The organism is Streptomyces sp. NWU339 (assembly GCF_003143855.1).
In the GTDB taxonomy this organism is placed as follows: Bacteria; Actinomycetota; Actinomycetes; order Streptomycetales; family Streptomycetaceae; genus Streptomyces.
The window spans coordinates 1-57,671 of sequence record NZ_QFRK01000002.1 but is presented as its reverse complement, the minus strand read 5'-3'; the positions used below and the strand labels follow the sequence as shown (position 1 = coordinate 57,671).

Annotated in this window: 49 protein-coding genes and 1 pseudogene (1 of these 50 running past the window's edge); 25 read left to right on the top strand and 25 right to left on the bottom strand. The window is 70.1% G+C overall.

Annotated features, from left to right (window positions below; all coding sequences use genetic code 11):
* Both DIZ27_RS03205 and DIZ27_RS45545 read right to left on the bottom strand, forming a co-directional pair.
* Positions 1-1,589: the 5' portion of an N-acetylmuramoyl-L-alanine amidase gene (locus DIZ27_RS03205; protein WP_109377004.1), read on the bottom strand. The gene continues 121 nt to the left of window position 1, outside the view; only the first 1,589 of its 1,710 coding nucleotides appear in the window; its start codon is at positions 1,587-1,589; its stop codon lies off the left edge, out of view.
* Positions 1,590-1,620: 31 nt separating this feature from the next.
* Positions 1,621-1,761, bottom strand: coding sequence for a hypothetical protein (locus tag DIZ27_RS45545; protein WP_181383355.1), 141 nt, complete (start codon positions 1,759-1,761; stop codon positions 1,621-1,623).
* Between the two features lie 775 nt (positions 1,762-2,536).
* Between DIZ27_RS45545 and DIZ27_RS03200 the strand changes: the two genes are divergently transcribed.
* On the top strand, positions 2,537-3,523 hold the full coding sequence (locus tag DIZ27_RS03200; RefSeq protein ID WP_258308212.1) for a septum formation family protein: 987 nt from the start codon (positions 2,537-2,539) through the stop codon (positions 3,521-3,523).
* Between the two features lie 117 nt (positions 3,524-3,640).
* Here the strand turns inward: DIZ27_RS03200 and DIZ27_RS03195 are convergent, their stop codons facing one another.
* Positions 3,641-4,186 (bottom strand): SMI1/KNR4 family protein, encoded by a 546-nt coding sequence (locus DIZ27_RS03195; RefSeq protein ID WP_109376727.1) that lies wholly within the window; start codon positions 4,184-4,186, stop codon positions 3,641-3,643.
* Positions 4,183-4,728, bottom strand: coding sequence for a hypothetical protein (locus DIZ27_RS03190; protein WP_258308211.1), 546 nt, complete (start codon positions 4,726-4,728; stop codon positions 4,183-4,185). Before DIZ27_RS03190 ends, DIZ27_RS03195 begins: the two co-directional genes overlap by 4 nt.
* Before the next feature lie 374 nt (positions 4,729-5,102).
* Between DIZ27_RS03190 and DIZ27_RS03185 the strand changes: the two genes are divergently transcribed.
* The 6 genes from DIZ27_RS03185 (at position 5,103) to DIZ27_RS03160 (ending at position 17,935) form a co-directional block, all read left to right on the top strand.
* On the top strand, positions 5,103-14,213 hold the full coding sequence (locus DIZ27_RS03185; RefSeq protein WP_258308210.1) for a DNRLRE domain-containing protein: 9,111 nt from the start codon (positions 5,103-5,105) through the stop codon (positions 14,211-14,213).
* A 108-nt stretch (positions 14,214-14,321) separates the two neighbouring features.
* Entirely contained in the window at positions 14,322-14,876 is a 555-nt protein-coding gene (locus tag DIZ27_RS03180) for an SUKH-4 family immunity protein (protein WP_109376725.1), read from the top strand.
* A gap of 75 nt (positions 14,877-14,951) precedes the next feature.
* Complete coding sequence (locus DIZ27_RS03175; protein ID WP_146228899.1) at positions 14,952-15,560, top strand: hypothetical protein; 609 nt, start codon at positions 14,952-14,954, stop codon at positions 15,558-15,560.
* 156 nt (positions 15,561-15,716) lie between these two features.
* A complete protein-coding gene (locus DIZ27_RS03170) occupies positions 15,717-16,049 on the top strand; it encodes a hypothetical protein (protein WP_109376723.1) in 333 nt (110 codons plus the stop codon).
* A gap of 288 nt (positions 16,050-16,337) precedes the next feature.
* Positions 16,338-17,111, top strand: a complete 774-nt coding sequence (locus DIZ27_RS03165) for a hypothetical protein (protein WP_146228898.1) — start codon at positions 16,338-16,340, stop codon at positions 17,109-17,111.
* Positions 17,112-17,542: 431 nt separating this feature from the next.
* Positions 17,543-17,935 (top strand): hypothetical protein, encoded by a 393-nt coding sequence (locus DIZ27_RS03160; protein ID WP_109377002.1) that lies wholly within the window; start codon positions 17,543-17,545, stop codon positions 17,933-17,935.
* A 103-nt stretch (positions 17,936-18,038) separates the two neighbouring features.
* Here the strand turns inward: DIZ27_RS03160 and DIZ27_RS03155 are convergent, their stop codons facing one another.
* The 3 genes from DIZ27_RS03155 to DIZ27_RS03145 are packed head-to-tail and all read right to left on the bottom strand — an operon-like array spanning position 18,039 to position 19,617.
* Positions 18,039-18,917, bottom strand: coding sequence for a hypothetical protein (locus DIZ27_RS03155; RefSeq protein WP_109376721.1), 879 nt, complete (start codon positions 18,915-18,917; stop codon positions 18,039-18,041).
* 11 nt (positions 18,918-18,928) lie between these two features.
* Positions 18,929-19,408, bottom strand: coding sequence for an ATP-binding protein (locus tag DIZ27_RS03150; RefSeq protein WP_109376720.1), 480 nt, complete (start codon positions 19,406-19,408; stop codon positions 18,929-18,931).
* On the bottom strand, positions 19,408-19,617 hold the full coding sequence (locus tag DIZ27_RS03145; protein WP_109376719.1) for a hypothetical protein: 210 nt from the start codon (positions 19,615-19,617) through the stop codon (positions 19,408-19,410). The genes DIZ27_RS03150 and DIZ27_RS03145 overlap by 1 nt, the downstream gene beginning before the upstream one ends.
* Positions 19,618-19,797: 180 nt before the next feature.
* On the opposite strand from DIZ27_RS03145, the gene DIZ27_RS03140 reads away from it, so the two are divergent.
* Positions 19,798-20,652: a helix-turn-helix transcriptional regulator gene (locus DIZ27_RS03140; protein WP_109376718.1), complete on the top strand. Its 855-nt coding sequence runs from the start codon at positions 19,798-19,800 to the stop codon at positions 20,650-20,652.
* Entirely contained in the window at positions 20,633-20,908 is a 276-nt protein-coding gene (locus DIZ27_RS03135) for a DUF397 domain-containing protein (RefSeq protein ID WP_109376717.1), read from the top strand. The genes DIZ27_RS03140 and DIZ27_RS03135 overlap by 20 nt, the downstream gene beginning before the upstream one ends.
* 7 nt (positions 20,909-20,915) lie before the next feature.
* Here the strand turns inward: DIZ27_RS03135 and DIZ27_RS03130 are convergent, their stop codons facing one another.
* The 3 genes from DIZ27_RS03130 to DIZ27_RS03120 all read right to left on the bottom strand — a co-directional run bounded on the left by DIZ27_RS03130 (position 20,916) and on the right by DIZ27_RS03120 (position 23,284).
* Complete coding sequence (locus DIZ27_RS03130) at positions 20,916-21,620, bottom strand: hypothetical protein (protein ID WP_258308209.1); 705 nt, start codon at positions 21,618-21,620, stop codon at positions 20,916-20,918.
* Positions 21,617-23,017 (bottom strand): SMI1/KNR4 family protein, encoded by a 1,401-nt coding sequence (locus tag DIZ27_RS03125; protein WP_109376716.1) that lies wholly within the window; start codon positions 23,015-23,017, stop codon positions 21,617-21,619. Before DIZ27_RS03125 ends, DIZ27_RS03130 begins: the two co-directional genes overlap by 4 nt.
* A gap of 63 nt (positions 23,018-23,080) precedes the next feature.
* Positions 23,081-23,284: a hypothetical protein gene (locus DIZ27_RS03120; protein WP_258308208.1), complete on the bottom strand. Its 204-nt coding sequence runs from the start codon at positions 23,282-23,284 to the stop codon at positions 23,081-23,083.
* Positions 23,285-23,464: 180 nt separating this feature from the next.
* On the opposite strand from DIZ27_RS03120, the gene DIZ27_RS03115 reads away from it, so the two are divergent.
* Positions 23,465-24,247: an NUDIX hydrolase gene (locus tag DIZ27_RS03115; protein ID WP_109376714.1), complete on the top strand. Its 783-nt coding sequence runs from the start codon at positions 23,465-23,467 to the stop codon at positions 24,245-24,247.
* On the opposite strand, the gene DIZ27_RS03110 is transcribed toward DIZ27_RS03115, so the two are convergent.
* Entirely contained in the window at positions 24,180-24,896 is a 717-nt protein-coding gene (locus DIZ27_RS03110; protein ID WP_109376713.1) for a DinB family protein, read from the bottom strand. The genes DIZ27_RS03115 and DIZ27_RS03110 overlap by 68 nt on opposite strands.
* A gap of 193 nt (positions 24,897-25,089) precedes the next feature.
* The gene (locus tag DIZ27_RS03105; protein ID WP_109376712.1) at positions 25,090-25,356 is read right to left on the bottom strand and encodes a hypothetical protein; all 267 of its coding nucleotides are present in this window, start codon (positions 25,354-25,356) and stop codon (positions 25,090-25,092) included.
* 38 nt (positions 25,357-25,394) lie between these two features.
* Between DIZ27_RS03105 and DIZ27_RS03100 the strand changes: the two genes are divergently transcribed.
* Positions 25,395-25,871, top strand: a complete 477-nt coding sequence (locus tag DIZ27_RS03100; protein ID WP_109377000.1) for an SRPBCC family protein — start codon at positions 25,395-25,397, stop codon at positions 25,869-25,871.
* A gap of 307 nt (positions 25,872-26,178) precedes the next feature.
* Positions 26,179-27,669: an ATP-binding protein gene (locus DIZ27_RS03090; protein ID WP_258308207.1), complete on the top strand. Its 1,491-nt coding sequence runs from the start codon at positions 26,179-26,181 to the stop codon at positions 27,667-27,669.
* Positions 27,670-27,879: 210 nt separating this feature from the next.
* Here the strand turns inward: DIZ27_RS03090 and DIZ27_RS03085 are convergent, their stop codons facing one another.
* Positions 27,880-29,700: a phosphoenolpyruvate carboxykinase (GTP) gene (locus DIZ27_RS03085; protein ID WP_109376710.1), complete on the bottom strand. Its 1,821-nt coding sequence runs from the start codon at positions 29,698-29,700 to the stop codon at positions 27,880-27,882.
* Between the two features lie 380 nt (positions 29,701-30,080).
* Between DIZ27_RS03085 and DIZ27_RS03080 the strand changes: the two genes are divergently transcribed.
* Both DIZ27_RS03080 and DIZ27_RS03075 read left to right on the top strand, forming a co-directional pair.
* Complete coding sequence (locus tag DIZ27_RS03080) at positions 30,081-30,794, top strand: hemolysin III family protein (protein ID WP_109376709.1); 714 nt, start codon at positions 30,081-30,083, stop codon at positions 30,792-30,794.
* A gap of 58 nt (positions 30,795-30,852) precedes the next feature.
* Positions 30,853-31,584 carry a Mut7-C RNAse domain-containing protein gene (locus DIZ27_RS03075; RefSeq protein ID WP_109376708.1) on the top strand — a complete coding sequence of 244 codons (732 nt, stop codon included), beginning with the start codon at positions 30,853-30,855 and terminating at the stop codon, positions 31,582-31,584.
* Between the two features lie 51 nt (positions 31,585-31,635).
* Here DIZ27_RS03075 and DIZ27_RS03070 read toward each other — a convergent pair.
* The 5 genes and pseudogenes from DIZ27_RS03070 to DIZ27_RS03050 all read right to left on the bottom strand — a co-directional run bounded on the left by DIZ27_RS03070 (position 31,636) and on the right by DIZ27_RS03050 (position 40,693).
* Positions 31,636-34,082 (bottom strand): annotated as a pseudogene (locus DIZ27_RS03070) (galactose oxidase-like domain-containing protein).
* Positions 34,079-35,341: a glycosyltransferase gene (locus tag DIZ27_RS03065; protein ID WP_109376707.1), complete on the bottom strand. Its 1,263-nt coding sequence runs from the start codon at positions 35,339-35,341 to the stop codon at positions 34,079-34,081. The pseudogene DIZ27_RS03070 and the gene DIZ27_RS03065 overlap by 4 nt, the downstream one beginning before the upstream one ends.
* Positions 35,338-37,056: an ArnT family glycosyltransferase gene (locus tag DIZ27_RS03060; RefSeq protein WP_375231926.1), complete on the bottom strand. Its 1,719-nt coding sequence runs from the start codon at positions 37,054-37,056 to the stop codon at positions 35,338-35,340. The genes DIZ27_RS03065 and DIZ27_RS03060 overlap by 4 nt, the downstream gene beginning before the upstream one ends.
* Positions 37,053-38,321, bottom strand: coding sequence for a glycosyltransferase (locus DIZ27_RS03055; protein ID WP_109376706.1), 1,269 nt, complete (start codon positions 38,319-38,321; stop codon positions 37,053-37,055). The genes DIZ27_RS03060 and DIZ27_RS03055 overlap by 4 nt, the downstream gene beginning before the upstream one ends.
* Positions 38,322-38,596: 275 nt before the next feature.
* Entirely contained in the window at positions 38,597-40,693 is a 2,097-nt protein-coding gene (locus DIZ27_RS03050; protein WP_109376997.1) for a thioredoxin domain-containing protein, read from the bottom strand.
* 358 nt (positions 40,694-41,051) lie between these two features.
* Here DIZ27_RS03050 and DIZ27_RS03045 point away from each other — a divergent pair, with 358 nt between their 5' ends.
* Positions 41,052-44,252, top strand: coding sequence for a tetratricopeptide repeat protein (locus DIZ27_RS03045; protein ID WP_109376705.1), 3,201 nt, complete (start codon positions 41,052-41,054; stop codon positions 44,250-44,252).
* 60 nt (positions 44,253-44,312) lie between these two features.
* On the opposite strand, the gene DIZ27_RS03040 is transcribed toward DIZ27_RS03045, so the two are convergent.
* Positions 44,313-44,600, bottom strand: coding sequence for a hypothetical protein (locus DIZ27_RS03040; RefSeq protein WP_181383354.1), 288 nt, complete (start codon positions 44,598-44,600; stop codon positions 44,313-44,315).
* On the bottom strand, positions 44,593-45,474 hold the full coding sequence (gene mca, locus DIZ27_RS03035; protein ID WP_109376703.1) for a mycothiol conjugate amidase Mca: 882 nt from the start codon (positions 45,472-45,474) through the stop codon (positions 44,593-44,595). Before mca ends, DIZ27_RS03040 begins: the two co-directional genes overlap by 8 nt.
* Positions 45,475-45,680: 206 nt before the next feature.
* On the opposite strand from mca, the gene DIZ27_RS03030 reads away from it, so the two are divergent.
* Together DIZ27_RS03030 and greA are read left to right on the top strand one after the other, a co-directional pair.
* Positions 45,681-46,079, top strand: coding sequence for a DUF4307 domain-containing protein (locus tag DIZ27_RS03030; protein WP_109376702.1), 399 nt, complete (start codon positions 45,681-45,683; stop codon positions 46,077-46,079).
* Between the two features lie 207 nt (positions 46,080-46,286).
* Positions 46,287-46,784 carry a transcription elongation factor GreA gene (greA, locus tag DIZ27_RS03025; RefSeq protein WP_109376701.1) on the top strand — a complete coding sequence of 166 codons (498 nt, stop codon included), beginning with the start codon at positions 46,287-46,289 and terminating at the stop codon, positions 46,782-46,784.
* A gap of 132 nt (positions 46,785-46,916) precedes the next feature.
* Here the strand turns inward: greA and ilvA are convergent, their stop codons facing one another.
* Positions 46,917-48,155, bottom strand: a complete 1,239-nt coding sequence (gene ilvA, locus DIZ27_RS03020) for a threonine ammonia-lyase (RefSeq protein WP_109376700.1) — start codon at positions 48,153-48,155, stop codon at positions 46,917-46,919.
* Positions 48,156-48,317: 162 nt separating this feature from the next.
* On the opposite strand from ilvA, the gene DIZ27_RS03015 reads away from it, so the two are divergent.
* The 3 genes from DIZ27_RS03015 (at position 48,318) to DIZ27_RS03005 (ending at position 49,781) form a co-directional block, all read left to right on the top strand.
* Positions 48,318-48,827 carry a MarR family winged helix-turn-helix transcriptional regulator gene (locus tag DIZ27_RS03015; protein WP_109376699.1) on the top strand — a complete coding sequence of 170 codons (510 nt, stop codon included), beginning with the start codon at positions 48,318-48,320 and terminating at the stop codon, positions 48,825-48,827.
* A gap of 205 nt (positions 48,828-49,032) precedes the next feature.
* Complete coding sequence (locus DIZ27_RS03010; RefSeq protein WP_109376698.1) at positions 49,033-49,539, top strand: sigma factor-like helix-turn-helix DNA-binding protein; 507 nt, start codon at positions 49,033-49,035, stop codon at positions 49,537-49,539.
* Positions 49,536-49,781, top strand: a complete 246-nt coding sequence (locus DIZ27_RS03005) for a hypothetical protein (RefSeq protein WP_109376697.1) — start codon at positions 49,536-49,538, stop codon at positions 49,779-49,781. The genes DIZ27_RS03010 and DIZ27_RS03005 overlap by 4 nt, the downstream gene beginning before the upstream one ends.
* A 40-nt stretch (positions 49,782-49,821) precedes the next feature.
* Here the strand turns inward: DIZ27_RS03005 and DIZ27_RS03000 are convergent, their stop codons facing one another.
* A complete protein-coding gene (locus DIZ27_RS03000; protein ID WP_109376696.1) occupies positions 49,822-50,979 on the bottom strand; it encodes a cystathionine gamma-synthase in 1,158 nt (385 codons plus the stop codon).
* A 314-nt stretch (positions 50,980-51,293) separates the two neighbouring features.
* Here DIZ27_RS03000 and DIZ27_RS02995 point away from each other — a divergent pair, with 314 nt between their 5' ends.
* The gene (locus tag DIZ27_RS02995; protein WP_109376695.1) at positions 51,294-52,490 is read left to right on the top strand and encodes an IS110 family transposase; all 1,197 of its coding nucleotides are present in this window, start codon (positions 51,294-51,296) and stop codon (positions 52,488-52,490) included.
* 8 nt (positions 52,491-52,498) lie between these two features.
* Here the strand turns inward: DIZ27_RS02995 and DIZ27_RS02990 are convergent, their stop codons facing one another.
* The 3 genes from DIZ27_RS02990 to DIZ27_RS02980 all read right to left on the bottom strand — a co-directional run bounded on the left by DIZ27_RS02990 (position 52,499) and on the right by DIZ27_RS02980 (position 54,362).
* A complete protein-coding gene (locus DIZ27_RS02990) occupies positions 52,499-53,590 on the bottom strand; it encodes an integrase core domain-containing protein (protein ID WP_109376694.1) in 1,092 nt (363 codons plus the stop codon).
* 92 nt (positions 53,591-53,682) lie between these two features.
* Positions 53,683-54,090, bottom strand: a complete 408-nt coding sequence (locus DIZ27_RS02985; protein WP_109376693.1) for a type II toxin-antitoxin system VapC family toxin — start codon at positions 54,088-54,090, stop codon at positions 53,683-53,685.
* Complete coding sequence (locus tag DIZ27_RS02980; RefSeq protein WP_109376692.1) at positions 54,087-54,362, bottom strand: hypothetical protein; 276 nt, start codon at positions 54,360-54,362, stop codon at positions 54,087-54,089. Before DIZ27_RS02980 ends, DIZ27_RS02985 begins: the two co-directional genes overlap by 4 nt.
* A 494-nt stretch (positions 54,363-54,856) precedes the next feature.
* On the opposite strand from DIZ27_RS02980, the gene DIZ27_RS02975 reads away from it, so the two are divergent.
* The 4 genes from DIZ27_RS02975 to DIZ27_RS02960 all read left to right on the top strand — a co-directional run.
* Positions 54,857-55,900: an SEC-C domain-containing protein gene (locus DIZ27_RS02975; RefSeq protein WP_109376691.1), complete on the top strand. Its 1,044-nt coding sequence runs from the start codon at positions 54,857-54,859 to the stop codon at positions 55,898-55,900.
* Positions 55,901-55,959: 59 nt separating this feature from the next.
* Entirely contained in the window at positions 55,960-56,271 is a 312-nt protein-coding gene (locus tag DIZ27_RS02970; RefSeq protein WP_109376690.1) for a hypothetical protein, read from the top strand.
* 167 nt (positions 56,272-56,438) lie between these two features.
* Positions 56,439-56,675 carry an STAS domain-containing protein gene (locus DIZ27_RS02965; RefSeq protein ID WP_109376689.1) on the top strand — a complete coding sequence of 79 codons (237 nt, stop codon included), beginning with the start codon at positions 56,439-56,441 and terminating at the stop codon, positions 56,673-56,675.
* Positions 56,676-56,935: 260 nt separating this feature from the next.
* On the top strand, positions 56,936-57,671 hold a 736-nt coding region (locus DIZ27_RS02960; protein ID WP_109376688.1), incomplete at its 3' end, for a helix-turn-helix domain-containing protein.

Below are 57,671 nucleotides of genomic sequence, written 5' to 3'. Positions count from 1 at the left end.
ACCTTGTCGCCGTTCTTCCAGCCCTTGGCGTCGGCCGCCGCGGTGAGGGTCACCTTCGCCTCCGGGTCGACGCCGTGCAGGCCGAGCTTCCAGGCGGAGATGTCGGCGATCGCCTTCTTGGCCGCGGCCGTCGGAATACCGCCGTTCTCGTAGTCACCGAGCAGCGAGACACCGGCCGAGGAGCCGTTGAAGCCGTACGTGTGGGCGCCCCGGACGGGCTTGTCGGTGCCGCCGGCACGGCCCTCGAAGACCGTTCCGCACTTGTCGACGAAGAAGTTGTAGCCGATGTCGTTCCAGCTGTTGCTCTTCACGTGGTACATGAGGATCGCCCGGATGATGGCCGGCGACTCGGCGCACTCGTAGCTGTTCGTACCGGCCGTGTGGTGCACGAAGACCGCGTCGACCTTGTCCAGGTAGTCCGGCGGGTCGGCGACGAGCGACTCGTCCGCGCCCCAGCCGGCACGGCTGACGACCGCCGGTGCGGCAGGCGCGGCCGGCGTCGTCGACTCGGCCGGGTCCGGCTGGGTGCTCGGCTCCGCCGTGGGCTCGGTGGTCGGGTCGGCGGTGGGCTCCTCCGTCGGCTCCTCGCTCGGGGCGGGGGCGCTCGGTTCGGCCGTCGGGTCCTGCGTGGGGTCCTGTGTCGGGTCCTCCGTCGGGTCCTGCGTCGGCTCCTCGGAGGGCTCCGGCGTCGTCGGCTCCGCGCCCGGGCTGCTGGGCTCGGCGGTCGGCTCCTCGCTCGGGGCGGGGGCGCTCGGTTCGGCCGTCGGATCCTGCGTCGGCTCCTCGGAGGGCTCCGGGGCGCTGGAGGTGGCCGGCTGCTCGGTGGCCGGGGGCTCGGTCGGCTCCGAGGACGGCCCGGTCGGCTGCTCGGGGGCGCCGCTCGGCTCGGTTTCCCCGCCGGACTGCGACGGGTCCGGGACGGTGGTCCCGGAGTCACCGGGCTCAGCGGACGGCTTGCCGTTGCCCTTCCCGTTGCCCTTCCCGTTGCCGTTGCCCTTCCCGTTGCCGTTGCCGTTGCCGTTCTCCTGCCCCTTGCCGGTCTTCCCCTTCCCCTTGCCCTTGCCGCCCTTCGTCTCGCCCGGGTCGATCATGTCCAGCCGCAGCGCGTCCGGCACGGCTGTCTCCTTGCCGCCGGCCACGACACGGGCCTCGACGGCGTCCGACGGCCCCACCCACAGCGGCTCGGACGCGCCCCGGACACCGCCGGCGTCACCCTCCTGCGTCTCGGGGGCCCGGATGTCGAAGTCGAGGTCGCGCCAGTCGGTCCACGCGCCGTCCTCCGCCCCGCGGGTACGGATCTGCGCGGTGCCCTCGAACTCGTCGGCGCTGTCCTCCCAGGAGACACCGATGAGCGAGAACAACTGTGTTTCGGTGCGCGGCAGTTCGCGCTTCTTCGGGTCCTTGCCGGTCAACGCCAGCGTATGGGCCTGCGCAGGACGCGCGGCCTCGTCGGCGCCGCCGCCCTCGGAACCTCCGCCGACGGCCACGGCCGTCACACCGGTGCCTGCCAGGACCACGGCCCCGGCCGCCAGCCAGATCGTGCGCTTCGACGTTCTCGTACGCCGTGCGCGGGTTCCCCCTGGACTCATGCCCACCCCTTGTGAACCTTGTACGTGAAGATCAGTTGTCGTTGGCGGGCGGCTCGCCGACACCGGTGGCGCGGCCGAACTCACCCACAGCAGCGGCCCGTTGGACGTGCCCGCTGTGGATCGCGAGTGTGCAGGCCGCCCGGCCGCCCTGCTCGCCGAGGACGAGCGTCACCGCTCGCGTTCTTGCCCGCGTGCTCGCCCGCACCGTTCTGCGCACCGGTGGTTTCGGCGCCGGCCGCCGCCGCATCCGCCTTCACACCGCTCCCGGCTTCCGCGTGGTGCGGCCCCTCAGACGTACTCTCCGGTTCTTCGCTTTCTACGGATTCCGTGGATTTCGCGGATTCCTTCGATGACACGAACAGGGCCCGGCTCTCGGTGTGACGGATCGATGCGGCATGCAACTGAAGTCGGACCGGGCGGTTATACACCACGCGGAGCGCGCCGCGCGACGGGGAGAGCAAAAGGGGCGAACCGACTGCTTTTCGGTGGGGTAAATTCCCTGAATGTCCTTGGGCTTGACGGGGCCTCGATCCATTGGTCAATAATTCGCCCGCGCACCCGCGAGCCGCCCTTTCACCTGCTCGCGGGCGACGGAACACGGCTGACTTCCGAACCTGACACGTCGACAACAGGCCGTCTGCGAGGTCTGGTTATCGCACTTCCGGCCTGGCTCTGCCCCGGGTTCGTACACCTGCATCGGCCCCCGCTGATGCGCTGAGCGGGCTGCGGCAGGACTCATGGCAGCCCCAGTCCGAGAAAGGCTGGAATCGGATGTCGGTTTCCCCTCCGCCGAATTTTCCCGAGCCGCCCGGCCCGTGGTCCCGTCCCGAACCACAGTGGCGTCCCGCACCCGCGCCACCGGCGTTGAACGGCCTGGCGGTCACCTCCCTGGTGACGTCGTTGCTCTGCCTCGCGCCCCTGGGGCTGGTCTTCGGCTGCGTCGCGTTGTGGCAGATCCCCCGACGGGGCAGCGGGGCACGGGCCTGGCGATCGCCGGGCTCTCCGTCTCCGGAGCGGTTCTCCTGCTGGCAGCTGTCGTCATCCCGGTCATCGACTTCAGGATCTGGACACTTCCCGCTCGCAGCGACAGCGGCGACGTCACAAGGCCGGGCCAGGCCACGATCCAGTCGATCCGCACCGGTGACTGCTTCACCCCGCGTGGCGGGCTGCCGGAACCAGGGACACCGCCGCTGGGCGACGGAAGTGTGCAACTGATCCCCTGCGACAAACCGCACCGCGCAGAGGCCTACGCCTCCTTCACCCTCACCGAGGGAGACTTCCCGGGGCTCGACGGCATCGCGGCGACCGCCCGGCCGCAGTGCGCGAGGCTCTTCATGGACTACGCGCTCGATCCGATGGCCTTCGGACGGCTGCAGACCTACTACTTCCATCCCGACGAACAGGGATGGGCGACCGGGCGGCGCACCGTGGTGTGCTGGGTGGCCCGGCCGGGCGACGCCGAACTCGACGTCTCGGTGCGCGGGAACGCCTCCGAGCTGGGCGCCGCCCAACTGGAGTTCCTCGCGGCGGTGAAACCGCTGAACACCGCCGGCGCGCTCCGCCCGGCGAAGAGCCCGCGGCAGGACCTCGCCCACGCCACCGCCTGGGCCGGACGCATGGCCCAGGCACAGGCCGAGACCATCCGGCTGCTCGAGGAAGCCGACCTGCCGAACGCCGAAGCGCCCACCGGCCGACTCGTGGCGGAACTCGAAGCGGGACTGCCCTTCTGGCAGCAGGCAGCCGAAGCACCCGACGCCGACGCCTTCCTCAGCCATCTGCGGTCCGTCGACCAGCACAACGGAGAACAGCACCTCCGCCGGATACGCGGCCTGCTGGATCTCCCGCTGCCCACGTCCGAACCGGCCCAGGCGCTCGAGCGCACCGCCGTCTCCGCAGCCGACCGGGCCCGCCGAGTTGGCAGGGAGCGCAGTTGAATCGTCAACGAGCAGGGACGTCGCGCCCGGCGGGGACAGCAGCGATCACCGTCACCCTGGTGGCTGCATGCGTCATTGGCTCTGTCCACGTGCTCCGACAGCGCCCGGGGCAGTCGTTCAGGCCGACCGAGCGTCACCGGAGTGCCACTGCCGCACCCACTGCTCGAAGCCCCAGGCGTCCTCCCCGGGCACCGGGCCGGCCCCCACGTCGGCCACCATCCAGACCTCGCCCCGGCGGGGCCCCGTGGTCACCAGCACCCAGAACGACTGCCCGTCCTCCGAGCCCAGAACGATCGACCCCTTGGTGTACACGGCATCGGTGCGTGGATCGCCCTCAGGGTCGACCGTCCCGTCGTCCTCCCACTGCCAGGCCGCCTCCAGGGGGAACAGTTCTCCCGGCTGCCGCGGACCGAGGTCCGGCCAGCTCTCCGGCAGCCACCCGAGCGGCTGCAGACCCCCGTCTTCCGCGGGACCGAGACTGCACCCGTTGCTGATCTCCGCAACGAAGGTTCTGTACGGCTCCGGGAGCGTCACCCGGTTCTCGGTCTCCCACACGGCGACGTCCTCATGGCCGAGGGGAGGCTCACGCCACTCGGGCCCGAACGCGGAACGCAGGAAGTCGAGGGTGGCCTCGACTGGGCGCTGATCAGGTGTGGTCGTCACGGCAGCGTGCTGTTCGAGGGGGAGTCGGCGTCGGCCGGTGCGGGGAGTTCGCCGGCGCAGGTGGCGCGGCCGTGGGTGCCCGACGCGGTGGCGCTCTGGACGTGAGCGCCGCGTATGGCGAGGGCGCAGCGCGCCTGTCCGCCGTCGCCGTCGAGGACGATGCTGAGGGTGGGCGGCTGGCCCAGCGGCACCTGAACGGTCTTCTTCCAGGGCAGCCTGATGTCCTTCTCGACGGTTGCCTTGCCCCCCTCGCTGCGGGCGAGGTAGCTGACGTCGACGTGGCCCTCACCGGTCACCCGGTACGTCACGGCGGCCGTCGGGGCCTTCGGCCGCTCGGGTTCGGTGGCGTTGTCCGTGCCGAGGGCGCCGTACAAGAGGAAGCCCAGACAGGCGGCGAGGATCACTCCGGCGGCGAGGAAGCCGGCCCGGTCGCCGCCACGGCGTCTTCCGGCCGATTCACGGGCCGTGGTGGCTGAATCCTTTCCGATGCTTTCCGGGTCGGCTGTTTCCGTTTCTTCTGCGGCGTTCTCGGTTTTCGGCATGGGCCTGGCCTTCGTCGGGGCGTGGTGTGCACGCGTTCTTCCTGCACGGAACCGGGCGGTTATACCGCACGACGACCTACCCGTTCCACCCCTTGAACAAAGCGGGCATAAATTCGATGTTTGCAACGTCGACCTTCCGGATCATCCGTCAATCAACCGGAATGGGAAAGAGATTGACGCGGCCTTTCGCGCGTGATTAGACAAGCCCCGCTTCGCGCGTTCCGCGAAGAGATCCGGTCGGGAATTCCCGCTCGGTGGCTCGGCGTGCCCGAATTCCAGACTTCCTGGAAGGCGGATGCGTCGCGAATGGGAGGGCATGGGACGTGAAAGTCCGATACGGGAGATGGATCTCCTGTCTTGTCGCGGCTGCGGTGGTGAGCACCACGCTGCCGCAGGTGGCGTACGCGTCGTCCGGGCCGTCGTCGGACGGTGACGGCAAGGGCGTGCTCGAGTCGCTCACCGACTGGCTGGGCGGGGACGACGCCGAGGAGGCGTCGCCGAAGGCCCCGCCGCAGTCGGACGCGGGTGTCGCCGACCGGCAGAAACTGCCGAAGGGCAAGAACGCGCCGAAGGCGAAGCGGGTCAAGGAGCTGACGGACCGTCGTACCGAGAACGCCCGGTACTGGCAGATGTCGGACGGCCGGACCGAGGTGGAGCTGTCGGCGGTGCCGACGTCCTACCGTGACGGCAGTGGCAAGAAGGCCTCGTGGAAGGCGATCGACACCTCCGTGCGGGCGTCGCAGGCGAAGGGCTTCGACTTCGCGAACACGACGAACACGCTGCACAGCCGGTTCGGTTCGGACGCCGACAAGCTGCTACGGGTGGAGGCCGGTGCGGGCCGGTCGGTGACGATGGGCCTGGCCGGCGCGGACACGCTGAAGCCGGTGGCCGAGGGCAGCACCGTCACCTACAAGGACGCGGTCGACGGCACGGACCTCACCTACGAGGTGGGTGCCGGGCGCGTCAAGGAGAACATCGTCCTGAACGAACGGCCTTCCGGGCCGGTGAAGTTCACGTTCACGCTGGACGTGGACGGGCTGACCCCGAAGCAGGCCGAGGACGGTTCGATCCGCTTCTACGGCGAGCCCGCCGACCCGGTGCTGGTGATCCCGGCCGGGTTCATGACGGACTCGAAGAAGGACAAGTCCTCCCCGTACGGCACCACGTACAGCACCGCGGTCGGGCAGAAGCTCTCCAAGAGCGGTGACGGCTGGCGACTGACGGTCACCCCGGACGCCAAGTGGCTGGCGGCGAAGGAACGTCGGTATCCGGTGACGGTCGACCCGACGATCGAGATCGCGCCGACGCCGTCGACGGCGCAGGACGTGATGATCTCCTCGGACGGGCCGGGGACGAACTACGACGACAACTGGCGTCTGTCGGTCGGCAACACCACCTCCGGCTCCTCCCGCGCCCTACTGCGCTTCCCGCTGCCCCGGATTCCCGCCGGGACGCCGGTGGACTCGGCGGACCTGAAGCTGTACTACGACCAGACCCACACCACCTCCGGCGACGAGGTGCAGCTTCAGGCGCACCGGGCCACCCGGGCCTGGAAGGAGGCGGAGGCCACCTGGGACAGCGCCAAGGACCTCACCGGTGAGCTGTCCGGCACGTCCGTCGTGGTCGACGACGGGGACACGGGCCGCACCGCGGCGGTGGGCGCGTGGCCGGCGTCGGGGAACACCGCCTATACGCAGTACGCGGTCAACCAGGACTACCTGTACAACAAGGACTCGGTGCCGGGCGATTCGTACGCCTGGCAGCCGAGTCTGCCGGAGGACGGCACCTACCAGGTCGAGGTGCACAACGTGCCCGGGCCCGACCGGGCGACGAACGTGCCGTACACGGTCACGTACGCGGGCGGATCCAAGCAGTACACCGTCGACCAGAAGTCCGGCAGCGGCGGAGTGTGGAAGACCCTGGGGTCGCATCCGTTCACGGCGGGCACGACCGGCAAGGTCGTCCTGGGCGACGGCCCGGCCTCCGGTTCCACCGCGGTCATCGCGGACGCGGTCCGCTTCACCAAGGGCGGCGTCGTCACCAAGAAGCCGGGCGAGGTGAGCACCTGGCACTCGTTCGAGGTGACGAAGACGGTTCAGCAGTGGATCAACGGCACCCACGAGAACCACGGTTTCGTGGTCAAGGCCGATGACGAGAGCACCAACGGCCCCAAGGGCGGCCCCCGTTACGAAGGCAGCGAATACGCCTACAACGGTGAGACCGCCAACTACCCGCGTCTGGTGCTGACCTTCGGCCGCCAGGGCGCGAACCTGGACAGCCCGTCCGTGATCCACTCCACGGGCGCGGAGCTGCACTGGTCCGACTACCAGGACCCGGACGCGAATTCCACGGACGACGACCTGGTCAAGTACCAGGTCCATCGCTCGGTCTTCCAGTCGTTCACGCCGTCGGCGGCGACGCTGGTGGCTCCGGTGGACCGGTCGGCGAACGGTTTCACCGACACCACGGCGGTGCCCACCGCGGCGGACAGCGCCGACCCGTTCGGCCGGGCCTACTACTACATGGTCGCGGTGAAGACGAAGGACGGCCAGGTCATCGCCTCGCCGACCCAGCTGGTGCGGCTACCGAAGGCGGGCCGCACGACCAAGGTGATCAGCGCCGGTCAGGACACCACCCTGTCCTCGGCGCAACCGACTCAGTCCCACGACTCGTTCGACGAGTTCGGACCGCAGCCCTGGCTGACGGTCGGCAACAACTCCACCACCTACGGCGACACCCGCACCCTGTTGGACTTCGGCGACCTCGGCATCCCCGCCTCCTCGCGGGTACTGCAGGCGACCGTCCGCCTGTGGGGCACCCAGACCACCACCGGCGCTGCGGGAGGCGTCTACGAACTGCGCCCGCTGTCCCGGGACTTCGACGAGACAGCGACGTGGAACAAGGCCACATCCGCCACCGCCTGGGTCAAGCCCGGCGGTGACGTCGGCGAGGTGGTCTCCGACGTCGGCTCGATGAGCAACGACCCGTCCCGCCGCGACTGGGACGTCACCTCCCTCGCGCAGGGCTGGGTGACCGACCCGGACACGCGGCACGGCGTCGCGATCAAGATGGCCGACGAGGCCGCCGAGCAGGAGCGCTCGGTCTTCCTGTCCTCGGAGGCGCCCGAGCAGCGTCTGCGGCCCAAACTCGTCGTCACCTACATCGACGAGACACCCGAGTCGACGTACCACGCACCGGGCACACCCGCTCGGATGACGCCGAACACCACCTACACCGTCGACGTCACCCTCACCAACACCACCGACCAGGAATGGACGACGGCCGGTCACGAGCTGACCTACCGGTGGTCCCTGCCGGACGGCACCGACGTCACGACCGGCGGCAACCAGATCCGCACGGCACTGCCGCAGGACCTCGCTCCCGGGGCCTCCGTCACCATCCCCACGCAGGTCAAGACACCGATCAACTCCGACTCCGGCAACAAGCGCACCGAGTACACGCTGACCTGGGAGGTCCAGGACGCGGCCGGTACGGCGGCGGCGGTCACCGGCCTGAAGCAGAACGTGGCCGTCGAGGACCCGACCTCCAACCAGCTGGGCCTGGAGAAGTTCTACTCCTACACCGGCAAGAACACCGGCGCCGGCTCGACGCTGATGAACAACCTGGCCTCGGGCAACAACGTCTGGTCCTACAACGCGATCAACAACCCGGGCCGGGGTCTCAACACCTTCGCACGCCTGGCCTACAACAGCCTCGACACCTCCGACACGGTGCTCGGCGCGGGCTGGTCCGCGCAGGTCTCCGGGCCCACCCGGCTGGGCGCGCCGCTGGACTTCCACCCCAACCCGAACCCGACGGAGGTCCGCCTCCCGGACGGCGACGGCACCACGCACGTCTTCCGCAAGCAGGACAACGGCACCTGGAAGGCACCGGCGGGTGTCCACTTCCGGCTGGAGTCGAAGCCCGGTCTGGACTGCAAACCGTCGGCCGACCCGGTTCCGGACGCCTGGACGCTCACGCGCCCCGACGGCACCCGCTTCCTCTTCGGCTGCGACGGCTACATGACGTCCGCCGTCGACAACGACGGCAACACGCAGACGTTCACGTACGAGGAGCGCAAGTCCAACAACAAGCCGACCAAGTTCCTCCGGTACATCACCGACCCGGTCGGCCGGCAGTCCCTCACCGTCGACTACTACGAGAAGGGCGACGCCTCCTACGAGTACATCGACGACACGGGCACGAAGGTCACCGGCTCGAAGCTGACCAACTCCAAGATCTACGACCACGTGAACTCCATGACGGACGTCTCGGGCCGCACGATCACCTTCTACTACACGGAGAAGGGTCTGCTCGGCCGGATCGTCGACGGCGAGGGCTCCTCGCAGCCGAAGGTCTTCGGGCTCACCTACGACGCCACCCAGGGCAACAAGAACGTCAAGCTGGTCAAGGCGACCGACCCGCGCGGCAACGCCACCTCGCTGGCGTACTACTACCCGAAGGAGGGTGACGACCCGAAGTACCACTGGTGGACGCAGACGATCACCGATCGCCGCGACCACACCACGGACTTCGCCTACCGGCCCGACGCGACGAACCCGAAGTTCACCGACACCAGGGTCACCGACGCCGAGAAACACGCCACGGACCACGTCCTGGACGACTTCGGCCGCCCGGTGCGGATGACGAACGCCAAGTCCCAGACGACCGAGCTGAGCTGGGACGCGGACAACAACGTCGTCTACACGCAGCAGGCGAACGGCGCGAAGACCGCCGCCTGCTACGACCCGAAGACGGGCTACCCGCTGCGGATGTGGGACGCCGAGGTCACCAAGGGCTGGAAGCAGTTCAACCCGACGGACTACTGCGACCCGGCCTGGTACCCCGACAAGGGCACGAAGTTCGAGTACACGACCCGCGCCGACGGCTACTCCGCCGACCTGTGGCGCAAGACGTCGCCGCTCGGCAACGCCTGGGAGTTCGGCTACGACCGGTTCGGCAACCAGATCTCGGTGACGGACCCGGAGGGCGTCGCCTCGGCGGCCGAGGGCGACCACACCGCCACCACCGAGTACGACGCCCATGGCCAGCCCACCCAGCAGACCGACGCCAACGGCAACAGCACCACGTACGCCGGCTTCGGCCCGCACGGCTACCCGGCGAAGATCACCGACGCGCTGGAGAACTCCACCACGTTCGTCTACGACGAGCGCGGCAACACCACGGAGGTCGTCAACGCCAAGGGCGCCAAGGTCACCCAGGCCTACGACTACTTCGGCCGCCCGCTGGAGCAGAAGCAGCCCAAGGACCAGGCCGACGACGCCTACATCATCACCCCGGCACCGGAGTACGACGCCAACAACAACCTGGTGAAGGTGTTCGCGCCGAACGGCGCCGAGTCGACCTCGGTGTACGACGCAGCCGACCAGGTCACCGCCTCGCTCGCGCCCAAGGACGAGCCCACGGACGGCGAGCGGCGCACGACCACCACGTACGACAAGGTCGGCAACGTCAGGACCGTCACCGAGCCCAAGGGCAACCTGACGGCCACGGTCGGCGACTACACCACCACCTACACCTACGACGAGATCTACCAGCCGGTCTCCGTCGTCAACGCCAAGGGCGACAAGGTCTCCAGCGAGTACGACGACGTCGGCAACCTGGTCACCCTCGTCGACCCGAAGAAGAACGCCACCGCGGACACCGCCGACTTCACCACGAAGTACACCTACGACCTGAACCACCGGGTCGTGAGGACGACGGACGCGGCCGGCAAGTTCACCACCGTCGAGTACGACCTCGACGGCCGCTCGCCCAAGGCCACCGACGCCGAGGGCAACAGCACCCTGACGACCTTCGACCGGCGCGGCCTGGCCGAGGAGATCAAGGTCCCCTACTCGAAGGACGGCTCCGGCACCATCACGTACCGGACCACCCGCTTCGAGTACGACGAGGTCGGCAACCGGACGAAGGAGATCAGCCCCCGCGGCGTCGAGACCACCGACGACGCGACCGACTTCACCGTCGAGACGGTCTACGACGAGCTGAACCGGGTCAAGGAGCGGCTCAGCCCGTTCGACACCGGTGACGCCCGCTACGGCACACCGGACAAGACGTTCTACTTCTACGACCCGGTCGGACAGCTGGAGCGTGTCTCCGCGCCGCCGTCGCAGGGGCAGAGCGTCCGCAACGACACCGAGTACACCTACTACGACAACGGGTGGACGAGGACCGCGAAGGACCCCTTCGAGATCACCACGTCCTACGACTACAACGCGCTCGGCCAGCAGACGCGCAACACACTGACCTCGGCCGGCGGCTCGTCGCAGCGCACGATGACGTGGGACTTCTACCCGTCGGGCAACCAGAAGGCGCGCTCCGACGACGGCATCCCGGTGGGCAACCAGGTCGTGGTCGTCGACTCCACCGACGTCAACAACACGGCGGCGCAGGGCAACTGGGACGCCTCGCAGGCGACCGGCCAGTGGGGCTACAACGTCCGCACCAACGCCACCGGTACCGGCGCGGACAGCTTCACCTGGCAGCTGAACATCCCGCAGGACGGCGCGTACGAGGTCTTCGTCCGGCACGGTGACGTGACCGGCGCGGCGACCGACGCACCGTTCAAGATCACGCACGCGGACGGCGAGGTCACCAAGCCGGTCGACCAGACGCAGCGGTCGGGCGAGTGGGTCTCACTGGGCTCGTACTCCTTCACCGAGTCCGGCACCCAGAAGGTCACGCTGACCGACGCCGCCGACGGCACGGTCGTCGCCGACGGCCTGAAGCTGGTCCGCTCGAACACGGGTGAGACCGACGACGAGAAGAAGGACTTCACCTACAGGTACGACGTAAACGGCCTCCTGACCGAGGTCAAGGACCTCTCACCGGGCGCGAAGGCCGACGCCTACACGATGGCCTACGACGAGCTGAACCAGCTCACCAAGGTCGAGGAGAAGCTGGGCTCGACGGTCAAGAACACGACATCGCTCACCTACGACGCCAACGGCAACCCGCTGGAGACCACCCACGACGTGACGTGGTCGAAGGCCGAGTACGACGTCCGTGACCTGATCGACAAGATCACGAACGCCGACTCGCCGACGGCGGGCAACCAGCAGATCACCACCTTCACCTACACCGACCGCGGCCAGCCGCTGAAGCAGACGAAGCCGAACGGCAACACCGTCGACTACGCGTACTGGCTCAACGGCGCCGTCAAGTCGCAGGTGGAGAAGAAGTCCGGCGGCACGCTGGTCGCCTCGCACGACCTGGAGTACGACCCGAACGGGAACCGCTCCAAGGACACGGCGAAGGTCATGAACGCCGACAACGCGGCGGACTACCTGGACACCGTCTCCACCTTCACCTACGACCCGCAGGACCGCATCGCCGAGGTCACCAGGACCGGTGACGCGGCGGGCACGGAGAAGTACCGGTACGACGGCAACTCCAACATCGTCGAGCAGACGGTGGGCGGGGTCACCTCCACGTCGACGTACGACCGCAACCGGCTGCTGAAGACGACGGCCGCGGGTGTCGCCTCCACCTACAACTACGACCCGCTGGGCCGCCTCGACACGGTCTCGTCCAACGGCTCGGTGCAGGAGAAGTACACCTACGACGGCTTCGACCGCATCGCCAAGCACACGGCGGGCACGGGCACGTCGGCCAGGTCCACGTCGTACGTCTACGACGCCTTCGACCGCACCGCGGAGCAGACCACGTCCGGCACGAACGGGAAGACGACGCTCTTCACGTACCTGGGCATGGAGTCGAAGGTGCTGCGGGAGGAGGTCGCCGGCAAGGCGGCCAAGTCCTACCAGTACAGCCCGTGGGGCCAGAAGCTCACCCAGATCAAGCACAAGGACACCGCCCCGCACGAGTACTCCCAGTTCCTCTACCACCCCAAGGGCGACGTGGAGGCGATCACGAAGGAGGACGGCACCACCCGGGCCACCTACGGCTACTCGGCCTACGGCTCGGACGACGAGAAGCAGTTCACCGGTGCCGACAAGCCCGACGCGGCGAACCCGGACAAGGAGCAGTACAACGACTACCGCTACAACGCGCAGCGGTACGACGACGGCTCCGGCACCTACGACATGGGCTTCCGCAACTACGACCCGGGCCTGAACCGCTTCCTCACCCGCGACATGTACGGCGGCGCCCTGGACGACATGTCCCTGGCCACCGACCCGTACACCGGCAACCGCTACGCCTTCGCCGGCGGCAACCCGATCTCCTTCGTGGAGCTCGACGGCCACCTCTTCGGCCTGGACATCTCCCTGTCCGACGTGGGCCACGCGGCCCTCGACGTGGCGGGCATGGTCCCGGTGATCGGCGAGGCCGCGGACATCGCCAACGGCATCTGGTACGCCGCCGAGGGCAACTACGCGGACGCGGCCCTGTCGTTCGCCTCGGCCGTCCCGGGCATCGGCAACGCCGTCACTGCGGCGAAGTACGCCAAGAAGGGCGCCAAGGCGGCCGACGCGGTCAAGAACGCCAACAAGTCGTCCAAGGCGAAGCCGAAGACGTCCAAGCCGAAGCCCAAGGCTTCCAAACCGAAGAAGACGGCCGACAAGCCTTCCCCCAAGAAGAAGGGCGGCAGTTGCAAGGCCCCGGCGAAGAAGAACAGCTTCGTACCGGGCACCAAGGTCCTGATGGCCGACGGGTCCACGAAGAAAATCAAGGACCTCAAGGCGGGCGAGTACGTCCTGGCCTCCGACCCGGAGACCGGAGACCTGCAGGCCCGCCAAGTCACCGACACCATCACCGGTGACGGCGTCAAGCACCTGGTCACCCTCACCGTCGACCCCGACGGCAAGGAGGGCGATGCCAAGCCCGCAACCATCACGGCCACGGGCGAGCACCCGTTCTGGCTGCCCGACTTCGGCCAGTGGGTCAACGCGGAGGATCTCGAGCCCGGCATGTGGCTTCAGACCTCGTCCGGCACCTGGGCCCAGATCACCGCGATCGACGAAACCCACCGGGCCCAGCGCGTTCACAACCTCACCGTCGACGGAGTACACACGTTCTTCGCGCTGGTGGGTACGAACCCTGTGCTCGTGCACAACAGTGGCCCGGTTCCGCTCAACTGTCAGTCGTCACAGTTGGCCCAGATTTCCATGAACGCAAGGATGACGAACAGGGTTCAGGCCTCACAGAACGTTGCCGTCTATCAAGTCGGAAGTGGCTCGAATGCGCGCTTCCTGGCTGCAGCAAATGACCCGGGCGGTCTTCACTCGGAAGAGATCCTGAATCGGTACATCGCCGACCCGGCGAACGGGATCTCCGCAGACGACATCGTCGGTGTATATTCCGAGCGAGTGCCGTGCGGCACCGAGCCCCACAACTGTTCTGCAACATTGAATCAGTACAAGAACCTCGGCGGTAATATTTCCTGGAGCCTCAACCCGGACGGCATCAGAAATGGCCGAAAAAATGCAGGAGCAATCGCGCGAGCCATGGGATCATTCCGTGGCGCTGCTGCGGATCTGCCTGGTTTCGACTGGATCTCATAGCAGTCCCGCAATGAGCAGCCACCTGCGCTAGCAGTTGGACTTGGCCGGCCACCGGGAGGGTGGCCGGCCAAGTTTCCTTTTCCACTCGCCGATCATCTGGAGCCCATCGTGAAGAATTTTGAACTACAGGCGGAGTTCGATGAAATCATTGAGTTGCCGCTCAGGGCCCTACCTCGCTCCGACTTCGGTGCATCGTATCCGCCACTGGATCTCGCCTCATGGGGACTGTCCATGGAAGATGCGACTGCGCTGCGCGAGTTCGGGATCCCGGTGATGGAGCCTCAGGGAGGGCGGCACGGGGTGCAACTTGTGGGTGACGTCCAGAAAGCTTCGGCGCCAGAGATTCGGTCCGCGGCCGGTAATGCCTTTCGACTCGGTGAGTACTGGGGGAGATCGATCGGTGTGCTGCAAGGGGAAGGAGTGGTGGTCGCCTTCCCGCACTCGGATGATCAAACGGTTTCCTGCGTGAACTCAACGACGCGCAAATTCGTTGAAACGTCTTGGCGGTGGTGTTTGGCAAGGAGAACCCTGAAAAAAATGGATGATCCGGATCAACTGTATGACAGTTTGGAGCGCTTCTACGACCTGGCGTGCGAAGTGGACACCGAAGTAGGGGAGAGCAGTAAGTTCAACTGGTGGCCTGGCGTTGTAGCCGGATGGTGATACGGCCCGGCGGTCCGAACGCCTTGCCGTGCAAGCACGGCCCGACGGGCGGCGGCGCCCGATAGCCTCGGCCGCGTGATCGATGAAACGACCCGGTGGCGTCGGTTCGCCGCGCTCCTGCCACCCGCCGACGCCGCGGGATTTGTGGCCTGCTGGAACACCGGGGAGCAGGAAGCCGGACTCGACCGGCTCGTCGCCGGCCTTCTGGACCATCGGGTGCCGATCAGCGAGACCGTGCGGGCCGAGATCGCCGTGGCTGCCGAGGTCTGGGGCGTGTGGACAGCGCTCGCTCCCCGTCTCGGCCGATGCCTCGCCGATTGCCAGGAGGACGCCGGACCGAGGTTGATCGAGCATGCCGACACCACCCCGTTGCCCGGGTCCTCCGTCGGGACCGACACGGCGCTGACCGATCTCCTGGTCGTTCCGTGGATCGCCTGTACGCGCTGCGGCCAGGTCCTCGCACGAGCGCACACCCGGGAGCCGTGGGGCGACCTGTCCTACCTCGCAAGACACTACGTACTGTTCGCCCCCGGGCGGAACGCGTCGACGACGCTGTTCGCTCCCGACTCGGCCTGGGCCGCCCTGACGGAGCTGCGCACGTCCTGCGCCCGGGCACAGGCACCCGTTCGGGGGGCCGTACGAGCATCGGAGAAGGCATCTTCTGAGGCAATGACCGAAGAGTGAGGGTGCCGGTGACCGGAGACGGAGGGTGGCTCCTTTCTCCTGACACCGGTCTCACGGCTTCACGCGTAGACGGGCCACCGCGGTGACGGCGACCTGGTCATCGAAGCGGCGGACGCGGGACACTCCGAGTATTACGCGCTACTGGGAAGAAACGTCGTGGTTCTCGACGACGAACCGCTTCGCACCACGATCATGGAGTCACGGTCGCTCGTCGTTCAGTGGATTCGCTCCCCCTCCGAGGAAGAGCCCCGAAGGCACGCCTCGGAGTTCGACCTCGATTCCGCCGTGTGGTGTAAAGGGCCCGTGCTGGAATGCAAGGGGAGCAGCGCCGTCATGGACGCGGCCGGTCCCGAAGACGAGGCGACTGCGGAGTGCATGTTCGTGTTCGATCCCGGAGGGGGCGAGGTCCGTGTCGACAGCGCGGAAGTGGCGCTTGCCCCGCGTTGCGCAGCGAAGGTCCACCGTCTGGTGCCGTCGACGGTTCCGTAACCGGTTGCACCCGGCAGGGAAAAGGGAAACGGCCTCGTGTCAGGTCCGAGGCCGTCCCCCGACTGCGGACGGTGGAAGACGAGGCGGTGCTGCGGCAGTTCGGAAGAACGGGTGAAACGGATGAAGTCCCGGGAAGCAGCGACGGCGACATCGTCGCCGTCGACCACGCCGACTGCGCCGAACCGTCAGGCCGGCATGGGAGCCGGTCCGGGACCCTACGAAATCGAGCCGGGAAAAGGAGTCGCCGGCCTGGCCTTCGGGGAGCCCCGTGGCGGTCTCCGGAAGCGGTTGGGTGTCCCGGCGCCCTTCCGACGGTCGGCGACGTCGGCCGAGCTCGATGACCAGTACGACGACCTGGGGTTGATCCTGAGCTTCGACGATCAGGACCTCCTGGGGTCGATCGTGGTCACCGCCCCGGCACAGGCCGGGTTCCACGGTGTCGCCCTGCTGGGCGGGCCTGTGTCGCGGGTGCTCTCCACGCTGGCGGACCTCGGCTCGGAGTTCGTCGCCGACGACGGATCCTGGGCTTCCGGCCTCGGCCTCGTTCTCGACTGCGGCGGCTCGACCGACGCCGATGCTCCGGTCCACAGCGTGACCGTCCATGCTTCGGCCGCCTGGAACCCGGAGATCGAACTCTTCTCCTCCACCCCGGCACAGGAGCCCAAGCGCGTCCATGCGGTCACACCCGGCGTCGGCATCCCGCTCGTCCGGCTCGGCGAGCCGATGGCCGAGGTACGCGCGCGCATGGGCAGTGGCGCCACCTGGCGGCCGCCCTTCGGGCCCAGCCGGGCGGACAGCTTCTGGGAGGAGGGCGTCGAGGTCGGCTACGACGTCCAAGGTTTCGTCAGCCGCATCGCGGTCGAGCGCCCGGCTCAAGTCCTCCTGGAGGGAAGGGAGCTCATCGGCGTACCCGCTGGTGAGATACGCACGCAACTGTCGGAGTCCGGCATCACCGTGCTGTCCGAGGAGGCGGAACTCGTGTGCCCGCAGGCGGGCGTCCGCCTGCTGGTGGCACGGCCCGGAGACGACGGTCTCCCCATCTGCGGAGTGATCATCGAGTGATGATCACTTAGACGAAACACGTCAGGGTCCGTCGATCTGTCGACGGACCCTGACTCGTGAAGGGTTGGAAACCGGTGATCACCTTTGTGGTGAAGTGGCCGGCGAACCACGCAAGGCGATCGCGGACATGGCGTGCACGCAGGCGTTTCCCTTCACTCGGGCCCGGACAGTAAGCGGGGGTCTTGGCATCCGAGCCCAGGCTGGAGTGACTGCATGAGTGTGACATGCCCCTGACGACGCATGGCGAGTGAAAAGGTTGTACCGGTTTCCGCAGGACCTCATGTGGGATTCCGCACGTCCGTGACCCGTGATGCCTCCAAGGCCGGATCCGCTTGATCTGATGGGGGACGGGCGGGAGCTCTCCCCGAATCGAGTGGAGGGGGAGCGGTCCTGTGAGTGATGTGAGCGATCGAATGCCGTGTGCGGAGGACATGCGGACATACGCGGGGGCCTTTGTCAGTCGCGTCACCGCCCGCAAGCGGCTCCCGCTGGACTACTCCGTGGCCAGTCTCCGCCTCGTCGATTTCCTGGTCGACGGGCTGCGCAAGGACGGCGCGGAAGAGGCACGGGTGAGCGGTGCGCTGTTAGGGATCGGGGCCTACGTCGGTGAGGTGCTGGTCCGCCGTGCGGACGCGCAGTGGGTCGACTTCGACGCCGACCAGCAGGCCTACTTCGGGCAGCCGATCGGCGTACGGATGCCGGACGGACGGGTGTGGAACCCCCTCGGCAAGGTCCGCAACTGCTTCGCGGCGGGCAGCTCACAGGAGTCGTTGCGCACCTTCTACCTGACCCTGCACGGACGAGGCCGGCGTGCCGCCGCCTGACGCCCCCCGGTCACAGCCGGCACGTCGGTGCCGTCCTTGCCCCTGACCCCGTAGCGCCCGCACCCGGCCGCCCACCACTCGGGTGCGGGCAGGGAACTCCGCGTCAGCGCACGTCCGCCGGAAGCTCGATCTTCCCCTGGTACGGGCCCTGGTTCGCCTCGCTGACCTTCTGCTCGAACGTGATGTCCTGGCCGTTGTACGGGATCAGAAAGCCGAAGTCGAGACGGTGGCTCTCGATCCGGTACGACGTCGCGTCCAGGACCAGGACCTCCTCCAGCCCGGAGAGCGTCAACTGCCCGTCCTCGACCGGGACGCCCGCCGCGCGGAGCTGCTCGGCCGTCGGGTCGAACTCGCGCTTGGCCTTCTTCGCCCACGCCCGGTCCTGGACGGCACTCAGCTTCTGCTCGCCGCTCACGACACGGAGCTCGACCGTGTCGCCGCCGTCCGTCTCGGTCACCTTCACCTCGCCGTCGGCAGCCTGCGCGTACATCCGGAACTCGTCGACGACCGCGATCGGGTCCTCGACCTTGTTCCGCATCTCGGGGTCGACGGGAGACACGGCCTTCCAGCCGTCCGAACCCTCCTTCAGATAACCCGCGTCACCGACGACGTAGAGCTCCTCGGTCTTCTTCGTGCCCTTGCTGCTGGTGCTGACGCCCTGCGAGTGCAGTGACGCCCGCCCTGCGGCACGCCGGAGGCTGCCCTCGTAGGTCGCCGCGCTCTTCTGGCCCTGGAGCGTCAGCCCCTCCTCGCCCGTCACGGAGAAGCTCCAGGCAGGCTCTTCGGCCATCGCCTTCTCGGCGAGGCCGAGGAAGTCCTCCGCGGTCTCGGGCGGTGCGGACGGCTCGGCCGCCGGAGACGACAGCACCGTCACGTCGGGGCTCCCTGCCCCGGCCTGCTCCTCCGCCGCCGCGCCGCACGCGGCCAGCGTGAGGGCGACCGGGAGGGCGAGCGCGGCGGTGCGTCCGGGACGAGTTCGCATGGACCTTTTCCTTACGTCACGACGGGGGGCGCGGACTGTACAACAGCGCCCGCCCCTTGATCACCCCGGCGGACAATCCCGGCATCCGGCAGCCTCTCCCCGGAGTTCCGGCTGCAACGGTGGGCCTTTTCTGGCGACCGTGCCGCCAGCTCGCACCACACGGTCTTGCTGCCGGGCCCCTGCGTCACGCCCCGCCGCAGCGCCAGCGCGTCGAGCATGGCGAGCCCCCGGCCGGACTCGTCGGCGGTGACCGCCTCGCGCAGGACGGGCAGGGCGCACGGGTCGGGGTCGGTGACCTCCAGCCGCGTACGGCCGTCGTCGCAGGACACCCGGACGGTGACGGGGACGTCCTCGCCGAGGTGCCGGATCACGTTGGTGACGAGTTCACTCGCGCAGAGCTGGACGTCGGTGCCGTAGTCGCGCAGGGCGCGGCGCACTCCGGACACGGCCGCCGGGGTGGCGAGCAGTTCCAGTGTCACGAGTGGTCGCATCACGCGTCCCCCTTGCGGAGGGCGGCGGTCAGCGCGCGGGCGGTGAGGAGGTTGCAGTTGCCGAGCGCGATCAGCGGCCGGGTGGGGTAGCGGGCCGCGAAGGTCGGGATGTCGATGCCGAGGGACGGGAGCGTGATGCCGTGCGCGGCGAGTGCGTCCCGCAGTTCCTCGACGCAGGCGTCGGCCGAGGTGGGGTGGTGGTCGTGCATGGGGGAGTTCACACCTTCCAGTGCGCTGTGTGACGAACCGCTCACACTCTGCCGCCGGATTCCGTAGCGTGACAGGGGTTCGGGCTCCCGGCCCTGAACTGCACGTATGCCCGCCAGGAGTCGGCGCGGGCCGGGGAACGCCGGGCAGCGGGCGGTAACGGCACACCAAGGACGGTGACGATGGGGCAGCGCAAGGACATCGACGGCTCGACGGGCGTTCCGACCTTCTACGGCAGCGAGTTGCGGTGGAAGCGGGAGGAGGCGGGGCTGACGCTCCAGCAGCTGGTCGAGGGCAGCTTCTACGGCCCGAGCCACCTCAGCGAGATCGAACGGGGGACGCGCCGGATGCCGGCGGAACTCGCTGAGCACGTCGACAAAGTGCTCGGCACGGACGGCTTCTTCCGGCGCCGCTGCGAGGACGTGCGCAGGGCGAAACGGCGGGGGCACGCGAGCTACTTCGAGCGGGTGCTGGATGCGGAGAAGCACGCGGAGACCATCGAGGAGTGGTGTCCGACGCTGGTGCCGGGGTTGTTGCAGACGGACGCGTACGCGCGGGCCGTGGTGCGAGCGACGCACCCACTGGCGCCGGACGAGGAGGTGGAGGAGAAGGCCACGGCCCGGCTGGCGCGCGCCCGTCTCTTCGAAGAGAACCACAAGACCCCGGTGTACTGGGCAATCCTGTCCGAGTCCGTGCTGCGCCAGCCGATCCTTTCGCCGGAGCAGGCGGCCGAACAACTGGAGCACATCGCGGCACTGGCCCTACGGCACCGGATCGTTCCCCAGATCCTTCCGTGGAACTGCGGTGCGCACCCCTTCATGCTGGGCACAGCAAAGATCATGTCCTTCCCCGATGCCCCGCCCCTGGTCTACACGGAGGCGCTGCACAGCGGGGACACCATCGACGATCCGGCCCTCGTGAAGGAGTACCGCAGGTCGTACGATCTGCTCAGGGCCGCCGCACTGCCTCCGAAGGCGTCCCTCGCCCTGATCGAGCAAGCGGCTGAGGATGACCGAAATGGCAAACCACGGAACTGACTTGAGCACGGCCGTCTGGCGCAAGAGCAGCTACAGCAACGGCAGCGGCGGCGACTGCGTAGAGGTCGCCGAGGCCTTCCCCGGCGCCGCCCGCTGGCGTAAGAGCACGTACAGCAACGGTGACGGCGGCAACTGCCTCGAAGTGTGCGGCGCCCACACCGGCGTCGTCCCCGTCCGTGACTCCAAGGTCCCCCACGGCCCGGTCCTCACCATCACGGCCCCGGCCTGGACGTCGTTCGTCACGTCCCTCAAATAGTCCGGCGTCAGTGCTGGTTCACCGGAAAGACGGCCGCAGGATCGCATCGCGCCGGGCATGCCAGCAGATAGACCTCGTTGCCGAGGAACAGGACGTAGGCGTCGTCCCGGATGCTGTAGGGCTGCACCGGGGCCCCGGGACGGACGGCGAACTCCCAGCCCTCCGGTATCTGGCAGACGAACGCCATCTCCACGCCGCACGCGCACCGGTAGTACTCGGGGTACTGCGCCCAGGACGCCGTACCACCCACCTTGAAATGCGCTCCGAACGGCCCCTCCGGGGTGTCCACGAAGGGCCGCAGGGACAGGGGCAGGGCGCGCACGGCCGGTTCGGGCTCCGCTTCCGGCACCCCCGGGTCACGCTGCAGCAGCACCCGCCAGAACGAGCCCGGGAACGGCGGCTGCGGAGCCTCCCAGAACCCGGGCACGAGGCGGCCGTCGGCCGTCACCGGGTCGGACGCGTCGTTGTGGTTCGCGCAGTGGAAGACCGACAGGTGTTCTCCGCCAAAGAACTCGACGTCGTCCGGCAGATCCAGTTGGAAGAACAGCGCCATCCGTTCGCCGCAGAAGCAGCGCGGCCACTCCTGGTCGTCGTCGAGGAAAGGCCGCCCGCCCAACGAGTCCCGCGCCGGCCGGTCCAGCGGCTCGGTACCGATCTCGACCTTGTAGGCGGGCAGCGCCGCCCCCATCTCCTCCACTCCGCCGTCGCTCACCGGGTGCCCCCGGCCGTCCGGTCGGTGTCCAGGTCGGCTTCGAGGACGGTCCGGGTGATCAGGGGCCGGTCCCAGAGGGCGAGAAGCTCGTTGGCGAGGTCCAGGATCGGAAGCGGGTGCCGTACGCCCTGCATCTCGATGGCCGCCGCCGACAGGCTCCGGGGGACGGCGCCGGCGTCGAGCAGGACGCGCCACTCCTCGGGGCCGAGGCCCAGGTACTCCAGACCGGTCAGCCCGGCGATCTCCAGGGGGTCGGCGAGCGTCCCCGGGTAGGTGCTGAGGGTTCGCAGACGGGGGAGCCCGACGACCGGGGCGAGACTGAGCGGTTCGCCCTGCCACACGCCGATGCTGAGCACTTCCAGCTCGGGGTGGGCGGCGGCCTCCACACTGTCCAGGTCCCGGATATTCACCCGGGCCACCACCGGCGGGCCGTCCGTGTCAGGGCCCTGGTACCAGCCGTCGGGGCGGTTCATCACCATGGCGGTGAGGGAGTCGGCGCGCAGTCCGGCGCCGATCTTCCGCTCGTGGTCGATCACGATGACCTGCCCGGTGTGTCCGCCCGGCCCGGGTGTCAGGTCGAGGGCGATCCGGTCGCCGCCGCCGTTGTCGCCGAAGACGATCCAGCCGGGCGAGCCGACGAGGCCCTGCACGACGGCGTCCGGCTCGGTGACGACGGCGTCCGTGGCGGCGAACTGCCAGGGGCAGGGGCGGGACCGGGCGTCCGCGATGTACAGCCCGTCCAGGGAGAACAGCTCGCAGCCGACCGCGTCGGCGACGCGCTCCGCCGCCTCGTAGTCGTCGCCCCGGTCCTGCCACCGTGCCCGGGTCACCCGGTAGAGCGCCTTGAGTTCGTCGGGCAGCGGGATGCCGAGGCGTGCTTCCGCTGCCGCGATCTCCTGCTCGGTGGCACCGATGGCGTCGGGGAGCCGCTCGCGGAGGGTGCGCTCCAGCAGTGCCGGGTCCGCCGACGGGGCCGGCGCCACGCCCGGCACCACCTCGGGCAGGCGCCGCCAGGGTTCGGGGACGGCGCCCTCGACCAGAACCAGCGCACCCACGTAGGGGCTCATGAAGCCGGGCTCCACGGCGGGGCCCGACTCGATGACGTGGAACAGGGTCCTCCCGTCCGGTGCCGTCTCCACCATGAACGAGACACCGTTCGCGCCGTCGGCCCTGATGGCGGCCTGCACACGCTCCACGGCGGTGAACTCGGCCCGCCTGTCCTCCACCTGGGCGGTCCACCCCGGCACGGAGCTCGGCCCTTGCACCGGCACGCTCCAACTGCCGAAGCTGATATAGCCCGTTATGTAATCACCCGGTGAGGCAAGCCGCTCCGTGTTGGACGCCCGCACGAGCCGCAGCAGCGGCTCCCAGGTGGTGAAGTCATGTATCGAGGACAACGGTGTTCTCCGGTCGGTCGCTTGAAACAGGGAAGCGGAAGCGGTCGGTCACGGCGGGGCGGCTCAGTCGCCCGAGTATCCGAAGATGCCCAGGTGGGCCGGCTCGGGCTGGTCACCGGTGTGGAGAAGGACGTACACGCCCGTCCACCGCATACGGCACTCGTCCAGCCGGTGCAGAGCCTCCAGCGACTTCTCGACACTGCCCTCGTACGCGGCGACGTACTCCCACCCACTGGCGCCCACGGCCGCCCGACCCCTCCCGGTCATGAATCTGGCGCGATCCTAGGGCCGGCCACTGACAGTGGGCGGCGCAACTGCTGGACGGGGCTGCGAGACGGGGGACTCGCCTGCCGGGAGGCCGATGAGTTCCTCTGTGGCGTTCAGGACGGCTCGCGCCCGGCGGTTTCCCTTCCACAACGTACCGGCCGGGCCCGATACGGTCCCGACATGGACCTCTTCGCCGCTGACCGGTTACGACTGGTCGAAGCCCTGCCACCTCAGCTGTCGCCGGAGGACCGTCGCGCCATGGACGACGCCTGGGACACGGCGGTCCGGGCCAACCCGGCCCTGTTCGACGGGCCGGTGGCCGGGTGTATGGGCCTGGAACACGACGCACGTGACGGCCTCGTCCTGACCTGGGTCCGGGCGACCTACCGCTTCTACGTCCTGCGCAAGCTGCCCGGCGCGACCGTCCGGCTGCCGTCCCTGTTCGTGGCCGTCGTGCAGCCGGTGGACGACGGGCGCCTGCTGGTGGGGCGGATGGCGTCCTGGACGACCGCGCCCGGCCGCTGGCAGTTGCCGGGCGGCTCGGTCGAGCCCCCGCCGGACGGCGCGTCCCTCGACCTGGCCGCCCTACGCCACCACGCAGCCCGGGAGCTGGCCGAGGAGACCGGTGCCGACACCCCGGCCGACGACCTCACCCCCTGGCAGGTCACCCGGGGCGCGAACGGCAGTGTCGGCGTCCTGTTCCAGGCCCCGCCCCGACCGGTGCCCTGGCTGCACGAGCGCTTCGCCGCCCTCGCGTCCACCGAACACGCCCTCGGCCGCGTCCCGGAACTGGACCGCCTCGCCCTCGTCCGCTCCCACACCGACCTGACCGGCCTCGGCGGCACGCAGGTGTCCTACCTGGAGCCGGTCCTCCGCCGCCATGGTCGGTTCCGGCTCACCGGTCGGACGGGCGGGCCCGCCACAGGTCGCGGAGTACCGCGATCTCGGCCATGTGGTGGATGAACTCGAGGTTGGCCCCCACCAGCACGGCGATGAAGGGGTGGTCGGCGTCGTTGCTGTACGGGTACCGGGAGAGGCCGACCGTGTCGAGTTGCTCGTCGGTGACGGCGCCGACGTCGGCGCGCCAGCGGTCGATCAGCTCCCAGAACCGCTCCAATGCCAGGGCGGCGGAGGGGGTGAAGTCGACCAGCAGGTTCGGCTCCCGCCGCCGCTCGCCGAAGGTCCACTCCCATTGGCCCGCGAAGCAGGAGTGCAGGTGCCCCAGCCGCCAGGCGATGGTGGTGACCGGCGATGCGTCGGGCTCCGGCGTACCGGTGTGGGTGAGGACCTGCTCGACCCGCTCGACACTCACGCTCCAGTCGTCGGCGATCCTGTCGACGGTCATGCCGCCCGCGGCCTGCCGGGCGACCTCGGCGTACTCGCTCGAGGGGATGTCGGGGGCGCCTTTGTCGAGCAGCCACTCGCCCGGTCCGAACGCCCTGGGGGTCGCCGCCTCACTCCGGCGCCGGATCGACCAGCAACCGGGCACCGGCTCCCACAGGTACTCCTCGTCACCGAGCCCCGTCAGCCGCACCTGGGCCGTCTCCCTGGCCTGGTCGAACTGGTCGAGCAGCAGCCCCAACCGGTCGGTCCGCACGCCCTCGATCTCCATGCCTGCTCCCTTGGCGGCCGCTTCTCGCACACAACGCACTGCGCTCAGGCGGAAGTTAACGAATCCCCTCACGCGGCGCGACCGATTTCCCCCGCCCCGAAGCGGCGCAGCGTCACCGGCATCACCGCCCTCGTCCAGCACACGGTCGGCCTTCGCCACCACGGGCGAAGTGGACTTCGGTGGTCAATCCTCCTCAGGATCGGCCGAGGACGGAGTCGATCCGCACCAGCCATCTGACGGTCACTGCCGTCACCTGGTCGGACGAGCGCACCACTCTGTACCGGCTGGAGGGGCAGCGCCGGTCAGGACTGTGATCGTGCCTGGTGAACCGGTCGTGCTCGATGCCGTGCGGGTGCCGGGCCTGGCCACTGTCGCGGGTGCCGGAGGTGTACGGCGCGGCTAGTGTCGAGGAACGCGCTGAGCAGTCGATGAGGCGTTCCCCGCCTGGCAGCGTGGTCATGGGCGCCGGTTCCAACGGAGAGAAGGAGCGTGGTCGGTGTGGCCCGGAACCGCCGGTTGATCCTGAGCTCGCCGTCCAGGGTCTGGGACCTGCTGTCCGACGGTCGGCGCTACGGGGAATGGGTCTCGGGAACGCAGCAGGTCACCGCCGCGGACCCGCACTGGCCGGAAGTGGGCGCCCGCCTGCAGGTCCGGGTCGGCGTCGGCCCTCTGGTCCTCGGCGACACCTGTGTCGTACGCATCTGCGAGCCGCAACGCCGTCTGGAGCTGGAGGCGAAGGCAGATCCCTTCGGTGCGGCCCGCATCGCCATGAACCTGATCCCCTGGGGCGAGAGCACTCTTTTCCTTCTCGAATGGCATCCCCTGCGGGGCCCCGGCATCCGGATGCACGGGCTCCCCGTGGACTACCTCGTCTCGATCCGCAACGGCATGATGCTGACGAAGCTGGCCCGCATCGCGGTGCGTGAGCGTCGCGACAGCGCCGACGGCGCTCTGCAGAGCACCCGGAGCGGATGAGGAGCTGTACACCGCATCGTGAAGTCGTCGGCCTCCGTCCGGATCTCGACCTCTCCCGCATCGCCGGAGACTTTGAGGCTCCAGAAGGATGCGCCCCGCTCCATGGTCACGACGGAGAAACCGGGCTCGACCGCGACGATGAGGCACCCCCCTCTTCACCCCGGCTGGATCCCGCTGCCCCGCCCGCAGGCGGCGGCCTTCGTGCGCCTGATGGAGTAACCCGGGCCGGTTCGTCTCGTTTTTAGAGGTGTACTTCTAAGAGGTATGCCTCTAAGAGAGGTACGCCTCCAGGGCCAGGGAGGGCCGAATGACCCGGACCCCAGCACGCAGCCTGCCGAGACCGCCGGACATGTTCGACCGCGAGTGGGAGTGGAGCGAGCTGACCGCCTTCGCGACCGGTGAGGGCGCAGGGCCCCGGCTCGGCGTGGTGTCGGGCCGTCGCCGACAGGGGAAGAGCTTCCTGCTGCAGGCGCTGGCCGATGCCACCGAAGGCTTCTACTACGCCGCGGTCGAGGCGTCGGCCGCCGAGTCGCTGCACCTGCTGGGCGAAGCGGTCGCGCGCTTCACCGGGACCGCCGTCCCCCCTCGGCCGGCGAACTGGGACGAGGCGCTGGAGATGCTCTTCGGGTTGGCGAAGGAGCGGCCGCTGCCGGTGGTGATCGACGAGTTCCCGTACCTGGTGCGGAACGCCCCCGCCCTCCCGTCCCAGTTGCAGGCAGCCATCGGCGTACGTTCCGAGCGCCACCGCAAGGAGCGTCCCCGGATCCTGCTGTGCGGCAGCGCGATGTCGTTCATGGGCGGCCTGCTCTCCGGTGCCTCCCCGCTCTACGGCCGTGCCGGTCTCGACCTCGTGGTGCATTCGCTCGGCTTCCGGGAGGCCGCCGAGTTCTGGGGCATCGACGATCCCCGGCTGGCGGTCCTCGTCCACGCGATCGTCGGCGGGACCCCCGCGTACCGGCGGGAGTTCGTCGATGACGACGTACCGGACGGTCCCGACGACTTCGACGCCTGGGTCTGTCGGACCGTGCTCAACCCGGCGCGCCCGATCCACGGCGAGGCGCCGTACCTGCTCGCCGCCGAACCGGACCTGCGCGACCGGTCGCTGTACCACTCGGTCCTGGCCGCGGTGGCGGGCGGCAACCGCACCAGTGGCGGCATCGCGAGCGCGGTGGGCCGCAAGGCCACGGACATCTCGCTGCCCCTGACCGTGCTGCGGAACTGCGGTCTGCTGACCGCCGAGCCCGACGCCTTCCGCGGCAACCGCACCACGTACCACGTCGCAGAGCCGCTGATCAGTTTTCACCACGCGGTGGTACGGCCCGAGACGGCTCTCCTCAGCCGTCGACGAGGAGCCGCCAAGGTCTGGGAGCACAGCCGGTCCACGTTTCTCAGCAAGGTCGTGGGCCCGCACTTCGAGCGGCTGTGCCGCGAGTGGGTCGAGTGGCACGCGGACCCCGAGACGTTCGGGGGCATGCCGATCCAGGTCGCCTCGGGAACCGTCGCCGACCCGGTGAGCCGCACCAGCCTCGAGGCCGATGTCGTGGTGCACGGTGCGATCGGCCAGGACCAGGGCATCCTGCTGTCCGTGGGCGAGGCGAAATGGCACAAGGTCATGCACCTCGGGCACCTCCGGCGCCTGCGCCGCATCCTGGAGTTGCTCACCGCACGGGGCGTGGACACCCGCCATGCCAAACCCGCCTGCTACAGCGGGGCGGGCTTCGCCCCCGAACTGCGGGCGGCCGCCGACCGGGGCGAGGTGCTGCTCGTGGACCTGGAGCGGCTGTACCGGGGGTCGTAGTCGGCTGGCGGTGCCGACCGGCCGGGTGGTGGCATGGGCGAAGGCCTGTCGTCGCCCTGTTCCGCCGGGGCGGGCGGGAGGGTGACGACAGGCCCAGGGCCCCGCACGCCGTTGTGCGGAGCCTCGCCTGTCCGTCCCGCGGCCGGTCGTGACGATCGCTGGTCAGGGCATCCCATCCCAACCGGCCGCGGAGTCTGTGTGCCGGGCGGCTCAGCCCAGGCGCTGCACCAGGGCGCGGTACTGGTCCCACAGCTCGGTGGGCGTGTGGTCGCCGAAGGTGTTGAAGTGCTCGGGGACGAGCGCGGCCTCCTCGCGCCACACCTCCTTGTCGACGCTGAGCAGGAAGTCCAGGTCGGCGTCGGCCAGTTCGAGGCCGTCCGTGTCGAGGGCCGCCTTGGTCGGCAGGACGCCGATCGGGGTCTCGACGCCGTCCGCCTTGCCCTCCAGGCGCTCCACGATCCACTTCAGGACGCGGCTGTTCTCGCCGAAGCCGGGCCAGACGAACTTGCCCTCGTCGTTCTTGCGGAACCAGTTGACGTAGTAGATCTTCGGCAGCTTGGACTGGTCCTTGTCCTTGGCGACGTCGACCCAGTGGCCCATGTAGTCGCCCATGTTGTAGCCGCAGAACGGCAGCATGGCGAACGGGTCGCGGCGCAGCTCGCCGACCTTGCCCTCGGCTGCGGCGGTCTTCTCGGAGGCCACGTTGGCGCCGAGGAAGACGCCGTGGTTCCAGTCGAAGGACTCCGTGACCAGCGGTACGGCGGTGGCGCGGCGCCCGCCGAAGAGGATCGCGGAGATCGGCACGCCCTTGGGGTCCTCCCACTCGGGCGCGATGATCGGGCACTGCGCGGCGGGCGTGGTGAAGCGGGCGTTGGGGTGGGCGGCGGGCGTGCCGGACTCGGGGGTCCAGTCATTGCCCTTCCAGTCGGTGAGGTGGGCCGGGGTCTCCTCGGTCATGCCCTCCCACCACACGTCGCCGTCGTCGGTGAGGGCGACGTTGGTGAAGACGGAGTTGCCCCACAGGGTCTTCATCGCGTTGGCGTTGGTGTGCTCGCCGGTGCCGGGCGCGACGCCGAAGAAGCCGGCCTCGGGGTTGATGGCGTAGAGGCGGCCGTCCTCACCGAACCGCATCCAGGCGATGTCGTCGCCGATCGTCTCGACGGTCCAGCCGGAGATCGTGGGCTCCAGCATGGCGAGGTTGGTCTTGCCGCAGGCGCTCGGGAAGGCGGCGGCCACGTACTTCGACTCACCCTGCGGCGGGGTCAGCTTGAGGATCAGCATGTGCTCGGCGAGCCAGCCCTCGTCGCGGGCCATGACGGAGGCGATGCGCAGGGCGTAGCACTTCTTGCCGAGCAGGGCGTTGCCGCCGTAGCCGGAGCCGTAGGACCAGATCTCGCGGTCCTCGGGGAAGTGCGAGATGTACTTGGTCTGGTTGCAGGGCCAGGGGACGTCCTCCTGGCCGGGTTCCAGGGGGGCGCCGACCGAGTGCACGGCCTTGACGAAGAAGCCGTCGTCGCCGAGCTCGTCCAGGACGGGCTGCCCCATGCGGGTCATGGTGCGCATGGAGACGGCGACGTACGCGGAGTCGGTGATCTCGACGCCGATCGCGGACAGCGGCGAGCCGAGGGGGCCCATGCAGAAGGGCACGACGTACATCGTGCGGCCCTTCATGGAGCCGCGGAAGACGCCCTTCTCACCGGTGAAGATCTCCCGCATCTCGCCGGGGGCCTTCCAGTGGTTGGTGGGGCCGGCGTCCTCCTCCTTCTCGGAGCAGATGAAGGTGCGGTCCTCGACGCGGGCGACGTCGCTGGGGTCGGAGGCGGCGTAGTAGGAGTTGGGGCGCTTGATCGGGTCGAGCTTGCGGAACGTGCCCTTGGCGACGAGCTCCTCGCTCAGCCGCTCGTACTCAGCCTCGGAACCGTCGCACCAGACCACACGGTCCGGCTGGGTCAGCTCTGCGATCTCGTTGACCCAGGAAATCAGTCCCTGGTGGTCGGTGGGGACGGTGGGAGCCGCGATGTCGCGCGCCACGATTGCTCCTAAGTGAGGGTTTTCGGTTGAGAGGCCCCGTGGGGGCTGCGGCCCGGATGCTTCACGGTGGGTGTTCGGCGCTCATCCGGTGCCGACCGCACTCATTTGATCCTCTGATGCGAGTGCCCATCTGTCCAGAGGGATGCACAGGTGAGCAAAGTGACGCTGACCACGCTCTCCGGGGGCCCGCGCACGTACGCTGGGACCCTTTACGCTCACGTTGCGTGCGCATGACGTGCGACAGGCCGCCCCTTTGCGGGTTCTTTGCGGGCCCTTTGCGCGACCGGTCACTCCCGTGCGGCGTGAGAGGATGACCACCACGTCACGGCCAAGCAGGCGCACCGCTCCGCAACTTACGGTTCCGTAGGTACGATGCGGTCATGACAGCGTTCGCCTCCGACGCACCCGCGGACCCGCAGGCCGAAGGCCGCGGTCCGGTAGAGACCTCCCTCCCGCACCCGGTCAAACCCAAACTGCGCGGCTGGCTGCACCTGGGCATGTTCCCCGCCGCCCTGATCGCCGGGCTGGTGCTCGTCGCCCTCGCCGACTCGACCCGGGGCCGCGTCGCCTGCGCGGTCTTCGCGCTGACGGCCTGCCTGCTGTTCGGCGTGAGCGCCCTGTACCACCGGGGCGACTGGAGTCCGCGCATGGACGGCGTGCTCCGCCGCCTCGACCACGCCAACATCTTCCTGATCATCGCCGGCACCTACACCCCGCTCACCCTGCTGCTCCTGCCGGAGGCCAAGGGCCAGTGGCTGCTGTGGAGCATCTGGGCGGCCGCCCTCGCCGGGATCGCCTTCCGGGTGTTCTGGGTGGGCGCCCCGCGCTGGCTCTACACCCCGTGCTACATCGCGATGGGCTGGGTCGCCGTCTTCTACCTCCCCGACTTCATGCGCACCGGCGGCATCGCCGTCCTGGTCCTGGTGATCGTGGGCGGGGTGCTCTACAGCGCGGGCGGAGTGGTCTACGGCATCCAGAAGCCCAACCCGTCACCGCGCTGGTTCGGCTTCCACGAGGTCTTCCACTCCTTCACCCTGGCCGCCTTCATCGCCCACTACGTGGGCATCTCCCTCGTGGCCTACCAGCACGGATGAGCCGGGAACACCCGGAAAAACCCGGGGCCGCGCACCGCGCTCATGACATCCTGAGCAGGTGAACGGTCCCGAGATCCACGTCGAGTTCGCCCCCGAACTGCTCGTCTTCGTGCCCCGGGCACGCCCCACCGGCGCCACGAAGGCCGCCATCGACGGCGTCTCCACCCTCGGTCACGTCGTCGAGTCGCTCGGCGTCCCGCTGACCGAGGTCGGCACGCTGCTCGTGGACGGCCGCGAGGTGCCCGTCTCGCACACCCCGGCCGCCGGCGAGTCGGTGACCGTCCGCTCCGTCGCGCTCCCCCAGCGGGTGCCCGGCGCCCCGCTGCGTTTCCTGCTCGACGTGCACCTCGGCACGCTGGCCCGCCGGCTGCGACTGCTGGGCGTGGACACCGCGTACGAGGCGACGGACATCGGCGACCCGGCACTGGCCGCCCGCTCGGCGGCCGAACAGCGGGTGATGCTCAGCCGCGACCGCGGCCTGCTGCGCCGCCGGGAACTGTGGGCCGGCGCGTTCGTCTACAGCACCGGGCCCGAGGAGCAACTCCCCTACGTACTGGACCGCTTCCAGCCCGAACTGCGCCCCTGGACCCGCTGCACCGCCTGCAACGGCCTGCTGGGCCCCGCCACCAAGGACGAGGTCGCCGACCAGCTGAAGAGCGGCACGCACCGCTCGTACGAGGTGTTCGCCCGGTGCGCCGACTGCGGCCGCGCCTACTGGCGGGGCGCCCACCACGACCAGCTGGAGGCGATCGTGGAGCGCGCGCTGAGCCGGGTCGCCCAGGAGCGTTGAACGCCCCTCGGCGACCCGGCTCTTCCACCGGTCGGGCCGGGCGGCCCGTGTTCAGCCGCGCCGGACGTCGCCCTTGCCGCAGGCCACGCCGTCGCGGTTCTCGTCCAGCCGCAGCGGGTCGTCCTTGCCGTTGACCTCGAGCCTGCCGTAGTCGTTCTGCTCCAACCAGGCGCAGCGGGCGGCGGTCGTCGCCTCGACCTCGGCCGGGAAGGCGGTCGGTACGCAGACGTTGGCCGAGCCGTAGTGCCGGTCGCAGCCCGAGACGGTCGGCGGGACCGGCTCCGAGGCGCGCTTCCTCCCGGGCCCGGTGACCTTGCCCTCCGGGGCCCCGGCGAAGTCGTGCACATGGGCGCCGGCGTCCTTGGCGGTCAGCGCCGCCGGGCCCTGGAGGTGGACCCACTCGGCGACCGAGGGCACGCCATTGGCGTCCACCGCGAACAGCATGTACCAGCCGGGCGGCGCCAGGTCGGGATTGCTCGTCACGTTCAGGTCGACGGTGGTCCCGTCGTCCCCGCCGACGGACAGGGGCAGGTCCACGAACCGCTGGTTCGGGTCGGAGGAGTGGGTGACGGCCGCCGGGCGGATCAGCTCGGCCTTGGCGATGGGCCGGTCGACGGTGATCCGCTGGGTGTCGCCATAGGTCCACTCGCTGTCGATCAGCGAGGTGATCACCGGCCGCTCGCCCTTGAACAGGTAGGGCGGGCTGTAGACCGACACGTTGTGGTTCCAGTTGCCGTTGCCCGGGTCGTCGCCCGTGGTCATGACCCGGCCGTCGGGCAGCAGGAACGCCGAGGAGTGGTAGCCGCGCGCCTGGGGGTCGACGGCCACCGGGTCGAAGGTCTCCGACGCCGGGTCGAAGATCGACGTCTCGAAGACCGGGTCGGCCCGGTTGTGCAGCGCGCCGCCGGTCTCCAGCACCTTGCCGTCGGGCAGCAGGACCGCGGAGACGTACATCTTGCCCTGGTCACCGGTCTGCGGCACCGGACCGTCACCGCGGTCGACCGTGCCCTGGGGGATCGGCGGCCCGGCGACGTAGGAGGGGTTCGCCTCCTTTCCTTGAGGTCGATGATGTCGGTCAGCCGGTTCGCGTCCGGGTTGGAGTCGATGTTGCCGCCGCCCAGGGTGAGCACCTTCTGGTCCTGCGCCGGGGGCAGCAGCACACTCGCCGACTGGTCCCGCTCGTCCTTGTTCTGCAGGCCCGGGACCTCGGTGATCGTGTTGGCGTCGTAGTCGTAGATCGCGGAGCCGGTGCCCGGGATGTTGTTGCCGAAGACATGGCTGCCCGAGTAGAACAGGCGCCCGTCCTGCATCAGGATCATCGACGGGTACAGGCCCCAGTACGACCAGGTCTGGTTGACCCGGTTCGTCGGCAGCCACCGCTGCTCGGCGTCGGACCAGCGCTCGGCGGTGACCGAACCGGTGGAGTCCTCGCGCAGACCGCCGAAGCTGACCACGTCACCGTTGCCGAGGATCGTCGCCGACGGGTACCAGTGGCCGTCGTTCATGTCGTTGGTCCTGGTGTAGGTCTCGGTCTCCGGGTCGAAGACGTACGAGTCCTTGTAGCCCTGGTAGCCGAGCGCGCCGTCGGCGGACGGGTAGCCCTTGTTGCCGCTCATCACCAGCACCCGGCCGTCCTGGAGCTGCACGTGTCCGGCACAGAACATGTCGTCCGGCGTGGGGATGACCTCGTACGTGCCGTCCTCGGGGTCGTAGACGGCGCTGGTGAAGGTGCCGGCCTCGAACAGCTCCTCGCTGTTGCCGGAGCCCGCGATCAGCAGCACCTTGCCGTTGTGCAGCACCACGGAGTGCATCGAGCGGACCGGGGTCTGCGTGGGCAGCACCTCCCACGTGCCGTCGGCGCACTCCCGGGCCGTGCCGGTGCAGCCCGGTTCCGGGACCGGGTCGGTGACCTGCTCCATCGTGTAGTCGTCGGTGGTGGCCGCACCGGTGCCGTAGACGGAGACGCCCCAGGAGATGCGGTCGGTGCCGTCCGGGACCTGTGGGGTGCGCACGGTGGCCTCGGTCCAGACGGACGGCTGCATGTCCAGCGTCTTCAGGTCCGTCCAGTACTGCCAGCCGGCCGTCTCGTCGTGCCGGAACAGGGTGAGGGACGCGTCCGGGGTCGTCGTCTTGTACCAGAGGCCCAGGTCGTACTGCTTTCCCGGCGTCACGACCGGCGCGCACTCGGCGGACTCGGTGATCAGCGCCTTGCGGTCGCCCTCGGTGCGGCGGGTCAGCTCGACCTTCATCGCCCTGTCGCCGGAGTGGGCGTCGGAGGTGGTGGTGAAGGAGAAGTCGTTGTCGCCCCAGCCGGACTTCTCCCAGCAGTGCGGCATGTCGTCCGCGCCGGCGGTCTCGAACCCGGGGTTCGTGATCAGGTTGGCGGCCGAGGCGGGCTGCGGGGCGGTGAGGAGAAGACCGGTGGTCAGTGCGCCGACGGCCAGCAGGGCGGTACGGCGTCCGGATCGCGCAGGTGTTCTCGTACGGTGCGTTCTCATACGGTGCTCCTTGCGGTGCGGCTCTCGTCGGTGCGGCTCTCTTCGGTACGGCTCTCTTCCTGATGGCGCCTTGTGGTGCGGCTCTTCGCGGTGCGTCTCTTCCGGGGCAGGTACACCAGCGCCTCGGTGGCGGCGAAGCGCAGGACGAAGGTGGTGACGAGGGCCAGCGCGGTGGCCGGCAGGACGGCCATCCCGAACAGGCCGACCAGGAGTGCGATCAGCGGCAGCCGCAGCAGCAGATCGGCGTTGGCCAGCAGCGCGAACCGTGCCGTGCGGTCGGCCCAGTGGCGGTGCCGCCGCCGCTCGCGGAACAGCAGTGTCTCGATCAGCAGGAAGTTCCAGGCCACGCCGAACTGGTTGGCGACGATCTCGGCCGGCAGATAGTGCAGGCCCGCCCCGGTCAGCGCCCACAGCGCCAGCAGGTTGGGCACGAAGCCGGTCAGCCCGATCAGCCCGAAGGCGATCATGCGGGCCGACGAGGACTCCATGCGCAGCCCGGCGAGGTGCCGCAGGAAGCGCAGCCCTTCCCTGGCGGTCGACTTGGACGTGCCGGCGAACCGGTCCTGGAAGACGAACGGCACCTCGCCGACCGTGCGGGGGCGGCTGCGGACGGCCAGTTCGAGGAGGATCTTGTAGCCGAGGGGCTTGAGGACGTCGGCCGTGACGGCGCCGCGGCGGACGGCGAAGAAGCCGCTCATCGGGTCGCTGATGCCGCGCAGCCGCCGCGGGAACAGGGACTTGGTCAGCCAGGTCGCCCCGCGCGAGACGGCCACCCGGTGGCTTCCGGCCAGCCCGGCTCGGCTGCCTCCCTCGATGTACCGGGAGGCGACGACCAGTTGGGCCTGCTCCCGCTCCCCCGTCGCCACCAGCTCCGGCACCAGGGAGGGCGGGTGCTGGCAGTCGCCGTCCATGACGACGACCCAGTCCGAGGAGGCCGCTCGGATGCCCTCCACCACGGCACCGCCGAGGCCGCCCACCGCCTCCTCCCGGTGCAGCACGGTCACCGGGAAGGAGCAGTCGCGGGCCGCCTCGCGGACGACGTCAGGGGTGTCGTCGGTGGAGTCGTCCACGAAGAGGACCTCGCAGGGCAGCCGGGCCGGCACCGACTCGGTGATCAACCGCAGCAACTGCCGTACGTTCGCCGACTCGTTGAACGTCGGTACGACGATCGTGACCGCGCCGGGCTCCGGCACGCTCGCGGCGGCCGGGGCGACGGCGGGGGCCTCCAGCTCGCCGGGGACCGTGGAATCATGGCTCATCGGGTTCCTCCGGTGGTGTCGACCTGGCGGATCTCGATACGGTCCGCGCCCGTGCCGAACACGGCGACCGGCTCCGAGTGCTCGATGGCCGCCTTGACGTTGGGCAGGTCCACCGCGTCGCGCCGTACGGTCGGCGAGGCGACCACGTAGTCGATGTCCCGCCAACCTCGCGGCATCGTCTTCGTCACCGCCGGGTCCAGGTCGGCCTTGTAGAACCAGATGACACCGAGCCCCGGCCGGTACCCGGCGTGCACCAGGTCCAGCCACATCGCGTCGTCCACCAGCACCCGGGTGCCGCCCGGGTCGGCCACCTCGGTGGCCATCCAGTGCGACGCGGCCTCGTAGGGGGCGTTGGCGTCGGCGGTGACGGCGGTACGGGCACCGTCGTACCACCGGGGCACGACGTGGGCGCAGGCGGCGAGGGCGAGGGCGACGGCAAGCGCGTACCGGGCGTACCCGACGGACCGGCGCTCGGTGGCGGACCGCCATCGGCGCAGCACGGCGTGGGCGACGCTCGCGGTGCCGCCGGCGAGGACGAGCGCGAGGAACGGCAGCGCCTGGATCACGTACATGGCGGGCAGATAGCCGCTCGGGCGCAGGGCGAGCGCGGCGAGGATCGCCACGGTGAGCGCCGGTCCGGCGAGCGCGCGAGCGGTGACCGACCAGCGCCAGGTGGCGAGCAGCAGCAGTGCGCCGGCCAGGCCGCCCAGCGGCAGCACCCGGTCGTAGTACAGCCAGGACTGCAGGACGTCCCACGAGCCGGAGCCCTGGTCGAGGATGAATCCCGAACCGGGTCTGGTCAGCTGGTACTGGACGCCCTCCCACAGGGAGACGTGCCCGCCGCCCGGCAACAGCTCGCCCTTGAGCAGGGCGAACAGCGGATAGGAGAACCCGATCAGCGCGCAGGCCGTGACGGCGCCGGTCAGCGCGAACTTGCGGGTGTCCCGGTGGCTGTGCCGCCACGCGGTGACGAACAGGGCGGGCAGGACGACGAGCATCGTCTCCTTGGTGAGCACCGCCGTGGCGGCGGCGATCCCGGCACCGAAGTGGTGCCAGAGGTGACGGCTCGGGGAGGCGGCGAGGGTGAACGCGAGCAGCGTCCACATCACCGCGAGGTTGTCGAGGAAGATCTCGCGCTGGAGCACCACCGACAGCGGGGACAGCCCGAACAGGACCATGCCGAGACCGGCCGCCCAGCGAGGCAGCGCGAACCGCCGTCCGAGGAGGTAGACGAGGACCGCGCTGACACCGCTGACCAGCAGCATCACGGCGCGCATGGTGCCGACGGTCATCGACTCGGGGCTGATCATCGCGGGGATCCAGGTCAGCACGGCGAGCTGGATCCAGCCGAGGGGCGGGTGGTCGTACCAGTAGGTGTAGTGGGCGAGGCCCCTGCCCTCCTGGACGGCCCAGGCCTGGGCGAGATAGGTGCCCTCGTCGTCGCTGAGGGTCGGGTAGGAGCCGATGTTCCAGCACTGGACGACGAGGATCGCCACCAGGAGGACACCGCACAGGAGGAGGTCGGAGCGGGAGGAGCGCAGACGGCTCAGCGGTCCCGTCCGCCGGCGGGTGCGGGTGGGTCCGGCCCCGGGATCAGGGCCGCGCCGGGCGGGGCCCTTCGGGGTCGTCCCGGTGGTCTCGGTGGTCTCGGCGGTCCGGCTTCGGGCAGCGGCCATCGCTTCCGCGGCGTTCGCCGCGGGGAGGGTGGAGGTCACGCGAGAACGTCCTCTCGGGTCACGTCGTCCGTGGCGAGGTGCGCGCCGACATGCGTGGTCAACTCCCAGTCGTTGCGACCGCGTTGCTCACGCCAGACGGCACGGATCGCGGCGCCGGCGAGGAGCACCTGGTAGAAGGGGCCGCCGGCGACGAGCTTGAGATAGTGCACGAAGCGGACCCGGAGCCCGTACTGCTTGCCGAAGTCGTGCAGCCCGACCACCTCGAACACGAAGGTGACCAGGGCGGTGACGGCCGGCAGGAAGGTGACGAAGGCGATGCCGACGGGCACGTCGAGGAACAGCGCGATCGCCACGTTCAGCGGGATGATCATTCCGGTGAACGCCTGCAGGAACGGCGTCATCAGGGTGTAGCGGGCCAGCAGCCGCTGCCCGAACGTGGACAGTTGCTTCCAGTCCTTCTTCCGGTACACCTGGAGGAAGCCCTGGTTCCAGCGGGTGCGCTGTTTCAGCAGTGACATCAGTGAGCCGGGGGTCTCCTCCCGGGTCACCATGTCGGAGTCGTACGCGACGACGACCCGCTTGCCCGCGCTGGAGAGCCGGACACCGAGGTCGCAGTCCTCGGCGAGGCAGTCGGGGTCCCAGCCGTCCGCAGCCCGCAGCACGTCGGTGCGGACGAAGACGGTGTTGCCACCCAGCGGAATGAAACCTTTCTGCGCGTGCAGATGGAGCCGCGAGCGGAACCAGAAGAAGTACTCGAGGCAGTTGCGCAGGCTGTACCAGCTGGAGTGGAAGTTGATCAGCTGCACCCCGCCCTGGACGACGTCCGCGCCCGTGGAGCGGAAGGCGTGGTCGACATGGGCGAGCAGCTCCGGGTGGACCTGGTCCTCGGCGTCGAACACCCCGACGACATCGCCGCGGCAGTGCGGCAGCGCCGTGTTCATGGCCTTCGGCTTGTTCTTCTTCTCGTGCGTGTCGACGACGACCCGGACGCGTGGGTCGCGGTCGGCCGCCGCCTCGGCGACCGCGGCGGTCTCCGGGTCGTCGTGGCCGACGATCACGATGATCTCGAAGTCGGTGTGGCTCGATTCCAGCAGCCGCTGGATGGTGTGGTCGAGCACCGCCTGCTCGTGCCGGGCGGGTAACAGCAGCGAGAAGGACCGGTGCTCTCCGCCGTCCGGACTGCTGAACCGGGTGGAGGCCAGCACTTCCGGCGTGCGCCAGGCATGCATCTGCCACCACAGAGTGAACGCGGCCATCCAGAACAAGGCCAGCGAAACGACAGAGATGAACACAGACGTGAGCAAGAAGATCCCCCCAGATCCCGTATCCCCCGACGCGTGACGGCGCGCATCGCTGACATGGCGCACGCCTGTCACGTCACCGTGCAGACATTAGGGGGGAGTCGTGAAATCCGGGAGGTGTTCGGATAAAGAAGCTGTTGCGCGTCGTCGCTTCAAGCAACCGGTTGCGTCCGAATCAGGCAATTTTGTGGCCGGTTTTCCCGTCAACCGGGCAACTCGACTGCCAGGAAGCCTGGTTGGAACCGATCGCTCTCGCCGCCGCTGTCCGTCTCGCCACCTCAGCCGCCCAGGGCCGTGCTCAGCCGGTCGGGGTCGGTGGTCGGCGCGTCGCAGGTGAAGTTGCGGCAGACGTACGCGGCCGGTTCCCCGCCCACCAGGGGCCGGTCGGCCAGCAGCGGGAACTCGTCGCTCTCCGGCGCACCGACGGCGACCACCGCGCCCGGGGCGACACCCAGAAGCGCCCTGCGGTGCAGGGCCGCCGTGGCCGGATCGTCGAGCGCCGGACCGACCACCGCGACCTCCCGCGGCCCGTCCAGCGCCGCCTCGGCGACCGCGAGACCCCAGCCGACGAACCGCGGCACCCGCGGCCCGAGCGTCTTCACCATGCCCAACGCCCGCTCCGCAGCGGTGCGGTGCGGTTCGGAGCCGGTCTGCGCCGCATACCCCAGCAGCGCCCCGGCGGCGGCCGTCCAGCCGGACGGCACGGCGTTGTCGGTCGGGTCCTGCGGGCGCCGGATGAGCCGCTCGGCGTCGGACGCCGTGTCGTACAGGGCGCCCGTCTCCGGGTCGGTGAAGCGGACCAGCACATGGTCGAGGAGCAGACCGGCGAACTCCAGCCACACCCCTTCCCCGGTCACCGAGGCCAGCGCGAGGAAGCCCTCGGCGACATCGGCGTAGTCCTCCAGGACGCCCGCGTTGGCGCCGACCCGGCCGTCCCTGCTGGTGCGGGCGATCCGGGCGTGGTCGTCGAGGTGCACCCTGACCAGCAGGTCGGCGGCGGCGACCGCGGCCTCGGTCAGGTCCGGCCGGTCGAAGTAGGCGCCGGTCTCGGCGAGCGCGGCGATCGCCAGCCCGTTCCAGGCGGCGACGACCTTGTCGTCCCGGCCGGGGGCCGGGCGGGTGCCGCGCGCCGCGAGCAGCCGTTCCTTGACCCCGCCGGCTCCACCGATCCGGTCGGCGTCGAACACCTCGTCCTGCTGCGGCAGTTGCAGCACCGAGGCACCCTCCTCGAAGGTGCCCTCCTCGGTCACCCCGAAGTACCGCGCGGCGAGTTCGGCGTCCTGCGCGCCGAGCGCCTCGCGCAACTGCTCCGGCGTCCAGACGTAGTAGGCGCCCTCGACGTGCCGCCCCGTCCCGCCCTCCCGTCGCCCACCACCACCCTTCTGAGGACGCCCTTCGGGCGGCACCGCCTCTTCGCTGTCCGCGTCCAGCGCGGAGGCGAACCCGCCCTCGGGCGTGCCCAGTTCGCGGACCATGAAGTCGGCGGTCTCCAGCGCGACCCGGCGCGCGAGCTCGGAGCCGGTGGACCGCCACAGATGGGCGTAGACCCGGCAGAGCAGGGCGTTGTCGTAGAGCATCTTCTCGAAGTGCGGAACCGTCCAGTCCCGGTCCACCGAGTACCGGGCGAAACCGCCGCCGAGCTGGTCGTAGATGCCGCCGCGGGCCATGCGCTCGGCGGTGTCCCGCGCCATCTGCAGGGCGCCCTCGGAGCCGGTGCGGGCGTGGTGCCTGAGCAGGAACTCGAGCACCATGGACGGCGGGAACTTCGGCGCCCCGCCGAACCCGCCGCGCTGCGCGTCGTACTCCCGCGTGAGCCCGAGCAGCGCCTGCGCCTGCTGCTCCTCGCCCGGGAGCCGTGCGTCGCCGTAGGAGATCTCCCGCCCGGCCAGGTCCCGCACGATCTTCCCGGCGACCTCGGTGACCTCGTCCCTGCGCTCCTCCCACGCCTGGTGCACGCCCTGGAGCAGCTGCCGGAAGGACGGCATGCCGTGCCGGGGCTCGGGCGGGAAGTAGGTGCCGAAGTAGAACGGCTCGGCGCCGGGGGTGAGGAACACGGTCATCGGCCAGCCGCCCTGCCCGGTCGCCGCCTGTACCGCCTCCATGTAGACGGCGTCCACGTCGGGGCGCTCCTCGCGGTCCACCTTGACGCTCACGAAGTGCTCGTTCAGGTAGTCGGCGGTGGCCTGGTCCTCGAACGACTCGTGGGCCATCACATGGCACCAGTGGCAGCTCGCGTATCCGACGCTCAGCAGGACGGGCACGTTCCGCTCGCGCGCCTGTGCGAAGGCTTCGTCCGACCAGGGCCACCAGTCGACGGGGTTCTCGGCGTGCTGAAGGAGGTACGGGGACGTCTCGTGGGCCAGTCGGTTCGCCATGTGCTCCATCCTGCCCCAGTACCCCCGTGGAGGGGTGTCACCGGCCTCCGGCGGGGCCCGGCGGCCGGGGGATCGTCCGCCGATCGGGGCACGCCGGTACACCGGTGCGCCGGCCTGTCCGCCCTCGGCCGGGGAGCGGGCCCCGGCGGCGGCCCGGCCGGCTCCCGGGAGCATTCGGCTCCTCTCCCCGCATCGCCGCGCTCCCGGGTTCCTTCCTGTCTCCCCCTCCCCAAGAAGCTTCGTGCGCAGGACACTTGGCCGACGCATAACCGGAGGGGGTCTCGGGGATGGGTCGGAAGGGACCCGAGGACTCCCGGGCACACCGGGGGCGACCGAGGCCGCCGGAGGGGGACGTGACATGCGGGACGGTCATCGTGCGGACGCGGAGCGGCTGTTGGCACGGGCTGTGGAGGAAGAGGTACGCCGGTCGGGTGGGCGGGCCGACGGAAAAGTGCTGCTGTCCCGGGCGCGCGGGGCGCTGGACGCGATCGCGCGGACGGCGGCCGAGGAGTACGAGGCCTACACCCGCGCGCTGGACGAGGCGGCGGCCGGGCAGCTCACCTTCCGCCAGCGGTACGCCCGCGAGGGCGCCGGGACTCCACTGCTCGTGGCCGGGGTGGCCGGGCTCGCGGCCGTGGTCGCCGACCTCGCCCTCGGTACGGGCACCGGGACGGCGCTGGGCGCGGGCGTGGCCGTCGGGGTGATCGGCGCGGCGGCGACCGTGGTGAAGGTGGTGGGCGCGCATGTGCCCGCCGCGCACCGCCGGGCCGGCGCGGTGAGCCAGCCGGGCGGGCCGGAGCAGTTGCGGCTGCAGTGGCTGACGGCGCTGGAGGTGCGGGGCATCCGGCCGTTCCTGGACCAGCAGCGGATACTCACCGCGTCCACGGGCCCCCGGCAGACGGGGCCTCGGCTGCGCGGCGCGGACAAGAGCGCGGCGGCCCGCGGGCGGAGTGTGCTGGAGCAGTCGTTCGGGCAACTCCCGGAACCGGTGGGGCCGTTCGCCGGGCGGCGGCAGGAGATGGCGCGGATCCGGCAGTGGGTGCGGGCGGCGCGCGCGAGCACGGAGACGCAGCCGACGGTGGTGGTGCTGCACGGGGAGCCCGGCAGCGGCCGGACCACCCTCGCGGTACGCGCGACACACGACCTGAAGGACTACTTCCGCGGCGCCTGCGTGGTCGATCTGCGCGCCGACAGTCCCGGTGAGCCGCCGCTGTCCACCCGGGACGCGCTGCTGCATCTGCTGAACCGGCTGGGGGCGCCCCGCGAGCAGCTGCTGTTCCGTGAGCGGTCCTCCCCCGACCAGCAGGTGAGACGGCTGAGCGAGCTGTACCACCAGCATGTGACGGGCATGCCGGTGACGGTCGTCCTCGACGACGCGGCGGATCCGCAGCAGGTCCGCACGCTGCTGCCGGAGCGTTCCGACAGCCTGGTCCTGGTGACCTCCCGCGCGCCGCTCGGCCTGCCCGACGACCTGCCGGCCCGGGTGCACCAGCTGCCGGTGCGCGCCCTGGACGCGGCGGGCGCCGAGGAGCTGCTGGCCGCCGTCGCGCAGGACGCGTCGGGGCCTTACGACGCCGACTCCGCCGACCGGGTCCGGGAACTGTGCGGCGGGCTGCCGCTGGCACTGCGGATCGCCGGTTCCTCCCTGGGCCCGCGCTCCCCGCGCGCGCTCGCCACCGACCTGGGCGCCTACGGCCCGGTGAGCCCGGTCGAGCGCGCCCTGTGGCTGCGCTACACCGACCAGCCGGAGACGTTGCGGCGGCTGCTGCGCCGGCTGGCGCTGGCCGGCCGGGTATCGCTGGGCGCCGCGGCGGCGGCCGCGTTGCTGGCCACCGACGAGGCCGAGGGGGCCCGGCACCTCCAGGCGCTGTCCCGGGCCGGTCTGATCACCCCGGTGCGGCCCGGCCGGTACCGGCTGCACGACCTCGTGCACGCCTTCGCGCTGGCCCGTCTCCTGGACGAGGAGGACCCGGCCGAGCGGACGGCGGCGCAGGAACGGCTGATCGTGAACTACTCCGAGCTCGCCGACTCGGTGCTGCGGCTGGTCGACGGCAACATGTCGACCCGCTCGGACCGCTTCGGCCCGTACGGCTTCACCTCGCTGGACGAGGCGCTGCGCTGGCTGGACGACGAGTCCAGCTTCATCACGGCGGCGCTGCGGCACTCGGAGGGCGTGAACCAGGCGGCGGTGCTCAATCTCCTCGGCGCGCTGTGCGACTACTGCCTGCTGCGCGGCGACCTGTACCGCCTCGGTGAGATCAACGAGCTGGCGCAGGCCGTGGACGAGGGGCTGCTGATGCGTTCGGTGCAGTGGCGCACGGGTATCGCGGCACGCCAGCTGGGTGAGCTGGACAAGGCGCGGACGACGCTGTCCTCGGTGGTCGACCTGTACCGGGAGGCCCATCACGACGCGGGGGCCGCGCGGGCGCTGACCTCCCTCGGCATCACGCTGCACCACCAGGGCAATCTGACGGAGGCGTCGGCGAGGCTGCGGGAGGCGATGGACCTGCAGTCCGCGCCCCAGCTGGCCACCGACCGGGCGTGGACGATGCACGCCCTGGGCGCGGTGGAACGCGACCGCTCCCGGCTGTCCGAGGCCCTGGACCTGCTCACCGAGTCGCTGGTGCTGCACCGCGCGGGCGAGTCCGTGCACGGTCAGGCCTGGGCGCACTTCCAGCTCGGGCAGCTGAGGCTGCGCACGGGTGACGTACCGCGCGCCGAGTCCGAGCTGCGCGAGGCGCTCGAGCTGTACGGCCGTACCCGGGACGCCCGGGGTGAGGCGTGGGCGCTGACCCAGCTGGCCCGGGCCCTGCTGATCGGCGGGGACGCCTCGTCGGCGGTGGAGGACCTGCGGCGGGCCGCCGCCCGGCACCGGGACAACGAGGACGCGCGCGGGGAGGCGTGGACGCTGTACTACCTGGGCCAGGCGCTGGAGGAGACCGGGGACCTGGACCGGGCGGTGCGCGAGCTGGAGCGGTCCCGCACCATGTTCTCCCGGATGCGGGACGTCTACGGGCTGGCCTGCGCCCGGCACCATTCGGCCCGGGTGACCCGTGACCAGCGGGCTGCGCAGACCGGTTCGCTGCGCAACTCGGGCTTCGCCCGTCAGCTGCTGGTCGACGCCCGCGCGGACTTCCAGCGGATCGGTGTGGCCCACGGCGAGGCGTGGACGTGCCTGGAGCTGGCGGTCGTCGACGCGGGCAATGCCCGTACCCAGCAGGCGCTGGCCCTGTGCGACGAGGCGGCGGCGCTGTTCGCGTCCTACGGGGACCGGCGCGGCGAGGACTGGGCCCGGTTCCTGCGCTGCACGCTCCTGCCGTACGCGGCCCCGGGCGGTGCCGAGGTCGGTACGGCGGTGGCCCAGGAGGACCTGGCGCAGCTGGCCCGGACCGCGCACGCCGCCCGCGACGAGAAGCTGGGCGACTACGTGGACGCCTACCAGCTCCTGCTGGAGCGCGGGGTGAGTCTGGAGGCGGGCTGGCAGGCCTGGCACCTCGGCATGGTCCCCAGCCGCCACACCCGTGAGGTGATAGGGGTGGCCATGGGGCCGACCACGTAGGGGCACGGGCCCGGCGGGGTGCCGCCGCGTAGCCCTCCGGGGGCCGGAAGGCTACGTGGCTCAGCCCTGCTTCTTCTTCCCGGGCCCGTCGGACGGCGCACCCGCGGCCGCGCCGGACGACGCCGGCTTCGTGGCGTCCTCGGATCCGGTCCGGCGGTCCGCGGACTCGTCGAAGTCGACCCGGTTCATGTGGCGGTTCATCGACTTCATCAGGCCCCAGACCGCCAGGGCCATCACCGCGAAGACGATGAAGCCGAGGACACCGGGGGTGACCTTGTCCTTGTCGACTTCGGCGAGGGTGACCAGGTGGCTCATTGCCAGGCTTGCGCTAGCACTCATGTCAGGCATTGTCCCGGATGCCCGCGAAGAGGTCGTCCTCGGGGAGGGATGTGTCGACGAGCGACTTCGCGAGCTCGTACTCCTCGGTGGGCCAGACCTCCTTCTGGATCTCCATCGGCACCCGGAACCAGCCGCCGTCGGGGTCGATCTGGGTGGCGTGCGCGATCAGGGCCTTGTCACGGGTCTCGAAGAAGTCCCCGCACGGGACGTGCGTGGTGAGCGTGCGCTCCTTGCGCTCGAACTCCGCCCAGCGCTTGAGCCAGTCCCCGTACGGCGACTCCAGGCCGCGGTCCAGCAGCGCCCGGTGCAGCGCCTCGGTGCGGGGGCGGTTGAAGCCCTGGTTGTAGTAGACCTTCAGCGGCTGGTGGGCCGGGCCGAACTCGCTCTCCGGGTACTTCTCGGTGTCCGTCGCGCCTTCGAAGGCCACCATCGTGATCTTGTGGGTCATGATGTGGTCGGGGTGCGGGTAGCCGCCGTTCTCGTCGTAGGTGGTGATCACCTGGGGACGGAACGCACGGATCTTCCGCACCAGCTCGCCGGCCGCCTTGTCGACGTCCTCCAGGGCGAAGCAGCCCTCGGGCAGCGGGGGCAGCGGGTCGCCCTCGGGCAGGCCGGAGTCGACGAAGCCGAGCCACTCCTGCTTCACACCGAGGATCTCCCGGGCCTCGTCCATCTCCTTCCTGCGCACCTCGTGGATGTTCTCCTCGATGTACGGGTCGCCCTGCAGCTTGGGATTGAGGATGGAGCCGCGCTCCCCGCCCGTGCAGGTCACGACCAGCACGTCCACCCCCTCGGACACGTACTTCGCCATGGTGGCCGCGCCCTTGCTCGACTCGTCGTCGGGGTGGGCGTGCACGGCCATCAGTCGCAGCTGGTCAGTCAAGACTCATTCCTCAAGTCGGTAGGGCCCGGGGTGCCCGGTGCGGTCCCACTGGCTGTCGTCCCCGTGGGACGTCGCGGTGGGGTGGCGGTCGGGCGACGGGCGGAAGACTTCTATAGTGACCGAAGCCGGGGACGAATAATTCCGGAGCCCGGTACCGGGCCCCGCCCGGAGCAGGCGTCCCCCCCTTTTCCGCCGAGGAGACGATCATGAGTACGGCGAGCACGCGACCGCCCGAGGGCCGGTACGGCCGCACCTCGGACGAACGTGCCGACCGCACCCTCAAGATCGTCGGCGCGGTCCTGGCCGCGGTGATGGTGGCCCTGATCGGCTGGTTCGGCTACCACTACGTCGCGGGCAGCAGGATCAGCGGCGAGATGATCGGTTTCGACACCGCGAAGGACACCGTGCGGGTGCGCCTGGAGGTCCACAAGGACGCGGGCGTGGACGGCTACTGCACGGTGCGGTCCCAGGCCGTGGACGGCGCCGAGGTGGGCCGCGCCGACTTCCGCTTCGACGGGGACGGCACGCGCTTCGACGAGGTCGTCACGCTCCGCACGACCTCCCCGGGCGCGACGGCCGAGCTGCTCGGCTGCCACGCCGACTGACTCCGGCCGTCTCCGGACGGCTCCCCTCTTCCGGGGACCGGTGTCGCGAGCGACACAAGGCCGCTGACCTGCGAAAAAACAGCTCCGATGGCATATGTCCTCCCCCTTTGGCCGCTGAATTGTTAGGCTCGTGGTTTCGCCCATCCGTGGAGGAACATCCTTCAGGGAGGGCGTTGCTTTGTATTCCAGCACCTACGAGGAGCACCAGTGACCCAGACCAGCGAGAACGCCACCTGGCTGACGCAGGAGGCGTACAACAAGCTCAAGGACGAGCTTGCATACCTTACTGGTCCCGCGCGTACGGAGATCTCCGCCAAGATCGCCGCCGCGCGCGAGGAGGGCGACCTGCGGGAGAACGGCGGGTACCACGCGGCCAAGGAGGAGCAGGGCAAGCAGGAGCTCCGCGTGCGGCAGCTCACCCAGCTCCTCGAAAGCGCCAAGGTCGGTGAGGCGCCGGCGGCCGACGGTTCGGTGGCGCCGGGCATGGTCGTGACGATCGCCTTCGACGGCGACGAGGACGACACGCTGACCTTCCTCCTCGCCTCGCGCGAGTACGCGAGTGGGGACATCGAGACGTACTCCCCGCAGTCCCCGCTGGGTACCGGGGTGTCCGGCCACAGGGTCGGCGAGACCGTGGAGTACGAGCTGCCGAACGGCAAGACGGCCTCCGTGAAGATCCTGAAGGCCGAGCCGTACAAGGGCTGACCCGCAGTCCACGGCTCAGGACCGTGAGAGTGCCCCCGGCGCCATGCCCGCCGCGGGACGCGTGAGCGTCCCCAGCGCGGTGCCGGGGGCTTCGTCATGCCGCCGCCGAGCCGCACGGGCCGGGCGTCCGGGTCAGTCCATGCCGTGCAGGACCATGTAACCCGCGTCCCGCAGGGCCTGCTCGACCTCGGCGCAGTGCTCCGGGCCCTTCGTCTCCAGGTGCACTTCGACCTCCACCTCCGTGAGCCCGAGCCGCGGATCGGTCCGTACATGGCTCACGTCGAGGACGTTGGCGTCCACCACCGACAACGCCCCGAGAAGCGACGCGAGAGCGCCCGGCCGGTCCGTCAGCCGCAGCCGGACGGCCAGGTAGCGGCCCTGTGCCGCCATGCCGTGCCGCAGTACCCGCTCCATCAGCACCGGGTCGACGTTGCCACCGGACAGCACGGCGACGACCGGGCCCGCGAACGCGTCGGGGCGGCTCAGCAGCGCCGCGACCGGGCTCGCCCCGGCCGGCTCGACGACCAGTTTGGCCCGCTCCAGGCACAGCAGCAGGGCGGCGGACAGCTCGCCCTCGGTGACCGTGCGGACCTCGTCCACCAGGTGCTCGACGATCCCGAACGGCACGTCGCCGGGCCGCCCCACCTTGATGCCGTCGGCCATCGTCGCCGGGTGGCGCACCGACACCGGATGCCCGGCCGCCAGTGAGGGCGGGTACGCCGCCGCGCCCGCCGCCTGCACCCCGATGATCCGTACGTCCGGCCGCAGCGCCTTCACCGCGACGGCGATCCCGGCGATCAGCCCGCCGCCGCCCATGCCGACGACGATCGTGCGCACCTCGGGGCACTGCTCCAGGATCTCCAGACCCACGGTGCCCTGGCCCGCGATGACGTCGGGGTGGTCGAAGGGGTGGATCAGCACGGCGCCCGTCTCGTCCGCGTACTCCTCGGCGGCGGCCAGTGCCTCGTCGACCACCTGGCCGTGCAGGCGCACCTCGGCGCCGTATTCCCGGGTGGCGCTGATCTTCGGCAGCGGGGCGCCCTTCGGCATGAACACCGTCGACCGCACCCCGAGCAGCGAGGACGCGAGCGCGACGCCCTGTGCGTGGTTGCCGGCGCTCGCCGCGACCACACCGGCGGCGCGCTGTTCGGGCAGCAGCCCGGCGATCCGGACGTACGCGCCCCGCAGTTTGAAGGACCCCGTCCGCTGGAGGTTCTCGCACTTGAGGTGCACCGGCGTGCCCACCGTCCGGGACAGGTGCCTGCTGCTCTCCATCGCGGTCACCCTGGCCACACCCGAGAGCATCTTCCGGGCGCCGCGCACATCGTCGGGCGTGACGGTACGCAGGAAGTCAGCCGTGCCGTAGTTCATGACTCCAGCATCGCAGTTCACCGCCGTCGGCGATCGCGGTGACCGATCCACGGATACGGCTTTGCGCAGCGCCGGTACGACGGAGCCCCCGGCCGCGTACTCTGTCCCCCAATGAGCAGCCCTCCACGAAGTGAGCCTCCGGCCATGCCCACTACACCTGACATGTCGATGGACATGACGACCGTCGGTGACACCGGTCTTCTCGACACGCTGCAGCACGAGGTGGCGCTGTTCGCCCGGCGCGCCGAACAGACCCGGCTGGGCGGCGTCGGCCAGGTACGCATCTCCATGGACCGTGCCGCCTATCTCCTGCTCAACCGTCTCGACAAGGAAGGCCCGATGGGTGTCAAGGCGCTCGCCGCCGGCATGGGCATCGACTCGTCGACCGTCACCCGGCAGGTGGCCCCGCTGGTGGACACCGGACTGGTGAAGCGCACCTCGCATCCCGAGGACGGCCGGGCGGTCGTGCTCCAGCTCTCTCCGCGCGGGCAGTCGCGTCTGGAGGAAGTGCGCTCCTCACGGCGCCAGTTGATGGCCGACCTGACCCATGACTGGGAGCCGGAGGAGCGCGAGGCGTTCTGCGCGCTCCTCACGCGCTTCAACGGCGCGCTCTCCGCGCGGATGTCGGTTCCGGGGGGACCGGGGCCGGAGGACGGCCGGTCGGATTCCTGATCCGGCTGTTCCGGTTGTTCCGGCCCGAACCGGCCTGGTCCGCACGAGAGGACCTGGGTGCCGGGCAGCCTGCGCGCCGGGCCGTGCGCGGCTCTTGACCGCGGGGCCGGCCCTGCCCTGAGATGAGACCGGGTCCCGTCGCACGCGCCCGCCGAAGGCCGTTCGCGGCCGGGACCGGCTCGGGCAGGTTGTGCGGGAGGCGCGGTTGCTGCAAGGGCATGCGTCCCGGGAGGCTCGCCGGGCCCGCGAGTTCGAGGCGTTCGTCGCGGGCGCGGCCGGGCGGCTGCTGCATGCCGCCACCCTGCTCACCGCGGAGGCGCGGGACGACAACCCCCGCGCGCGGCGCCTGCTGACCCTGGCGCTGGCCCACACGTACGCGTGCTGGGACCGGCTGCGCGGTGACGATCCCTACGACCGGACCCGGCAGTACCTGGCCACCCGCTTCGCCCGTACCGCCTGGCACGAGCGCGGCGGCCTGCTCCGCTCCCGTCCGCACCCCGCGAGCCCGCTGGCCGGGCTCGGCCCGCAGGAGCGTCTGATCCTGGTGCTGCGGCTCTACGAGGATGTCGCCGAGGAGCAGACGGCGGCCCTGCTCGGCCTGTCCGCGGACCGGGTCCGCGCGATCTGCAACCGCGCGACGACCGCGGTACTGGACCGGCGGCGGCGTGCGCCGGCTCCGGCGGTGCGGGGCGTCAGGGCGGTGTCGTCATGAGCTGGGGCCGTGCGGCGGCCGTACGACGGGTGCTGGAGCAGGCACCGCCGCCGGTGCCGCCCGACCTGCACGCGGAGGCCGTGCGCCGCGGTGCCCGCATGCTGCGGCGCAGGGCGCTCGCCCGCCGCCTGGGGTGGCTGGTGCTGCTCGCGGCGAGCCTGGCCTTCGTGATCTGGGCGCTGACCACGCACCCGTGGGTGGAGCCGCCGTCGGAGACGACTCCACCCCTGACGGGCTGGTGAACCGGCCGGGTGCGACCCGCACCGGAGCCCCCGTGCGGCCTTACCGGCCGAGGGCCTGCTGGAGGTCTTCGAGCAGGTCGTCGATGTTCTCGATGCCCACGGAGAGGCGCACCAGGTCGCCGGGGACCTCGAGCGCGGAGCCGACCACGGAGGCGTGCGTCATGCGCCCGGGGTGCTCGATCAGCGACTCGACGCCGCCCAGGGACTCGCCCAGCGTGAACACCTCGGCCCGGTTGCAGACCTCGACGGCCGCCTCCTCGCCGCCCTCCACGCGGAAGGAGACCATGCCGCCGAAGGAGCGCATCTGCTTGGCGGCGACCTCGTGGCCGGGGTGCTCCGGCAGCCCCGGGTAGAGGACGCTCGTCACGCGCGCGTGCCGGCTGAGCATGTCGGCGACCTTGGTGGCGTTCTCGCTGTGCCGGTCCATGCGCACCGAGAGCGTCTTGGCGCCGCGCAGCACCAGCCAGGAGTCGAACGGCCCGGCGACCGCGCCCATCGCGTTCTGGTGGTAGGCCAGCTCCTCGCCGAGCTCCGCGTCGCCGGTGATCAGGGCGCCGCCGACGACGTCCGAGTGACCGCCCATGTACTTGGTCAGGGAGTGCACGACGACGTCCGCGCCGAGCGCGATCGGCTGCTGGAGGTAGGGCGTGGCGAAGGTGTTGTCGACGACGAGGCGGGCGCCGGCGTCCCGGGCGACCTGGGCGACGGCGGCGATGTCGGTGATGCCGAGCAGCGGGTTGGAGGGGGTCTCCACCCACACGACCCTGGTCTTCGGGGTGATGGCGGCCCGGACGGCGGCCGGGTCGCTGGTGTCGGCCACCGACCACTCCACCCCCCAGCGGGCGACGACCTTGGCGAACAGCCGGAACGTGCCGCCGTAGGCGTCGTTCGGGATCACCACGTGGTCGCCGGGGCTGAGCAGCGTACGCAGCAGGCAGTCCTCGGCCGCCAGCCCGGACGCGAACGCGAGGCCGCGGCGGCCGCCCTCCAGGGCGGCGAGGTTCTCCTCCAGCGCGGTCCTGGTCGGGTTGGCGCTGCGGCTGTACTCGTAGCCGCCGCGCAGGCCGCCGACGCCGTCCTGCTTGTAGGTGGACACCTGGTAGATCGGCGGGACCACCGCGCCGGTCAGGGGGTCCGCGGTGTTGCCCGCGTGGATCGCGAGTGTCTCGAAGTGTTGACTGATGTGCCTGTCGCTCATGGGCCCCGAGGGTAGTCCGCGCGCGGTGGACGACGCGTCAGGGAGTTCCCCCCACGCGCCCGGGAGTTTTCCACAGATCAGGCGGCTCTACCTTCTTGATCGGGTTGATCGAGCCATTCGTAGGGTTGGGTCGCCCAGGGGCGCTGGGTGTGGCTATCAGGCGGCTGCCGTCTCGTGGCTTTCCTTGCTTCGCCGCCCGGCGCCCCACGACGACTCGGCCGCCGATTAGGAAGTGCGAACAAGTCGCTGTGTAGAGCAATGCCGGCGAAGTCGTCCGTGGCACGAGCAGTACGAACACGCACGTCAGGAGCACGATGAGCCGGATATGGGCGGGGATCGACAGTGGCAAGGGCCATCACCACGGCCTTGTTCTGGACGCCGAGGGTAAGACCCTGTTGTCGCGGCGGGTGGCCAACGACGAGCCCGAGCTGCTGAAGCTGATCGGTGACGTCCTGGACCTGGCCGACGGCCGTGAGGTCACCTGGGCCATCGACATGACCGGCGGAGAGCCGGCACTGCTGCTGGCCTTGCTGGTCAACCACGGCCAGGAGGTCCTCTACATGCCCGGCCGGCTGGTCAACCGGGCATCCGACGGCTACCGCGGCGAGGGCAAGACCGACGCCCGCGACGCCTACGTGATCGCCGACCAGGCCAGAATGCGCCGCGACCTGCGGCCCATCCGCCCCGGTGACGAGACGGCCGTCGAGCTCAAGCTGCTGACCGGGCGCCGGGCCGACCTGGTCGAGGACCGCACCCGCTCGGTGAACCGCCTTCGCGGCACCCTGCTGAGCATGTTCCCGGCCCTGGAGCGGGCCCTGGACGTGACGAACACCGGCCCGCTCAGGCTGCTGACGGGCTACCAGACCCCGGCCGCGATCCGCCGGACTGGCATCGCGCGGCTGACGAAGTGGCTGGCCAACCGGAAGGTCCGCAATGCGAGAGCCCTGGCCGAGGCGGCGGTCGAGGCCGCCGAGCGCCAGCACACCGCCGTCCCCGGGGAGAAGACCATCGCCAGGCTGGTCCACACCCTGGCCGAGGAGGTGATGGCCCTCAACGAGCAGATCCGTGAGCTGGACAAGCTCATCGAGGGCCGGTTTCGCGAGCACGAGCTCGCCGACATCCTTCTGAGCGTCCCGGGCATCGGCACGGTTCTGGGAGCGGAGTTCCTCGCCGCCGTCCGCGGCGGCCTGGACGAGTTCGACTCCCCGGACGCCCTGGCGGCCTTCGCCGGCGTCGCCCCGGCACCTCGCGACTCGGGCAAGGTCAGCGGCAATCTTCACCGGCCGCTGGTCTATCACCGAAGACTTCAGCGCGTGTTCTACACCTCCGCGCTGGTCAGCGTCCGCTACGACCCGAACTCGCGGAAGTTCTACGACCGTAAACGCGCCGAGGGGAAGAAGCATGTCCAGGCCGTGCTCGCCCTTGCCCGCCGACGCGTCAACGTCATCTGGGCCCTGATCCGCGACCGACGGTGCTACGAAGTGGCGCCACCGGTGACTACGGCAGCTTGACAACAGCATTAGGAAGCATGTTGGTACTCGTGAAGGATTCCGCCGAGTCGATCTCGTCGGTGAACCTTCAGGTGCGCGAGCTGTCCTGGTTCGGTGATCGGTTCGGGTAGCGGACGGAGCGGAGCCGCTTGCCCCAGTGTCCGGTGCGGGCGATGCTCGTTGTAGAAGGACTCGAACTCGCGCAGCGCGTGGAGTAGATGGCGCTGGTCCCATATGAGGGTGCGGTCCAGCAGTTCGCGCCGGCAGGTCTGGATCCACCGTTCCATGATGGAGTTCATCCGCGGCATCCGGATGCCGCTGAGGACGACCTCCAGGCCGGCGTCGGTCAGCACGGCGTCGAAGGCCTGCGTGAACCTCGAGTCGCGGTCGCGGATCAGGAATCTGGCCCTGCTGCCCGCGTCCTCCAGGTCCATGACGAGATTGCGTCCGAGCTGCACCATCCAGTCCGCGGTGGGGTGAGCGGTGACGCCCAGGATCCTGATCCGCCTGGTGGCGTGTTCGATGACCGCGAAGACATACAGGCGAGCCCCGGTGAGCGTGCGGGCCTCGAACAGATCGCACGCCAACAGCGCGGCGGCCTGGCTGCGCAGGAAGTCGGCCCAGGTCGTGCTCTGCCGTTCGGGCGCGGGCGGGATGCCGTGCTCCTTGAGGATCTCCCAGACCGTGGAGGCGGCGACCTTGATGCCCAGTGCCGCGAGCTCGCCGTGGATCCGGCGGTACCCCCACGAGCTGTTCTCGCGGGCCAGGCGCAGGACCAGGGCGCGGATCGACCGGACGGTGGGTGGGCGTCCGCGCCGCTTCGGCACGCAGGTGGCGGCATGTCGTTGCTTGAACAGGTTGCGGTGCCACCGCATGATCGTGTCAGGGCGTACCAACAGCAGGAACCGGCGCAGCTTCTGCCTCGGGAGGCAGTGGAGCAGGCCGGCGAGGATGGCGCGGTCGGTGTCGGTGAAGGTGGGCTTGCCGACTTGGCGTTGCAGGACCAGCAGTTGGTGCCGCAGGGCCAGGATTTCGATGTCCTTCTCTCGGTCGCTCATCGGCAGCAGGCGCAGGAGCGCCAGGGTGTTGGTCGCGGCGAGGTAAGCCAGGCGGAGCAGCACGACAGATGATGATGCCGCCGTCCAACCTCCATGTGAACGGCGAGGTACGAGCCGCGAGACCGCGGGACTCCCGGCACCGCCCCGAGTGCCCGTCAGAGGTCTCTGATCGCCACGCGGTCGCCGCATAGCTTTGACCAGTCGTCGCGGTCGGAGGTCAGGACGAGCACGGGGGCCGGTGACCGGAGGGCCATCGCGGCGACGAGGGCATCGATGGCGTATTTGTGGCCGTGGAGGCCGCCGGCGTCTTGCAGCAGCCGCACCGCCGTCATGGAGTCGGCTTGGTTGACTTCCTCGACCTTGAGTCGGGAGAGCACCCAGTTCAGTCGCGCGGTGTCCGTCTTGCCGTAGACGGCTTCCACGATGGTCAGGACAGAGACCCGCACGGGAACGCCCTCCCGGCGTGCGGCCTCGATCCTGACCACCATCCGTCGGTCGTTATCCAGCAGCAGCGACAGAGCCTGCGAGTCCAGGACGATGGAACGGGCGGGCGGTTCCTTCACGCGGCACTCTGCCCGGCCGCGCCCGGCTCCTGTCCGTCACCGAACAGCTCGCGGTGCGCGGCCTGGACCTCCTGTTCGGTGAGGGGGCCGTGTTCAGCCTCGTGGGCGGCAACGATCTCGGCGAGCCCGTCCATGGCCAGCTGATGACGGACGGCCTCGGTGATGTAGGCGGATACCCCGCGCTTACCGGTGCGGGAGCGCAGCGCACCGACGAGGTCGGAGGGCATGGACACGGAGATGTTCTCCGTACTACCGGGCCTGGAAGTCTTCACACCCCCTAGTGTACGACATGGTTTATTACAGCACCCTGTGCAGGCCAGCTGCTCTCCTGGGCGGGCCGGCCATCAGGCGGCCAGCCGCCGCCCTGAACGCTACCGGCAGCGATCCCGCCGCCGTCCGTCCCCGAGCGGGACGGCGGGCGCTGGGGGCCTGCACCTATCTGTTCCGCCACCGCACCTAACGGTGCCGCGCGCTCATCCTGCTGGCCATGGGGACGGTCGGTCACCGTGCACAGCCTCGCCGGCGGGCTGACCTCGCTGCTAACCACCCTCGGGTACCCCCGGGCCGAAGCCGGGGTAATCTCCGCCGCCGACATCTTCGGCCTGTTCCTCTCTTGGTCCGCGCCGACCTGCGACAGTCCCGACTGTGCGGGGCATCGCGGGCTCGACGATCTCGCCGGGCGTGGGCGTCGACGGTCGGCGAAACGGTGCGGCATGAGGTCCGGTATGGGATAACGAGCGGCCACCGGCATCGGTAGGGTTTGCACATGAGCGACTCGCCGGTGTCCGGTACCGTGATCACCCCGTATGCGGCTTTCCTTGACGATCTGGGACGTGAGCCGTCGGCGGCCGAGTGCGAGCGGTGGGCCAGGGAACACCCCGGTGCCCCGGAGGAGCCACGTGCCCTGGTGGATGCGGGTTGGTTCACGGCGCGCGGCGGCCGGCACGAGGAGGCCCTCGCGCTCTTTCGCCGCGCGGTGGAGTTCGGGGGCGAGTTCGGCAGGGACGCCCAGGTCGGCATCGTCGACCAGCTGTACGCGCTGCGCCGCGGGCAGGAAGCCGAGGAGGCACAGCGCGCGCTGCGGGCCGAACTCGACGCCCAGCCTGCGGAATTCACGAATCTGCGGATCTTCGATGACATGGTCGAGGTGCTGACCGAGGCCGGCGAGAGCGAGTCGGCCCTTAAGTGGTGCGAGGCAGGTCTGGACCGCGCGGCCGCCTCCGGTGCGTCACCGGAGGCGGCCGAGTACCGGCGTGGACTGGCGCTCAGCCGCAGCTTCCTACACGACGCGCTGGACATCGAGCTGGATGAGGACGATCTGGCCGCCGAGGCTGAGGCCGATGCTTCCCTCGCGGCGCTCAGCGAGCTGGTGCGGGAGCGGTGGGGCGACCTGCCCGGCCGTCGGGGGCTGGATGTGCCGGAGGACGGGGAGGCGTTCGACTCCATCGTGCTGCGCTGGGCGCGGGAGGACTTCGCTGCGGTGCGGGCGCGCTGGCCGGAGTCGACCGCGCACTATGGCGAAGACTACGACGCGTATGCCGCGCGGATCCAGCGGGAGGCCCGCGGCTACGGCGAGGCCGGCGCCGCCCACGTGCGCATGGTCACCGGCACCCTGGCCGACTTCCAGGCGTACGCCCAGCGCACCGGCCGCGACCCGGCCGACCAGAAGACCCGGCAGAGCTACGGCGAGTGGCGCGCCGCGGCGCACCCGGACCAGACGCTGCTGTGGCCGCCCGCGCGCAACGGGCCGTGCTGGTGCGACTCGGGCCGCAAGTACAAGAAGTGCTGCGGCACCCCCGCGAAGAACTGACCGGCCCAGATGTCTCACTGTCTCACGAGTTCCAGGGGCACAGGCAAAAGGAGTGGCCCATGGCCAGGAAGTCGGACCACCGGCTCGACGCGATGATCGCGGAGGCAGTCATCGACGCATACGGTGAAGACGAAGAACTGGCCGGCTTCCACGCCGTCCTCACCGATCATCTGGTGCTGCCTTTCACCACCCAGGTTCTGGGCGTCGACGTTGTGGTCGAGGACCTCGACCTACGTCCCGGCAGTGGAATGGTGGCCCTGTGCCGTCGTGGCGCCCATCGGCAGGCAATCGGGTTGCTGGACCTGCCGCTGCCGTCACCGCCGCCCAAGGGAGCCGAGTGGATCGCGGCGTTCCGCCGCTGGACCCACTGACCGCTACCGGCGGCAAGCTCGGCCACACCCGCGGCGAGATCGCCGCACTGCCCCGCGCCGCGCGCACCATCCCAGCAGAACGGGCACTGCCCCACTCATCCCCGGGCAACGCGACCTGACTGCTGACCACGTCTGCGACCAGGACAGATGATTAATCGGCACCCGCAATGCTGAACAACGAGCTGAAGGCCGCTGCGCTCAGCGGTGCCCGCCGTGTCGAGGTGGACTTCAGCCGGGTCGACTTCTGCGATTGCGCCGGGCTCAACGCCCTGCTGGCAGCCCGCATCCACTGCCAGGAACTGGGGGTGGGTTTCTCGGTCCCCGGACCGGTGACCCCCGCCTTTGCCCGACTGGTGCAGCTGGCGGGCGTCGGGCCCTTGCTGCTGATGCCGCAAGCTGCGTGATCAAACGGGGAAGCAACCGTGCGTGATCCGGCGCACGGGCCGGCACTAGAAGGCGTAGCATGTGCGGCGCCCGGTTCGCTGAAACCGGTGGGCCGTGACTGCGGCCCCGCAAGGCCCGATCCCCCCGTGCGGGTCATTGCTCTCGGGGCGGGCAGGTGCAACCCCCCGTCGCCTGCCCGCCCCTGTGCCGTTCGGAAACTCATCGCTGCTGCTCGGAGTGGGTCTGGCGCGCCACTATGAGCTCCTGGAACCCTGTCCGGATGCTCGTCTCACTGGTGTATCACGTGGCGCGGAAGCTGCTGTCGGTCCCGGCGGTGCTGCTACGCCGACGCGCGGCAAAGGATGCTGAGTTGCTGGTGCTGCGGCATGAGAACGCGGTGCTGCGCAGGCAGCTCAAGGGACCGGTGCGGTATGCGCCGGCGGACCGGCTGTGGTTCGCGGCGTTGTCTGCGCTGATCCCGCGGCGTCGGTGGGCGCGCGTTTTCCCGGTGACGCCTGCAACTGTGCCGGCGTGGCACCGCAGACTTATCGTGCGCAAGTGGGACTACAGCAAGCGCCGGAGCAGGCCGGGCAGGCCGCCGACCGCGAGCGCGGTGAAGGCGTTGGTGCTGCGGCTGGCCCGGGAGAATCCGCGGTGGGGCTGCCGTCGGATCCAAGGTGAACTCGTTCGTCTGGGGCATTCGATCGGCGCCACGACGGTCTGGGAGATCCTGACGGCGGCCGGAATCGATCCCGCCCCGCGCCGCGGCGGGCCGACATGGCGTGAGTTCCTGACCGCGCAGGCCGAGGGCATCATCGCCTGCGACTTCGTGCACATCGATCTCGTCGATCTGCGCCGGGTGTACGCATTGGTCTTCCTCGAGCACGGCACGCGCCGCCTGCACATCGCCGGCGTGACCGCCCATCCCACCGGGCCCTGGACGGTGCAGCAGGCAAGAAACCCGGCCCTCGAGGTGGGTGTCCGGGCCGACCCGCTGCGGTTCCTGCCCCGCGACC

Coding starts and splice junctions, on each gene's coding strand:
- DIZ27_RS03190 (WP_258308211.1), bottom strand. CDS start 4,728: ATGCCGAAAACCGAGAACGCCGCAGAAGAAACGGAAACAGCCGACCCG.
- DIZ27_RS03160 (WP_109377002.1), top strand. CDS start 17,543: ATGCGGACATACGCGGGGGCCTTTGTCAGTCGCGTCACCGCCCGCAAG.
- DIZ27_RS03155 (WP_109376721.1), bottom strand. CDS start 18,917: ATGCGAACTCGTCCCGGACGCACCGCCGCGCTCGCCCTCCCGGTCGCC.
- DIZ27_RS03150 (WP_109376720.1), bottom strand. CDS start 19,408: ATGCGACCACTCGTGACACTGGAACTGCTCGCCACCCCGGCGGCCGTG.
- DIZ27_RS03145 (WP_109376719.1), bottom strand. CDS start 19,617: ATGCACGACCACCACCCCACCTCGGCCGACGCCTGCGTCGAGGAACTG.
- DIZ27_RS03140 (WP_109376718.1), top strand. CDS start 19,798: ATGGGGCAGCGCAAGGACATCGACGGCTCGACGGGCGTTCCGACCTTC.
- DIZ27_RS03135 (WP_109376717.1), top strand. CDS start 20,633: ATGGCAAACCACGGAACTGACTTGAGCACGGCCGTCTGGCGCAAGAGC.
- DIZ27_RS03120 (WP_258308208.1), bottom strand. CDS start 23,284: ATGACCGGGAGGGGTCGGGCGGCCGTGGGCGCCAGTGGGTGGGAGTAC.
- DIZ27_RS03115 (WP_109376714.1), top strand. CDS start 23,465: ATGGACCTCTTCGCCGCTGACCGGTTACGACTGGTCGAAGCCCTGCCA.
- DIZ27_RS03110 (WP_109376713.1), bottom strand. CDS start 24,896: ATGGAGATCGAGGGCGTGCGGACCGACCGGTTGGGGCTGCTGCTCGAC.
- DIZ27_RS03105 (WP_109376712.1), bottom strand. CDS start 25,356: ATGACCACGCTGCCAGGCGGGGAACGCCTCATCGACTGCTCAGCGCGT.
- DIZ27_RS03090 (WP_258308207.1), top strand. CDS start 26,179: ATGACCCGGACCCCAGCACGCAGCCTGCCGAGACCGCCGGACATGTTC.
- DIZ27_RS03080 (WP_109376709.1), top strand. CDS start 30,081: ATGACAGCGTTCGCCTCCGACGCACCCGCGGACCCGCAGGCCGAAGGC.
- DIZ27_RS03065 (WP_109376707.1), bottom strand. CDS start 35,341: ATGAGCCATGATTCCACGGTCCCCGGCGAGCTGGAGGCCCCCGCCGTC.
- DIZ27_RS03050 (WP_109376997.1), bottom strand. CDS start 40,693: ATGGCGAACCGACTGGCCCACGAGACGTCCCCGTACCTCCTTCAGCAC.
- DIZ27_RS03045 (WP_109376705.1), top strand. CDS start 41,052: ATGCGGGACGGTCATCGTGCGGACGCGGAGCGGCTGTTGGCACGGGCT.
- DIZ27_RS03040 (WP_181383354.1), bottom strand. CDS start 44,600: ATGCCTGACATGAGTGCTAGCGCAAGCCTGGCAATGAGCCACCTGGTC.
- DIZ27_RS03030 (WP_109376702.1), top strand. CDS start 45,681: ATGAGTACGGCGAGCACGCGACCGCCCGAGGGCCGGTACGGCCGCACC.
- ilvA (WP_109376700.1), bottom strand. CDS start 48,155: ATGAACTACGGCACGGCTGACTTCCTGCGTACCGTCACGCCCGACGAT.
- DIZ27_RS03015 (WP_109376699.1), top strand. CDS start 48,318: ATGTCGATGGACATGACGACCGTCGGTGACACCGGTCTTCTCGACACG.
- DIZ27_RS03005 (WP_109376697.1), top strand. CDS start 49,536: ATGAGCTGGGGCCGTGCGGCGGCCGTACGACGGGTGCTGGAGCAGGCA.
- DIZ27_RS03000 (WP_109376696.1), bottom strand. CDS start 50,979: ATGAGCGACAGGCACATCAGTCAACACTTCGAGACACTCGCGATCCAC.
- DIZ27_RS02995 (WP_109376695.1), top strand. CDS start 51,294: ATGAGCCGGATATGGGCGGGGATCGACAGTGGCAAGGGCCATCACCAC.
- DIZ27_RS02975 (WP_109376691.1), top strand. CDS start 54,857: ATGAGCGACTCGCCGGTGTCCGGTACCGTGATCACCCCGTATGCGGCT.
- DIZ27_RS02970 (WP_109376690.1), top strand. CDS start 55,960: ATGGCCAGGAAGTCGGACCACCGGCTCGACGCGATGATCGCGGAGGCA.
- DIZ27_RS02965 (WP_109376689.1), top strand. CDS start 56,439: ATGCTGAACAACGAGCTGAAGGCCGCTGCGCTCAGCGGTGCCCGCCGT.